The organism is Neptuniibacter sp. UBA6509, from assembly GCA_002435145.1.
Classification (GTDB): domain Bacteria; phylum Pseudomonadota; class Gammaproteobacteria; order Pseudomonadales; family Balneatricaceae; genus Neptuniibacter.
Genome location: DJLT01000031.1, coordinates 1 through 43,228, shown reverse-complemented (window position 1 = coordinate 43,228; position 43,228 = coordinate 1). Strand labels below are relative to the sequence as shown.

The following is a 43,228-nucleotide window of genomic DNA, read 5'->3' as shown; positions in this document are numbered from 1 at the left end:
TTCGTGACCGGGGTTTTTTCGTTTTGGGTTTCGTTTTGGCTTCGGGGGAAAGATCTATCTGAAAAGGGCTGCTTAGAAGGGCTAAGTACTAAATTTTCCTAAGTATTATAATTTTTAATCGCATTATTTGTCTTAGCTGGCCGGAATAAACTCGGTAAGCTTTTATGGCCTCAAAGGTCAATAATGCGGACGAAGAAGGGGGCTGAGGGCAAGCATTAAGCTGCGATGTTAAGAGGCTGTGATGTTTAAGCTTATAGGGATCTAGCGTGAGAGGCGTAGAGTATAGTGCCTAATTTGAAAGCAATATTTACTATACTTAGACTGTTCTATCAGCATCCTTGCTGACACGGCATCATCCTGATGTTAGGTACAGAGGCCCTCATCCTGAGGGCTAAAGAGTCGTCCATGACTCACTCTGTGCAGGCATATTAATTCTATTAAGTAGTTGGGTATATAAGAAAAATTCCTAATTTTATATTTTCTAGATATATTCATTATCATCTTGTATTTTGATAATAAAAATTATTACATATCACTAATCAAATAAGTTTATAGGGATAGTTGTGGCTAGATTTTTTTTGTTTTTATTAATGTTGCTTTCAGTCAATGCACAAGCTGTAGAATATTTGCTGGTGACTGCCGACAGTGTGCGGGTCCGTGCTGAGCCAAGTACTGAGGGGCGGAGTATACTTATGCTAAACAAGGGGCATCTTGTTATAAAGGATGGGGAAAAAGGTGATTGGACTAAAATCTACTTTCTTGGGCATGAGGATGCCAGTGGTCGTACTGAGGGGTGGATGAGTAGTCAGTTTCTCTCTCCTGAGAAGGTTGTGCAGGATAGCTTAGTCAGCAAAGAGCTTCGCTTGCTTGATAAGGGGGTATCCTTAAGTTGCGAAAGAGTGATTGGTGATGAGTATATTCAAGGTTGTGACCTGCATTTGCAGTATGCTGTTGCAATGAGCCAGAATTTGCAGAAGGTCAAAGTGAACTGTAGTGCAGAACTGGTCGCTAAAACTCAGGAGGGTAAGTTAATTCCTGTTCCTGTTAATCAGACCTTAGAGCACGTTGCTTTAACTCCTAATGAGGTGTTGTCTATGCATATTTTAATGAAGGCGGATCTCACCTATCAATTGACTGAGGTGACTGTTGAAGGACACCGTTGTGGGTTGATTACTACCCGGTAGGGCCCTGCTGTTTAGCCCTGTTTTTTTCTATGTGTTGATTTAATAGGGCGGAACATCCTATGGCTGTTATGACTCCTAATGCGTTGGCGTAGGCATCAGCTATGGAAAAGTGTCTTTGGGGGCGGAACTCGCCTTGAAGGTACTCCAGCGCTATAGCTAGGATGAGCCATATTGACCAATAAATCATGCTTTTTAGCTGATGTAGTGCCAGTCTTCCCGTAAAAGGGACAACGAGAAAGGCCAAAAAGTGCCCTACCTTATCTGAATTTTCAAATATCCTTTCAGGTGGTAGTTGCCTGAAGAGTCCGTAGGCAAGTGCTACCAAACTGCATATGAATATTAGCCAGATAACATACTGTATTTTTTTTCCGTAGATGCTTAGCACCATTTATACTCTCTTATATACATGCCTTTCTGTTCTATCGGCCCACGCCATAATATGTGAAGCCTAAACTTTGTAGCATCTCTTTATCAAAAATATTTCTTCCATCTATGATGAGAGGGGTGTGCATACGATTCAGCATTTCCTCGTATTCTGGTGACCAGTATTCAGGCCATTCAGTCAGTAATAGTAATCCATGGCTATTTTCTATTGCGTCATAGCAGCAGTCGTAAACTTCTAGTTTAGGATGTTCACCAAAATATTGTTCGATATTTTGGCCAGCTTCTGGATCGTGTACTTTAACCGAACAGCCTTGGGCTAGAAGAGTTTCTATAATTTTTAAACTTGGTGCGTTATCTATGCTGGCTGTACCAGGCTTGAATGACAGTCCCCAAATACTGATCGTTCGGCTTTTAAGGTCGCACTGGTAGTATCGCCAAAGCTTTCTAAATGGTTGTTCTTTCTGTTTTTCATTCTCAACCAAAACCGTATCAAGCAGTTTTGAATTTCGATTTTCTTCCATGAGCTCCGAAAGGCCTTCGATGTATTGCTGAAAGTGCAGTCCACCGAAACCACAGCCTGGATGCAGGTAGTGATGACCTATGCGGGGATCTGTAATCATGCCTTCTCGTATGACTTCAATATCTACATCTAGCTGATCTGCAAGGTTTGCAAGTTCGTTTATATAGCCTAGGCGTAATGCGAGCATGCCGGTATTTGCGAATTTGGTGAATTCAGCCTCTTTTGATGTCATTACCATCCACTGTTTCAAGGATTGGCTGAATGGGCGCATTAATGCTTTTATATTCAACATCGCCCATTCATTTCTACAGCCAATAATTAGCGTCTGTGGTTGCTTAAAGTCTTTTAATGCAGAGCCTTCGGCTGCCATATCTGGTAAGTAAGCAATGACTTGATTGTTTGCTTCTTTTAAGTAGGTTTGTAGCTTGTCTGTGCTGCCAACCCCAAAGTTAGATTGGTTAATTATCAGAAGGTTATTAGGCAGAGATTTACTAAGTGAGCAGACTATTTTTTCAGCTAGAGGATATTCATCAGGATTGAGGCTGATGATATGCGAAGAGTTAGATAGACCATCCTCTTCAGTGACCGATGATAATCGACCATCTAAAATTGCTTGATCAATACATTGTTGTAACCCAGGTTCGTTGCTTGTTTTGAAGCTAATCTCATTCTTATTACCTGAATGATCAAGACCCGTTACAATCTTAATATGATTACCGCTTTCTGCTAAGGCCGCTGCAGAAGTCCATGCGGGAAGTTCATTGCCCCATACGGTTATTTTCATCTTAAGCGTTCCTCTTTGTAATATGCTGCAACAACCCTTGTGTAGAATTATCGAATTGTTTTTCTTTAGCTTCAGGTCCTAACGCTTGAAGTAGTGAAGTGGCTACTTTTTTTCCAAGCTCTACTCCCCACTGATCGAACGGGTTGATGCCCCATATAACAGATTGTACAAACACCTTGTGTTCATACATGGCAATGAGTTGCCCAAACGTTGTAGGGGTTAATTCATCAAGCAATATAGTGGTGCAGGGTTGATTGCCTTTATATCGTTTGTAGACTGGCGCATCGTCGGCTCCTTCAATGACAGAGTCCCCTAATGCTAAAATTCGTGATTGAGCTAAGCAGTTGGCAAGGTTGAGCTGGTGTTGGTGTTGTAATTCTGCATTGTCAGTGTTGTGGTAGCGTTTTGCGGCCACGATAAAATCACACATTACAGACTCAGTACCTTGATGGAGTAACTGATAAAAAGCGTGTTGGGCGTTAGTTCCTACTTCGCCCCACAATATTGGGCAGGTGCTGTAATCAGTGTTAGAGCCTTCGCGAGTGACTGACTTGCCATTACTTTCCATTTCTAATTGTTCTAGGTAAGCAGGTATGTGGCTTAAACGGCCATCGTAAGGAAGGATTGCGTGGGCGTTAATATTTAGGAAGTTAATATTCCAAATTCCGGTCATTGCAAGTAATACAGGTAGATTCTTTTCAAAGGGGGTTTCTTTGAAGTGGGTATCCATTGCATGTGCGCCGTCTAGAACTTCTTTAAAGCCTTGCATTCCTAGCTTAAGTGCAATTGGTAGGCCTATAGTCGACCACATGGAGTAACGTCCACCTGTCCAATCCCAGAAAGCGAGCTGATTTGATTTGGGAATGCCCCATTCTTGGGCTTTTTCGGGGCTTGCTGATACGCCGATAAAATGTCTAGAGATTAAAACCTCTTCGCTAGCAACATTACTTGATTGCTTTAGCCATTCTTTTGCTGTGTTGGCGTTAGCTAAAGTGTCAATTGTAGTAAATGATTTCGACGAAATAACAAAGAGTGTCCGGGCTGGATTTAAGTGACTTAAGAGGTCAGCCAGCTGGCTACCGTCCATAGAAGAAACGAAATGCACTTTCAGGTTTGCAGCTTCTTGGGGTTGAAAGTCTGATAGGGCTTTGCAAGCCATAAATGGCCCAAGGTCAGAACCGCCGACACCGATATTTACGACGGTATTGATGGAGTGTCCAGTGAATCCGCGCCATTGCCCAGAATGTATTTTTGATACAATGGCTTCCATGCAGTCAAGGTTATCATGTACCTCTTTGATGATCTCCGTACCGTTGACTTCAAGCTTGTGATCTCTAGGGGTTCTTAAAGCTGTATGGAGAGCGGGTCTGTCTTCAGAGTCATTAACATGTTTGCCGCTGTAGAGATCGTTAATCCAATCAGTAAGATTTCGTTCGTTAGCTAATTGAATAAGTAATGCGAGTGTTTCGTCCGTAATGCGTTGTTTGGATAGATCAAGGAAAAGAGCGTCTTGGGCAAAGCCAAATGTACTGAAGCGATCTTGAGAGCCTTCGAAAAGATCGCTGATATGGGATTGTGACATATAGTAAGCATGGGATTGGAGATGCGCCCACGCTTGGCTTGCTTTTAATGACATGCTTATTCCTTTTTGCTGTCTTTGTATTATCTGTCGTTACTGCAATGACTATGATCTTAGATGAGCAATTGATTATCAATGTTATAGCGTGTAACTAAGGGGGAGCATTATTACAGCTTTATCCCCCTTTTTTTATGGTATGAACTTATAAATCTAGATTTTTGATGAAAGTCTTAAAGCTCTCTGCTGTTTCTTGGTTTTGTAAACCATAAATAACATTAGCTTGAAGGTAGCCGACTTTATTGCCGCAGTCGTAGGTTTTTCCTTGCATGTGGAACGCTTGGAGGGAGCCTTCTGTTAAATACTCCGCCATTGCATCGGTCAGTTGGATCTCGCCACCTGCTCCTGGTTGAGTATCTTTTAAGAGCTCCATAATACGCGCGGGTAAAATGTAGCGGCCATTAATTGTTAAATTAGATGGCGCTTTGTCGATAGGTGGCTTTTCTACCATTTGTGCAATATCGGCAGACTGGCCGGGACGTACATCTACCCCGTTACAGTTAACTACACCATAACGATCTACATGTTCCATTGGAACTGGTTCAACCATTATTTGCCCTTGCTGGCTAGTCTTATAGGCTGAAACCATAGCAGATAGGTCTGCTTCTTCTTGCCCGTATGAATTGACGAGCATGTCAGGCAGTAAAACTGCAAAATCACAATTACCTATAATAGGGGCTGCGCATAAGACTGCATGACCTAGGCCTAAAGCTTTGTTTTGCCGCACTGCAGTAATGGTTACATTGGATGGGACTATAGTACGAACTGATTCAAGAATTGCTGTTTTTCCTTTTCGCTCTAATTCTGCTTCGAGTTCATAATGAGAATCGAAATGATCTTCGATGGCGGATTTTCCTGCGCGTGTAACAAGGACGATATCAGTTATTCCTGCAGCAACGGCTTCTTCTATAACGTGCTGAATAACTGGCTTGTCTACGACAGGCATCATCTCTTTAGGTATTGCTTTACTCGCAGGTAATACGCGAGTACCCAAACCTGCGACAGGGATTACTGCTTTAGTTACTGTAGAAGACATCCTTCTTAAACCTCAAATTATTGATCCATGAAATTTCAATAGTAACATGCTTGGTTAGTTAATTTTAGTTATGTTGAGGGGGATGGGTAGTCCAGTTTATTGCAGTCGCAAAATGCTATTAATTTGAGGTGGATGTGCTAAAATCCGTTCAGTATATCAGTATATTTTTTGAACAATCTTCGCTTTGATGGCTTAACCAAGGATGATCGCCCATGACCTTATTACATCGTAAATCAGCAATCGCTACTTTGATGCTTCTACCTGCAGTAACTGTTGTGTCGCCAAACCTTATGGCTATTGAGCCAGCGGGGGTGGATGCTGGCCCTCTGCAAGTTATCCCTCAGATTAATGTTCAAGTCGGTCATGATGACAATATTTATTCCACCGAGACAAATGAAGTTGATTCTGTAATTACAGTTATTAACCCTTCTGTGCAGCTGGTTCTTGAGAAAGGGTTGGACGTATATAGTTTGAATTACGCTATTAAACAAGGTGTGTATGAAGCTGATTCCGCTGATAATTATACAGACCATGACTTAACAGCTCAGGCCCGACTTGATTTTAATGTTCGCAACCGTCTTGAATTATTAGCTCGTTATCTTAAAACACATGAAGATAGAGGTACTGGTTTAAATCAGGGCTCAGCGGCAACTGCCAATCCTGAGCCTGTGGAATACCATGAAAATACTCTTTCAGCGAAATATAGCTTCGGGGGTTTGGAGGCAAAAGGTCGTATTGATGTATCCGGTCAGTTGGTTGATAGGGAGTATGATAATTTCCGTGCTCAAACTGAAGGTAAAGATCGCCAAACGGCAAGTGCCAGTGCAACTTTCTATTATAGAGTAATGCCAAAAACTTCGTTGTTGTTCGAAGTTAACTATGAAGATATTGATTACGATCTTGCAGCTATTACGTTGGATAGTGTTGAAACTGAATATCTATTAGGTGCAACTTGGGAGGCAACTGCTAAGACCACGGGTATTGTTAAAGTCGGTTACGCTGAAAAAGATTTCTCATCCGCAGCAAGGGATGATGACGATGGCCTTAGTTGGGAATTGGCAATGGAGTGGGCACCGAAAACCTACTCAGTTGTGAGCTTTGTGACTAGCAAGGAAGAAGAAGAGACAGACGGTACGGGTAACTATATTGATACGACTAGCTGGAGTTTGAATTGGCAGCACGATTGGACTGATAAGGTTATTTCCCGAGCATCTTATGGACAATCTGATTCTGATTATGTGAGCAGCACGCGTAAAGATGAAAGCACTAATTACGGTGTAGGCGTGACATATAAGATGCGTCGATGGTTGGATCTAGGTCTGGATTATAACTACTCAGACCGTGAGTCGAATGTGGCTGGTACTGACTATGATAAGAATTCTGTTTATTTAACGCTTCAAGGCTCATTGTAAATAGTTGTTAAGAGATTGATTAATATGATTGGTTCTTTCATTAGGTCGTTATTTATTGCAGTTTTTGTATTGCTCAGCTTTTCTGTTTCTGCAGAAAAACAAGTTGGCTTGTCTGATTACCCTCTAGGTGCCGGCGATTTGTTGAGAATCACTGTTTTTGGTGAAGACGATTTAAGCGTTGAAGTCCGCTTGAGTGATGCTGGAACTATTTCATACCCTTTTTTAGGGGAGTTGAGAACTCGGGGGCTAACAACAGGCGTGCTGAGTGAATCCATCCGAAGCCAGTTGGCTGATGGGTACCTTGTTAACCCAAGTGTTAGTGTTGAAGTGGTGGAATACCGTCAGTTTTTTATTTATGGTCAAGTCGAAGAGCCGGGCGGGTATCCTTATCAGCCTGGCTTAACGTTACAGCGTGCGGTGGCTTTGGCGGGTGGCTTTAGTGAACGAGCATCAAGTGATGAGTTTTTTGTGGCCTCTGAAGGTCAGGAAGAGCAGTCGCCTGTAAAGGTTGGCATTAACGCGACTATTAAGCCTGGTGATACTGTCACTATCGAAGAAAGCTTCTTTTAATCTCCTTTTCACCAAACGGATTTGTTCATGGAAAATCAAGACAACGCCTCCCTTAATCGAATGATGTCAGATGATGTGATCGATCTACGAGAATACTGGCAAACAATTAATCGCCATAAATGGGGTATTGTTGGGTTTGCCTTCCTCGTTACACTGCTAACTATTTTGGTGGTTTTCTCTTTGCGTCCTGTTTATAAAGCGACTGCGACGTTACTTATTGAAGCGAATTCGGCCCAAGTCGTCTCGATTGAGGAGGTTTATGGGATCGATTCAGGTAACCAAGAATACTATTTAACACAATTTGAAATTCTAAAATCCAGAAAGCTTGCAGAAGCAGTGATGACCAAGCTGGATTTGGTTAACCATCCTGAATTTAATGAGGAACCAGGTTTTTCATTTGATTGGCGAGCGCTACTACCTGTTGATCTTCCGGGTTCCAACGAAGCTCCTTCTGAAGCTGATATTTTTCAGGGGAAGGTTGATCAATTTTTAGAGAAAGTATCCATTTCTCCAGTACGTAAAACCCAATTGGTCAAAGTTACCTATGAATCATATGACGCTAAGTTGGCTGCAAAAGTGGCTAATGAGATCGGTGTTGCATATATCGAAGGGAATCTGGAAGCAAAGCTAGAAGTGACGATGCAGGCTTCTTCATGGTTGAGTGAGCGCTTAGGACATCTTAAAGATGATCTACGCCTTACCCAGAAAAAGCTACAGGATTACCGAGATAGTGAAGGTATTGTTGGCGAGAAAGGAGGTTTGGATATTGCCTCTAAAGAGCTAGACCTAGTCGCTACTAAATTGGTTGAATCTCGACGTGATCGCTTGGAACTAGAAGGCGTTTATAAGCAGATCCAGAAAATCGGTAAGCGTAATCCTAGGCGTTTAGAGTTGATTCCTGCCGTGTTACAGCATCCGCTTGTACAAACCATGAAAGAATCGGTTGCGCAGATTCAATTGAAAAAATCTGAGCTTGCTAAACGCTATGGGTCTAAACACCCTAAAATGGAGTCGGTTAACTCAGAATTAAATATCGCTTACCGTTCTTTAAATCAGCAAATAGTCTCAGTCGTAAATGGGATAGAAAACCAATATAGGGCCGCTGTAGCAAGTGAGAAGTCTTTAGAGGGTTCTTTGAGTTCAACAAAAGTTGGTATGCAAGATATCAGCCGCAAAGAGTTTAAGTTAAAAGAGCTACAGCAGGATGTTGATACTAAACAGGCGTTGTACGATACATTTTTTACTCGCTTAAGTGAGACAAGTGCTACAGGGGATTTGAAAGCTGCGAATGCGCGTATTGTGGATCCAGCGGTTAAGCCTTTATTACCTGCTAAGCCGAAGAAAAAACTTATCGTTGTTTTAGCCTTTGTCGTTAGTTTAATGTTCGGTGTTGTTTTTGCCTTTTTGCTAAAGGCGCTAGATAACACGATCAAAACTGCTTCTGAAATTGAAACTAAGCTTGGCGAAACGATGCTGGGTTTATTGCCATTGCTAAAAGCCAAGAAGGGTGTAGCACACCCTAGTTATAATGCTTATATTGAAGAAAATCAGTCGCAGTTTGCTGAGGCTGTTAGGACAATTCGTACAGGTGTTGTTCTTTCTGCACTCGATAATCCTCATAAAGTGTTGGCGGTGACCTCTACTGTGCCTGGAGAAGGTAAAACTTCTACAGCAATTAATATGGCTTTTTCTTTAGGTCAAATGGAAAAAGTGCTGCTGATTGACGCTGATATGAGACGTCCTTCATTAGCTAAAGCACTAGGTTTCGGCTTGCGTTCGCCTGGGCTGTCAAACTTGGTTGCAGGAACTGCGAAGCTTGAAGAGTGTATTCATCACCATGAAGGATCTAGCATCGATGTGATTACAGCGGGACTGATTCCGCCTAATCCTCTGGAATTATTGTCTTCTAAGCGTTTTGCCAAGGCCTTGGCGGTACTTGAAGAAAAGTATGACCGAATTGTTATAGATACAGCGCCTGCGCAGGCTGTGAGTGATGCGTTGGTTCTTTCTTCTACGGTTGGTGCAATGATCTATGTGGTTAAAGCTGATTCTACTAGCTATCAGCAGGCTAAAGCGGGTATTAAGCGTCTTAAAGATGTTAATGCGCCTTTGATAGGTGTGGTGTTAAATCAGGTGAACACGAAAAAAGCGTCTAAGTATTATGGTGGCGACTATGGTGGCTATTATGATTCTTATGGCTATACCGAAGAGAGTAAAAACGTTGCATGATTGATCTGCATTCTCATTTATTGCCCGGTATTGATGATGGAGCCTCTTCTGTAGAAGAGGCTCTTTCTCTTGCGCGTATCGCTGTTGCTGATGGCATTACACATATGGCAATGACTCCTCATGTTCATCCCGGACGTTTTGATAATACTCAGCAAACAATCTTACCTGTCTTTAACGAATTTCAAGCGGCTTTAGACGAACATGAAATTAACCTCTGTATTCATGCGGCAGGTGAAGTCAGGCTTTCAGCTGAAATGTTAGGGATGTTTGCGGTAGATCAGCTCCCTTTTTTGGGTGAGTGGGATGGGCAGCGAGTTATGTTGCTAGAGTTGCCACATAGTCATGTCCCTCCAGGTAGTGATAAGTTGGTTCAGTGGTTGATGGCTCGGGGTGTAGTGCCAATGATTGCTCATCCTGAACGCAATAAGGGAATTATGTCTGATGTGTCAAAATTAGCGCCTTTTGTTGAATTAGGTTGTTTATTTCAGTTAACGGCTATGTCTGTTGCCGGTAATTTTGGCGTAGAGGCGAAGCGTTTATCTGATGAGATGTTAGATAAAGGCTGGGTAACAGTAATTGCATCTGATGCTCATAATTCTGACCGTAGGCCTCCGGTTTTGTCCGAAGCTGTTGAGGCGGCTTCTCAGCTAATAGGCCAGGCAGAAGCGCGTCGCTTAGTCTGGGATAATCCAGCCAAAATTATTGGTTTGCTCTAGATTTCCTAAGGGCCAGGTCTAAGAGGGTAGTTTGAAATGCAGCTTTATATTTTTAAGTTATTGGCCTCTTTATTAATTGCCCTATGTGTCATCGCTTCCTATGTCGTCATTTCATGGGGAGTTGGGGATATGTATGGGTATAAGGTTCGTTATGCGCTAGATGACTGGCAAACTCAAGAGGAGTTACCGTTATTAGGTCAGGTTAATAGTGCGCTTGCTAATGTTGATGAGGCGTTGTCTTGGGAGGGCAGTAATCCTGAATATATTGAGCTCAAGGGGCGGCTTTTATACTACAGAGCGTTAGTGAATGGTTTAGATAAAGATAGCTTGTCAGACCTTAGAGAGGCGAAAAAATTGCATCTAAGGGCTATCGAGCTAAGACCCAATTGGCCGTATAGCTGGGCTAACTTGGTGTTAATGAAATCATACTTGAAAGAGTTTGATGATGATTACGATAAGGCTTTATCTCGTGCTGTTCGTTATGGGCCATGGGAGCAGTCTGTTCATCTGACATTATCACATGCGGCAGCTCTATCTTGGGTGTCGCTGTCATTAGAGCAAAAGCATGTTTTTGCGAAGAATGTTGAGCGTGCTCTTGTTCGTAATTCTAATAATATCCGAGCAACACTCGATGCTTATAAAAAACGTGCCGCTATTTGTGCTTACTTGAAACGGGATGCTTTACAGGCGACGCTGTGTTCAGCTGCGTAACTCTTACTGTTTAATGGTGGTAGTGAAAGTGTATAGTTTACTATTATTTCTTTATTAACGCTTTGTGTTTGCTGTAGGTGCTTTGTGGATATCCTTGAGCCTTTCTTAAAAGTTTTTCTACTTGTTTTTCTGGCCGAATTTGGCGATAAAAGTCAGTTGGTCTGCATGACTCTTTCCGCACGATATGCTTTGATGCCAGTATTGATAGGAAGTGCTTTGGCATTCTCGTTATTGAACTTAGTTGCTGTATTGTTTGGGGCTTCTATTGCCGAATACCTTCCTGCGCATATTGTTTTTTTGATTGTGGGAATCCTCTTTTTGTTTTTTGGTGTCCAGTCTCTAAGAGCGCAGGATGAAGAGGATGCTACTGCGCCTAATCTAGGGAGGGGAGTGGTAGTATCAGTATTTTTACTGATTTTCTTTGCGGAGCTAGGTGATAAAACTCAACTTGCGGTCGCAGCTATGGCGGCAGTTGAGAGTGTTTGGGTAGTTTGGATGGCGGGAACGTCAGCGCTGCTTATGACTTCGTTGCTGGGTATCTGGTTTGGGCGGCTGCTGATGCAAAAAATATCGCTTAAGTTGATTCACCGTGGGGCCGGTACTCTTTTTATTGTTTTTTCATTTCTCTCTTTCCAGCAGTTGTATGTTGTGTTGGTTTAGGGATTATTACTTCATTGGGAATTTATGATTATTGGTTTTTTGATACTGCTGAGCTGTCAGTTAGTCGGTGAGGTAGTGGTCACTTTTTTTGAGGTGCCGATTCCTGGTTCTGTCGTAGGTATGTTGCTTTTATTAATCGGGCTGATTGTTGTTGGGAAAGTGCCCGAGGGGTTGCGGCTTTCCAGCGAAGGCCTTCTTTCTGTTTTGCCACTGCTTTTGGTTCCAGCCGGTGTTGGTTTGATGACTCATTTTGGTGTGTTGTCCGAATATTGGGGGCAGCTTTTGATTGCGTTGTTTGTGAGTACGCTGATCACTATGTTTGTCGTTGCTGGCTTATTAAAACTCCTTTCAAAAGAAAAGCTTGAAGAGGGAGAGAGGTGAGAATGTGGCAGCACTTTCAGACATTTCCTGTTCTTTGGTTGGTGGTTACCCTTGTAGTCTTTCTTTTGGCTTCCTGGATTAACGCAAAAGCAGGCAAAACGCCTTTTTTGCATCCTGTTTTAGTTTCTTTGTCGCTTATTATTGTGGTGCTAAAGGTTACAGAGACCGAATATGTTACTTATATGGAAGGAGGGAAATATATCCATCTGCTGCTTGGGCCAGCGGTCGTAGCATTGGCTGTTCCACTTTATGATAATTTAGCGACCGTAAAAAGATTGTTATTGCCGCTTTTGGTTGGATGTGTCTCTGGGGCTGTTATTGCATCAGCATCGGCGATAGCTATTGGGGCTTGGTTTGGACTGAGTGATCAGATACTTTTAACGCTTGCTCCTAAATCGGTGACTTCTCCAATCGCTATTGCGATTGCGGAAAAGGTAGGAGGGTATCCATCTTTAGCCGCAGGTTTAGTCCTTATTACCGGGGCGATGGGTTGTCTAATAGCTCCATTGATTTATAAAGTGCTGAGGATTAAAGACGAATCTGTAAAAGGGTTTGTTTTGGGCGTAGGTGCTCATGCGATGGGAACCGCTTATGCCTTTGAATACGGCATGGTTGCAGGAGCTTTTGGTGGTTTGGCAATGGGGATGACCGGAGCTTTTACTGCATTTATGTTACCTCTGTTGATTCCAATAATTGGTCTCTAGTAGCGCCTTTAAACGAGTCTTGTTCACTTAGCTAGCAAGATATTTCAGTCTTCCATAATTGAATGCTGCATTTGCTAAATGAGGCATTCGGCGGTAAAGTTCGCGCTGGTTGAAACCTAGACAAAATGGCATGTGACATGACCCCGTTAGAAAGATATAAGCTTGACCTTCAGCGTGATGATTTCTCCTATGATCCAGCACAGGAGATGGCAGTCGAAAACCTTCAGCGTCTTTATGATGATTTAGTTGCTGTGAAAGAAACGCCTAAAGTTGGTTTGATGGGGCGTTTAAAAAGTAAGCTGAAGAAGCCTGAGGTTCAAGAACCAGTAAAAGGCTTGTACTTTTGGGGCGGCGTGGGGCGTGGTAAGACGTATTTGATGGATACCTTTTATGACAGCCTGCCTTTTGAACAGAAGATGCGTACTCATTTCCACAGGTTTATGCAGCGTGTTCATAAAGAACTTAAGGAATTGGATGGTACGGCAAACCCTCTAGTCGAAATTGGTAAGAAGTATGCAAGTGAAACTCGAATTATCTGTTTTGACGAGTTTTTTGTTACCGATATTACTGATGCGATGATATTGAGTAGTCTCCTTCAGGAGCTGTTTAATAATGGCGTAGCGCTAGTGGCAACATCAAATATAGTTCCAGACGGTTTGTATAAAGATGGTTTGCAACGAGCGCGTTTCCTGCCTGCCATTGATATGCTTAATCGTTACACGAATGTAGTTAATGTCGATGGTGGAGTTGATTACCGTTTACGTGTTTTGGAGCAGGCTGAGCTCTATCACTATCCACTAGATGATAAGGCTGATCAAAGCTTGAATCGCAGTTTTGAAAATCTTGCTCCTGATCTTGAAGAGGTTGTAGAAGGTGAGGTTCTGGAAGTTAACGGTCGAGATATGAAAACCCGTCGTTGCTGTGAAGATGTTGTATGGTTTGATTTTACTGATATTTGTGAAGGCCCGCGTTCTCAAAATGATTATATTGAACTCGCTAAAATTTTTCATGCGGTGATGGTGGGTAATGTGCCGCAGTTAGGTCGAGCGAATGATGACTCTGCACGCCGCTTTATCAATATGGTTGATGAGTTCTATGATAGTGGGGTTAAGTTGATTATAAGCGCAGATAAGCCTATCCATGAGATCTACTCTGAAGGACGTTTGGAGTTTGAGATAGAAAGAACGCAAAGTCGGCTTTTAGAAATGCAGTCTCACGAATATTTAGCGAGAGAGCATAGAGCGTGATTCAATAGATAGTTATTTTGCTAAAGAAAGGCGCGTTAAGCGTCTTTTTTGTTTTTGAGTGTGTAGCTGGTAAATAATGGTCTTTAGAACCTCCTATTAGTGATTAATTGTTACTGTGTGCTTGCGAGTGTGTTGGTAGGTATATATAATGCGCGCTCCCAAGTTTTAGGGTTGCTAGAATTTGGGCGAAAATCGAGTTGTCAGGATTGTTTTTGACAACAAATAATTATAAGTCAGGTCGGTTATTTGTATTTTGGGTAACGAGATCTGAGTCAAGTTGAAAGGCTATACAGATGAAAACATTCGTCGCTAAGCCAGCCGAAGTAAAACGCGACTGGTACGTTGTTGACGCAGAAGGTAAAACTCTGGGTCGTCTGGCTACTGAAATTGCACGTCGTCTACGTGGCAAGCATAAGCCAGTTTACACTCCGCATGTTGATACTGGTGACTACATTGTAGTTATCAACGCTGAAAAAGTAGGCGTTACAGGTAACAAGCGTCAAGATAAAACTTACTACCACCACACTGGTTTCCCAGGTGGCTTGAAAGAAGCTTCTTTCGAAAAGATGGTAGAAACTTTCCCTACGCGCACTATTGAGCTTGCTGTTAAAGGCATGCTTCCAAAAGGCCCATTGGGTCGCGCTATGTACACGAAGCTGAAAGTATATGCTGGTGCAGAACATCCGCATCAGGCTCAGCAGCCTAAAGAATTGAACGTCTAAGGGGAAGGAAGATTATGTCTACTACACAGTATTACGGTACAGGTCGTCGTAAAACGTCTGCTGCACGTGTTTTCCTACGTCCAGGTACAGGTGTTATCACTATTAATAACCGCACAATCGAAGATTACTTCGGTCGTGAAACTGCTCGCATGATCGTGCGTCAGCCACTTGAACTAACTGGCAACACTGAGTCTTTTGACGTTGTTGTTACAGTTAAAGGCGGCGGTGGCTTCGGTCAGGCAGGCGCTATCCGTCACGGTATTACACGTGCGCTGATGGTTTTTGATGAGACTCTACGTCCAGCACTACGCGAAGCCGGTTACGTTACTCGTGACGCTCGTATGGTTGAACGTAAGAAAGTTGGTCTACGTAAAGCACGTAAGAAGCCACAGTTCTCCAAACGTTAATTCGTTTTCTCTTCGAGAATACGGATTCAGAAAAACGCTTATCTCATTTTTTGGGATGGGCGTTTTTTTTGCACTGCACTAAATCAATACTTTGGCCTAAGATACCTCGAAAAACAGTAATTCACCTTGTAAAAAAGGGGTGTTTTCATTACTATTTGGCCATTTTAAAGATACATGTTTCCAATGTTTTATAATTCTTAGCGGCCAGGGTATTTCTGCACCTGCAAAAATACAAAATAAGGTCGATTGAGGGGAGATAGTCTTAATGAGCAATGATGGCGTGAATAAGGGTCGGCGCCGTCTCCTAATCGGTGCTACATCCGCAGTTGGTGCGGTTGGTGCTGTAGGAGCAGCTGTCCCATTCGTAGCTTCCTGGACACCGAGTGCTAAGGCAAGAACTGCCGGCGCACCTGTCAAGGTGGATATTAGTAAATTAGAACCAGGTCAGCAGACAGTTGTTAGCTGGCGTGGTAAGCCTGTATGGGTTCTTCGCCGTAGCAAAGAAACTTTGGCTGATCTAGCTAAATTAGATAATTTACAAGATCCTAATTCTGAAAACTTGGCTCAGCAGCCTGAATATATTCCACAGACGCCAGCGCGTTCTATCCGTGATGAATTTACTGTCTTGGTTGGAATTTGTACGCATCTAGGTTGTTCACCTACTCATCGTCCAGAATTGGCTCCTGCCGATCTTGGTCCTGATTGGGTTGGTGGATATTACTGCCCATGCCATGGTTCTCGTTTTGACCTGTCTGGTCGTGTAATGAACGGCTCCCCGGCGCCAAGTAACTTGGTGATCCCACCGCATCACTATGCTAGTGATAACGTGATCATCGTTGGTGTAGATCAGGAGACTGCATAATGGCTGGTTCTCGAAATAAAGGAAACCCAGGTATCATGGGTTGGATTGATGATCGTTTCCCGGCTACGGCAATGTGGGAAGATCACCTATCTAAATATTACGCACCAAAGAACTTTAACTTCTGGTACTTCTTTGGTTCATTAGCATTGTTGGTTCTTGTAAACCAGCTGCTAACAGGTATTTGGTTGACTATGTCTTACAATCCTTCTGCTGAAGGCGCGTTTGCATCAATTGAGTACATCATGCGTGACGTCGAATATGGTTGGTTGCTGCGTTATATGCATTCAACGGGCGCGTCTGCATTCTTCGTAGTTGTTTATCTGCACATGCTTCGTGGCATGATGTATGGATCTTACCGCAAGCCACGTGAGTTGGTTTGGTTGTTCGGTATGACAATTTACTTAGCGCTTATGGCTGAGGCTTTCATGGGTTACCTATTACCATGGGGGCAGATGTCATACTGGGGTGCTCAGGTAATTGTATCTCTGTTCCAGGCTGTGCCATTTATTGGTCCTGAGCTTGCAGAGTGGATCCGTGGTGATTACCTAATCTCTGGTATTACGCTTAACCGTTTCTTCTCTTTGCATGTTGTTGCATTGCCAATCGTGCTTCTAGCATTGGTTGTACTGCATATCATTGCTCTGCATGAAGTGGGTTCTAACAACCCAGATGGTATTGAAATTAAAGAAAACAAAGATGAGAACGGCGTACCTGTAGACGGTATTCCATTCCACCCATACTACTCTGTTAAAGATATTGTAGGTGTGGTTGTGTTCTTGTTTGTTTTCTGTGCAGTTATCTTCTTCTTCCCAGAAGGTGGTGGCTACCTAATTGAAGCGCCAAACTTTGAGCCAGCTAACCCGCTGAAGACGCCTAATCATATTGCTCCTGTTTGGTATTTTACGCCATTCTACGCAATGTTGCGTGCGATTCCGCCAATGTTTGGGTCTCAGTTCCCTGGTGTTGTTGTAATGGGTGGTGCGATTGCAATTCTATTCGTTCTACCATGGCTTGACCGTAGCCCGGTTAAATCTATTCGTTACAAAGGTATGATCAGTAAGGTTATGTTAGTGATCTTCTGTGTAAGCTTTGTAATCTTGGGTTACCTTGGTGTTGTAGCTTCTAGCCCTGAACGTACAGTTGCAGCTCAGATTTGTACTGCGCTATATTTCTTGTACTTCTTTGCTATGCCGTTCTATACCAAAATGGAAAGCACTAAACCAGTTCCAGAAAGGGTTACAGGCTGATGAAAAAGTTATTAATCACTTTAGTTATGGCAGTGCTGCCTCTTACGGCCAATGCTGCTGGTGGTTCTGGTCACCTGGACCACATGGACGTTGATTTGAAGAATCAACCTTCCCTACAACGTGGTATGCAAACATTTGTGAACTACTGCTTAGGTTGTCACTCAGCTGAATATCAGCGTTATGAGCGTGCAGCTATTGATTTAGGTATGAATCCGGAGCTAGTTGCTGAAAATCTGATCTTTAGTGATCAGAAAGTCGGCGAACAGATGACGATCGCTATGTCTAAAGCAGATGCGGGTAAATGGTTTGGTAACCCTCCACCAGATTTGACGCTAGAAGCGCGTCTGCGTGGTGGTGATTGGTTATATACTTACCTTCGTAGCTTTTATGCTGATGAGTCCCGCCCTTGGGGTGTGAACAACGCAGTATTTAAAGATGTTGGTATGCCTAACGTTCTTGGTTCACTGCAAGGTGTAGTAACTGCAAGCTGTTCTTGGGATGAGATGCACGCTAACGGTATGCGTGGCAAAGGTATCGACCCACTTACAAATACACCTTTAAACAACTGTGCTAACGTTGCTAAAGGTTCAGGTGAGTTATCACCTGCTGAATTCGATAAGGTTGTTTATGATCTTGTAAACTTTATGGTTTACATGGGTGAACCATCTAAGTTGGATTCTCAACGTATTGGTACATATGTATTGATCTTCCTTTTCTTGTTCTTCTTCCTGGCTTACGCTTTGAAGAAAGAGTTCTGGAGAGATATACACTAATAGCAGTGTGATATAATTACACTGTTTCATGCGCGGCCTCACTATGGGGCCGCGTGTCTGTTTCTGAAAAGGGGAATAGTTAATGGGTGTCGTGGCAAAACGTTCTTCCATGTCGTTCTACTCAAATGGTGAAGATCAGTATAGCCATCGCGTACGTATCGTATTGGCTGAGAAAGGTGTCGCTGTAGAGATTCATGATTGCGATGAGAATGATCTACCTGAAGATCTAACCTCTGTGAATCCATATAACAGCTTGCCAACTTTGTTGGACCGCGATTTGGTTTTGTATGAGCCAAACGTGATGATGGAATATCTTGATGAGCGTTTCCCTCATCCACCGCTGTTGCCTGTTTATCCGGTAGCGCGCGCTGAAAGTCGTCTTTATATGTATCGTATTCAGCGTGACTGGTGTGATCTTGCGGATCAGATCTTTGAAGCTTCAATGGCTGATGATGAAGATAAGGCTGAAGAAATTCGTAAAAATTTGCGCGATAGCTTAGTCACTATTTCGCCTATTTTTGATGATAAGCCGTTCTTTATGAGCGAAGAATTTACTTTGGTTGATTGCTGTTTGGCACCGCTACTATGGCGTCTGCAGCTATTGGGTATTGAGCTGCCTGAAGATCAATGTAAGCCGCTAGTGAAGTATATGGAGCGTTTGTTCGAACGCGAATCCTTCCAAGTAAGCTTGTCAGAAGCTGAGCGCGAAATGCGCGATTAAGCTTTGCGGAACTGTTGTAAAAAAGGGATGATGTTTCATCCCTTTTTTTATGTCTAATTGAAAGAGAAGTGAGTACTTAAAATGAAGCCTAGTCGTCCTTATATTGTTAAAGCTTTGTATGACTGGTTGTTGGACAGTGATTTGACGCCGCATCTGCTAGTTGATGCTAACGCGGCAGATGTGACTGTCCCGCTACAGTTTGTAGAGGAGGGTCAGATTGTTATGAATATAAACCCATCTGCGGTACGAAATTTTTTTATGGATGATCAGGCCATCTCGTTTAATGCGCGATTTTCGGGCCAGCCTATGGATGTGTATATTCCGATGAAAGCATTGTTGGCTATTTACGCACGTGAGAACGGTCAGGGAATGGGGTTCGGTGGCGAGCCCGGTATAGAGGCTTATTTAGAAGAGCAGATGAGTGAGGTTGAGGTTTCAGTTGATACTGAGGCGGACGTTAAGGATGATAAGCCGAAAAGACCAAGTTTAAAGGTTGTTAAGTAGGTACGCTGAATAAGAGAGTCAGTGAAAATCGTACTTATTTGATTGGCTTGCTGTTCCTGTCAAATAAGTACGTAGTTGAAATCTATCAGCGGTTAACGTATTCAAATACTTTAACAATTTTCTCTACGCCGGGTATCCCGCGTACGATGTTTATCGCAATATCTGATTCTTGAGGGCTGACGAGTCCCATTAGGTATACTGTACTACTGTCGGTAACAACTTTGATGCGTGAGCCTTCTACCGCTTCATTGGTTAGCAATTCAGCCTTAACTTTTGTTGTTAGCCAGGTGTCATTTGTTCTCGCAAGAGTAGATGAAATTCCAGAAATTTTAATTTCGTTGTGGATTTTCTTTACCTTTCTTACTTGTGAAACGATCTGTTCCGCTTCTTGGCGTGCCATCTCGTTTGGAGCTTGTCCTGTGAGTAATACGATGCCATTGAAACTGGTTACGCTTATGTTTGAGGCTTCCATGTTTTCGGAACCTTTATTCAGGTTTACCATGGAGAGCGTTTCTACCACTTCGTCATCAATGTAAGAGCCGTAAGTGCGATTGCCTGGGTCTTCTTGAATCGGTTGTTCATGTCCTGCGCTTATTAAGTCTGAGCAACCTGAAATAGCAAGTGATAAACCTAAGCTTGTTATGAGTAGTAGTGTTTTGCTGTTAATCATTACTCGTCGCTTCCAAATAGTTGATAATCGATTAAATCACATAGTGCGTGTAATACTAATAACTGTGCGTGGTGAACAAGTGCGCTATCTTCGCTAGGCACGCAAATCTCAACCTCTTCAGGGCTTAGCAGGGCGGTGATATCTCCACCGTCTCCGCCGTTTAATACAATAACGGTCATCTCTCTATCATGTGCTGCTTGAATCGCTTGGACTAAATTGCTCGAGCGGCCATGAGGTGTCAGTAGTAACAGGATGTCACCGGGCTGTCCTAACGCATGGATCTGTTTGGCGTGTGCATCCATAAAGCTGGTATCTTCACAGATCGCACTAAGTGTTGATCCGTCAGAGTTAAGGTTTATGGCGGGTAGGCCAGGTCGTTCATGCCTAAAACGATTCATCAGCAGTGATGTAAAGTGTTGTCCTAGGGGTGATGAAGCTCCATTAGCGCAGCAGAGAATCTTGCTTTCATTGACAAGGCAATGGAGTAGAAGTTCACCAGCATGGGCGATTAATGGGGTGTATTGTTCAATGGTAATCGCGTTGATTTCCATTGAGTTGTGAAACAGGCTGACAATGCGGTCTTCGAGTTCCATGCTGTCCTTAAACTATGCCTTAAATTCTAAATGCATCTTTATACCACAGAGGGCTTGAAGGTGCTGCATCATATTCGAATGCGATGACATCAAAACGGCAATTTTTATTTGCATGGCGAGGATTTTGGCTTAAATAAAATTGAGCGGTCTTGATTATCTTGGATTGTTTGCTTGCTGTGACTGAGGCTGCTGCTCCACCGAACATCTTGCTGTTGCGATAGCGTACCTCAATAAAGGTTAAGGTATCCCGATCTTGCATGATTAGATCAATTTCGCCGAAGCGACTGCTAAAATTTCGTTCTAGAAGCTTTAGTCGGTGTTTGATTAGGTATTTTTCAGCCAATTTTTCGGCGTCCTTGCCGATTTTGTTACTGTCCATGTGTGCGCTACTCGACGATTGAGGGGGAGCCTTCTTTAAATTCTGCCCAAATTAATTCTCGTTTGATAATACCATTGTTATCAATGCTTATTTTTCCTGTTTCTCCTGCAATCTCCGCACCCGGTAGGGAGCTTAATTGCTGCAAATAAGGGTAAATACGGTAAGCATCTAAGCCGAGTGCATAGAGTCGGCCAAAGCGGGTATTTGTATCTGTGCGTTGTTGAGAGATTAGAACCTTGCTTTGTGACGCTGGTTTAAGGCTCCAAGGGGTGCCAATGAATTTGATTTTGTTCAAATCTTGATCTTGAATGGCGTCGCTGGTACCGCTGTAGATGTGTGATGTTGCATAGATCGGAAGGTCGCCTGCAAAGTTAAACGCAAGTATAGGTGTTAGCTGTCTTGCATCATTAGGTAGTGCAGTAAGAATGATGGCATCAATATCTTGGCGGCGATGTTCTTCAAATTCAATTCTACGCGTATTTACTACTTGGCGAAGGGCTTTGTATCTATCGGTGCTTTCTTTGGTGCCAAGAAATGAAGCGATATCGTCTGAGTATTCGCTTACTTCACCAAAGGCGTGTCTGCTGACTACTTGGCCTCCTAGTTGCGTGAAATATTCGCTGAAGGCGCTTTCTACTTTGTTGCCCCATTTGCTGTTAGGTGTCAGTACGGCTGCCTTCCTCACTCCATCATTCCACGCTCTAATGGCTATCTGTCGTGCTTCATCGTTGGTGGATAACCCGAATTGGTATAAGCCTTCCTTAGCTGATTCTTCTGAGTAATTTAGGGTTAGGATAGGTGTCTTAATATGTGTGTCTGACGTGAGTGTCGTGACATATTCTTTTGATAAAGGGCCTATCACTAATCCAACTTGCTGCTCTTCTAATATGGAGGCAAGCTGAATAGGTGTGTTGATTTTTTCGGAGTTAAGGAAAAGTAATTCTGGGGAGGGTTTGCTAAGCTGTTGTTCGCGAAAATGCGCCATTAAAATGCCCTCTTTGATTGCGGCGGCTGCTTTAGCTAGCTTTCCTTCAAGAGGTAGTAAAATAGCAATTTTATCTGCATTAAACGTAACGGTACTCAAATTGCTAAGAGCGGTTGGGGGAAGTGTTCGTGCGGGGTGTGCTTCCCAGAGTGCTGACCAGTTGTTGATCGCTTGGTATTGAGTATCTAATTGTGTGCTGCTCGAGAGTTCGCTAATAAGTTCGAGCCAGCCTTGTTCGTAGTAACTATTGTTTCCATTTCTTAATAAGGTTGAGAGTGTCGTGGAATCGAGTTGTATCAGTCGATCCCATATTCCGTCGTGAACCTGTTGTTTGGCTTCGTTGGTATCTAGCAAGAGGCTTAGTTTGATCAGTGCTTTGATTTCACTGTGTATCTCATTCTGCTGATTAAATGCCTGAGCTTGAAGTTGTAAAATTTCTATCTCTTGGGACGCCAGTAAATCTGTTTTATTTACCGTCTCAAAGGTGGATAGGTGTTGCAGCGCTTGATCAGGGTTTTGCTGTTCAATTGCAGCTTCAGCTTTTAGTTTTGCTATATCAAATCGAATGGAGGGAGAAAGCAGGCTGATATCTATATCATTCAGTACTTTGTATGCTCTATCCTTCTCACCTAAAGATAGGAGGATCTGTGCTGCTTCTGCTCGAAGTGTTGCAGATTTTATCGGTTTTGATTTTTCCGCTTTAGTTAAAAGGGTTGTTACCTTGATTTGGTTCTGCTCAGCGGAGCTAATAACAGGTTTTGACGGTGATTGAACGCCGCAACCGGAAATAATAGTGCTTAGTAGGATGGCAGAAAGAGACAGGCGCCACTGAAATTTCATATACTTCACAACCCAAGTTTGAGGATGGTATCTGTAATGTTAGAACCGGCACTTTATGTTGTTGCTACACCGATTGGAAATTTGCAGGATATGACACCACGCGCAGTTGATGTATTGCAGCGTGTTGAACTGATTGCTGCAGAGGACACTCGTCATAGTGCCCGTTTGATGGCGCATTGTGGTATTGATACCCGCCTTGTTTCCGTACATGAGCATAACGAACGCCAGCGAATTGAGACAATTGTACACCAGTTGCAATCTGGTGCCAGTGTTGCGCTGATTTCTGATGCAGGAACGCCACTGATTTCGGATCCTGGTTATGTTGTTGTGAAGGGCGTTAGAGAAGCCGGCTATAAAGTCGTTCCTGTGCCCGGGTGTGTGGCGTTTGTGGCAGCATTATCTGCGGCGGGTTTGCCTACGGATCGTTTTGCATTTGAAGGGTTTCTTCCGCATAAGTCTAGCGGACGTAAACAGCAGCTAAAAGGCTTGGTGGATGAGTCGCGGACATTGATTTTTTATGAGTCTCCGCATCGTATTTTGGCATCCCTAAAGGATATGCAGTCTATTTTTGGTGGGGATCGAGTTGTTGCGGTTGCACGTGAATTAACAAAGACTTATGAAACAATCCATGTGGACAAGTTGGATGCGCTTCTTGAATGGATGGCGGCCGACAATAACCAGCAGCGCGGCGAGTTTGTTGTTCTGGTTCATGGGGTTGAAAGTAAAGGTGACGTTGCTTTAGATGCTAAGGCCCTGGAGGTACTAGATATACTATTGGCTGAATTGCCGGCTAGCCAAGCGGCTTCTTTAGCGGCGAAAATTACAGGCTTAAAGAAAAAGGTACTTTATCAGGCAGCTTTAGAGCGGTAATGCTCGCTCATGCGGATTCTCTCTGTTAGAATCCGCCGCGAGGAGTTTGCCAGGCAGTCGCTGTCCTTGTAAAAGGATGGAGGAAAGTCCGGGCTCCAAAGGGTAGAGTGCCAGATAACGTCTGGGCGGCGCGAGTCGACGGAAAGTGCAGCAGAAAATACACCGCCTAAGTATGCTTCGGCATAACGGTAAGGTTGAAATGGTGCGGTAAGAGCGCACCGCGTGGGTGGCAACATTCCACGGCATGGTAAACCCCACTCGGAGCAAGACCAAATAGGGTTCCTACAGGCGTGACCCGCGCTGGAACCGGGTAGGTTGCTTGAGGTGCGTAGCAATGCGTATCCCAGATGAATGATTGTCCACGACAGAACCCGGCTTATCGGCAAACTCCTCAAGTTTTTTCTCTATTTTTTCAAATAGTTACGCGCTTCTTTGCGAGCATTGAGAACATGGTACATAGACTGGTACAGAGTCGCCATCCTTTTGTTGTCCTTCGCAGGGTTCCTACTATTTTCGTTAGTAATAATAGATGGCTGTGCTGATTGCGCTCCGGTCTGAGTGTTACTTGAATTTGTATTGTGCTCTAGGTTTTTGCCGCGATACGCATCTTAGATGAGCGATGGTTCAGGATTAGCTAAAAAGCCTGCAAAGTTATTCTTTTCATCTTGAGTGTCGCTTATTTGCGACCCTTTTGCCTTTAGTTCTGTTTCAAAATCTCTAATTACTTGTTTTTTAAGTGTCTTTTTCTTTTGGCTTTCTAGGCCGAATTTTTTATATCAATTTCTCTAATAAACTCGCCTATCAAACATCTGTTTCATCGTGATTCAACCTTGCTTTAGTTAGGGTTCCTTTCTATAGTGTGCTCTAGTGGGATAAAGTGGGTAAAAGTGGGTATTTCTGTCATTTTGGTGGATTGAAAGAGCAAAAAATGTATAGAGGCGTTAATCAAATCAATCTAGATGCTAAGGGGCGCATGGCGATCCCAGCTCGTTATCGTGAGAAAATCACGACGAGTTGTGATGGGCAGCTCGTAGCAACGATTGATACTGAAGAGCGTTGTTTATTGCTTTACCCCCTGCACGAATGGGAAGAGATTCAGGAAAAAATAGAGGCTTTGCCTAGTTTTAACCCTGCTGCTCGCCGAATTCAGCGTCTTTTGATTGGCCATGCGACTGATATTGATGTGGATGGTAGTGGTCGATTGTTATTGCCAGCCCCTCTTCGTGAATATGCGGAGTTAGATAAAAAGATTGTGCTACTCGGTCAAGGGCAAAAGTTTGAGGTCTGGAGTGAATCTAGGTGGTTAGCCACTCGTGAAGAATATCTTCAAGATGTGGAAGGTGGCATGGCAATGCCCGAAGAGTTACAAAACCTTTCGCTATAGCTATATAAGCGTCTTCATTTAAGTAATAGAGATAAGTAAATGAGCCAGGAATTTAAACATATTACGGTTTTGCTGCAAGAAGCTGTCGAGGCGTTAGTGCAGGATAAATCTGGCTTTTACGTCGATGGAACGTTTGGGCGTGGGGGGCATTCGTCCCTAGTTTTGGAGCAGTTGGCGGGTGATGGTGTTTTGTTGGGTATCGATAAAGATCCTCAGGCGATTGCTCATGCAAAAGAGCGTTTTGATGGAGAATCTCGATTTTCAATCGCTCACGGCAGTTTTGCTGAGTTGCAGTCATTTGTGACTGAGCGTGGAATGAGTGGTCAGGTTGATGGGGTTTTACTGGATTTAGGCGTTTCATCCCCTCAGTTGGATGACGCGTCCCGTGGTTTTAGTTTTATGAATGATGGTCCTTTGGATATGCGTATGGATACGTCATCAGGGGAAAGCGCGGCGGAATGGATTGCGCGTGCTGAAGAATCTGAAATTGCTGATGTGATTTATACCTATGGCGAAGAGAAGTTTTCACGCCGTATGGCTAAAGCGATTGTTGCTAAGCGTGAAGAGGAGGCGATTACTACAACTTCCCAGCTCTCTAAAATCGTTGCGGAAGCTAACCCGGCTTGGGAAAAAGGGAAGAACCCTGCTACCCGTGCATTTCAAGGTATACGTATTCACATCAATCGTGAATTAGAAGATTTAGAAAGTTGCCTAGATCAAGCGCTTGAAATGTTAAAGGTGGGCGGTCGTCTTGTGGTTATTAGTTTTCACTCACTAGAAGATCGTATCGTTAAACGTTTTATTCGTAAGCATGTTAAGGGTGACGAACATCTGCCTCGCGGTATCCCTTTTACCAACGATATGTTGGAAATTCGTTTTAAGAATGTAGGTAAAGCCGTTAAAGCGAGCAGTTCTGAAACTGAAGATAATGTAAGAGCTCGTAGTGCTGTGATGCGAGTGGCTGAGAAAGTGGCATAAATGCAGTTTGCTTTCTTACAGCGTTTCCTGAAAAAGGAAGAGCAAGAAAACGATGCGGAGAACAAGGAGCAAAGTACTAAGTTCTATAGCCCAGAAGAGTTGCTTGGTCCGTTTTTGATCGTGTTTGTTTTGGTTGTTTTGCTGTTGGTCTCTTGTTTGGCTGTTGTGATGAGTGCTTTTGAATACCGTACGCTTTTTCATCAGCATCAGCAGTTGGTACAGCAAAGGGACGAGTTGCAGGTTGAGTGGGGGCAATTGCTGTTGGAGCAAAGTGCTTGGGCTGCAAATAATCGAGTGGAGCAGCAAGCGGAGAAAAGATTAAAGATGATTGTTCCCGAAGTAAATCAAATAGAGGTTATACGCAATGAGCGATAATACCGAAGCAACAGTTGGAAGAGGATGGCGCCTATGGTTGGTGCTTGTTCTTTTGCTTCTGATTGCAGTGGGTATTACCGCGCGAATGTTGACTCTTTATGTTGATGATCAGGAGTTTCTACAGACACAGGGTGACAAGCGAACCTTGCGAACAGTTCAGGTGCCAGCGCATCGTGGGATTATCACTGATCGAAATGGCGAGCCTTTAGCGGTTAGTGCTCCGGTGGCGACAATCTGGGCTGATCCTAAAATGACGGATTTGCAGCACGACGGTTTAGCTAAATTAGCGGTTCTGCTGAAGACGAATAAGAAAAAACTGAAAGCAAAGCTATCGGCTAGCAGAACAAAACGTTTTATCTATTTACAACGACAGGGTACCCCAGAGCTGGCGGAAAAGATTAGATCTTTGCGAATTCCAGGTATTCATGTCGATAGAGAATATAAACGCTACTATCCTGCGGCGGAAGTGACTACTCACTTAGTGGGTTTTACAAACTTAGATGGTAAAGGGCAGGAAGGGTTAGAGCTGGCGTATGAGGATTGGCTGAAGGCTGATTCCGGTAAACAGCTGGTTATGAAAGATCGCCTTGGGCGAACGATTAAACATATAAGGGAAGTAAAGTCTGCTCAGCACGGTAATGATATTGAATTAAGTATTGATCTGCGCCTGCAATATTTGGCTTATCGTGAATTGAAGGCGGCCGTAAAAGCGCATAAAGCAGATGGCGGTTCATTGGTGATGTTAGATGTAAAAACTGGAGAGGTTTTAGCAATGGCTAATCAGCCCTCTTATAACCCTAACGATCCACGCCAAAGAGTTTCAACAGCGCTTCGAAATAGGGCATTAACAGATACGTTTGAGCCCGGGTCGACGGTAAAGCCGATGACTGTTGCAGCGGCCTTGATGAGTGGGAAATATACGCCGGAAACCATGGTGAATACGTCACCTGGTTATATGAGGGTAAAAAGAAAAACCATACGAGATCATCGTAACTATGGAGAGATTGATGTCTCAACCATTATTACTAAATCAAGTAACGTAGGTGTTACAAAGCTTTCGTTCAGCTTACCTGAAGGCTCGGTACGTAATCTGTATCACAATGTAGGGTTAGGGCAAGCAACTGGGATTGGTTTCCCGGGAGAAAGTACGGGTTATCTTCCCTATTTAAATGAAAGACAGAAGGTCGAAAGAGCGACATTGTCTTATGGGTACGGCCTTTCTGTGACGCCGCTGCAGCTAGCTCAATCCTATTTGGCGTTAGCAAATGATGGCGTGATGAGTCCTGTTAATTTGATTCGTCAGGAGGAGCCAAGTAAGCCTGTACGTGTTATGCCAGCGCAAGTTGCAAAAGATGTGCGTGTCATGATGGAAACGGTCATCAGTAGTAAAGGTACGGGTAGAAGAGCAGCAGTGCCCGGCTATCGTGTAGCAGGTAAAACCGGGACTGTGCATAAAGTGGGTCGTGGTGGATATATCGATGACCAATATGTATCAACCTTTGCGGGTATCGCTCCGGTGAGTAATCCAAGGTTAGTAACCGTGGTCATGATCGATAACCCTAAAGGTCAAGAATACTATGGAGGGGAGGTCGCAGCGCCGGTCTTCTCTCGTGCTGTTGGTGGTGCGTTGCGATTATTAAATGTACCGCCAGATAATTTGCCTGAAGTAGAAAAACAAGTGGCTAAGAGATAAAGATGCTGAAATTTAAAAAGACACTAGCAGAGATCGTTCCGGAGTGGGTAGATACTACCTACGCCGATCTTACTGTGTCTGGTATTTCTCAGGATAGCCGCGAAGTTAAACCCGGTATGTTGTTCATTGCACGTTCTGGGTTGCAGTATAAAGGTATCGATTTTGTTGCAGCTGCAGCGACTGCTGGTGCTGTTGCTATTCTCTTAGATAGTCATGAAATGGTTGATTGTCCTGATGTGGATGTGCTGGTGATTGCTGTGCCAGGTTTGGTTGAGCACATAGGGGTAATCGCTTCTCGTTTTTATGATAATCCAAGTCAGGATTTAACAGTCATTGGTATTACCGGAACAAACGGCAAAACATCATGCGCACATTTTACTGCGCAAGCAATGAATATGTTAGATCTGAAAACCGCCATTATTGGAACGGTAGGTAACGGGTTTCCAGGAGAACTCAAAGAATCTTCACACACTACACCCGATGCAATCGGTTTGCAGAAATTGTTTGCTGAATTAAAGGCTGAGGGTGCCGCTGCAGTTGTGATGGAAGTCTCTAGTCACGCTTTGGAGCAGGGGCGTGTTTCAGCGGTTGATTTTGATTATGCCTTGTTAACGAACCTTAGCCGAGATCATCTTGATTATCATGATTCTATGGATGCTTACGGTGCAGCCAAGGCAAAACTGTTTTGTGGCTTTTCATTGAAAAAAGCAATTTTAAATACAGATGATGCCTTTGGTCGTCAGTTGATGGCTGATAATGCGGTTCAAGGTCAAAAGGTCTCTGTAGGTCGTACGCAAGGTGATTATCGTTTAGCTGCTTATCGATTAGCGTTGCATGGTATTGAGGCTGAACTGAAGATGGCAGAGGGTGGTTTTTCGTTTTGCAGTAAGCTGATCGGGGAATTCAATCTGGATAATTTGCTTCTTGTGATTGCTGTTCTTATAGAGCAAGGCTTCAGTCGTAGTGATGTGGTTAATGCATTGTCAAAATTAGAATCAGTTCCTGGTCGTATGCAAACGGTTGTAGTAGCGGATAAACCTCTTGTGATTATAGATTACGCACATACACCTGATGCCTTAGAAAAAGCACTACAGGCGGTACGTGCTCATACAGCGGGTACTCTTTGGTGTGTATTTGGCTGTGGCGGTGATCGAGATGTTGGTAAAAGAGAGCTAATGGGTGGGATAGCAGACAAATTTGCAGATCACCTTGTGGTGACCAGTGATAACCCTCGTAGTGAACAGCCTGAGCAAATTATTCATATGATTAAAGGTGGCATCAGTCAGCATACACCGGAAATAGAGTCTGATCGTGCTGAAGCTATCCGTTTGGCAATTCTTCAGGCGTCTCCTGAGGATGTTGTGTTAATTGCTGGTAAAGGGCATGAGGATTATCAGGAAATTAATGGGGTACGTCATCCATTCAGTGATTTAGTTGTTACCCGCAAAATTTTGGGGGTGGCGGCATGATTGGGCACTGGACTTTGCAGCAGCTTCAGGAGCTATTTGGCGGAGAAGTAACGTGCAATACCTCTTTTATTAATGTCAGCACAGATACACGAACTATTCGAGAGGGCGATCTATTTGTAGCGTTAATCGGTCCTAATTTTGATGGGCACAAGTTTATTGAGCAAGCGGTAGAAAAAGGTGCGGTGGCTGTCGTTGTTTCGCGAACTTTGGATATGGATGTTGCTCAATGGGTTGTCGAAGATACCCACAGAGCACTTGGACAGATAGCGCAGGCTAACCGTCAGAGATTTACCGGTCCCGTTTATGCGGTGACAGGGAGTAGTGGTAAAACCACTGTTAAAGAGATGCTGAATAGTATTTTGTCTCAAGGGGCTAAGGTATTAGCGACTAAAGGCAACTTCAATAATGATATAGGCGTACCTTTAACTCTCTTTTCTTTGAATGATGAGCATCAAGTGGCTGTAATTGAGCAAGGGGCGAGCGCGGGTGGTGAAATTGCTTACACCACCGCTATCTCAAATCCTGATGTTGCTATTTTGAATAACGCGATGGGTGCGCACTTAGAGGGCTTTGGTTCTTTGCAGGGCGTAGCGGAAGCTAAAGCTGAAATATTCTCACAGCTTCATCGTAGTAATGGCTATGCGATTATTAATGCTGATGATCAGTTTGCCGACTTTTGGCTGGAAAAAACAAAAGATAATAAACGTATCACTTTTTCAACTCAGTCATCATCGGCTGATCTATATGCTTCAGATATTAAAGCGGCAGAAAATGGCTGCTATTCGTTTTCAATGAATTATGGAAATGAATCTATTTGTGTACAGCTAGGAGTGATGGGGCAGCACAATGTAGCAAATGCGCTTGCCGCTGCTGCTGCAGTTAGTTCTCAAGGATTATCTTTAGAGGAGATAGCATCTGGACTTAAGGGCTTTGCCGCTGTACCAGGGCGTATGTTTCCGTCTAAGAGTAAGAACGGCGCTCTGGTTATCGATGATAGCTATAACGCAAACCCCGGATCAGTTAATGCTGCGATAGATCTGTTAGTGAGTTTGTCAGGTGAATCAATTTTGGTTTTAGGCGATATGGCTGAGTTGGGAGCAGATGCTGCCGAACAGCATAAAAGGGTAGGTTGTCGGGCGGCGCAGAAGGGGGTTGGAAGCCTTTGGGCAACTGGCGCGCTGTCCCGGCACTCTGTTTCGGCATTTAATGCCGATGCACAAGGTCGTGGTAGATATTTCAATACACAAGAAGACTTAACTGCCGCATTGAATGAGGCCGCTGTTCAGGGTGTTAACATCCTGATTAAAGGCTCTCGCAGTGCAGCTATGGAACAGGTTGTTAAAAGCCTGTCTGAAGGGGATTAAAGAGCAATGCTACCACTGATAGCTGAATTTTTATCTGAGTATTACAGCGGTTTCGCTGTGTTTCAGTATCTGACTTTAAGAGGGATTTTCGGGGTGTTAACTGCCTTGTTGATTTCTTTATTTGTTGGGCCTTATTTCATTAATAAGTTGCGCAGTAATCAAATTGGTCAGGCGGTACGTGATGATGGCCCACAAAGCCATCTGAGTAAAGCGGGGACGCCAACAATGGGCGGTGCGCTTATTCTTGTGGCGATTGCTATCAGTACCTTGTTGTGGAGCGATCTAACAAACATCTACGTATGGATTACGTTAATCGTTACGTTGATTTTTGGTGCGGTTGGCTGGGTTGATGATTATCGGAAAGTGGTCGAGAAAAACCCACGTGGTCTGCCTGCTAAATGGAAGTATTTATGGCAATCGGTTGGTGGTATTGGTGCAGCTATTGTTTTGTATGCGGTAGCGACAACCCCTGCTGAAACATCACTGCTCATTCCTTTCTTGAAGGATGTCTCTATTGAGCTGGGCATCTTTTTTGTTGTTTTTACCTATTTTGTGATTGTAGGTAGTTCCAATGCGGTGAACTTAACGGATGGTCTAGATGGTTTGGCAATATTGCCGACTGTTTTAGTTGCAGGGGCTCTCGGTGTTTTTGCTTATCTATCAGGTAACGTGAAATTTGCAGACTATTTGTTAATTCCATATATCCCGGGTTCAGGTGAATTGATCATCTTCTGCGGTGCGATCGTGGGAGCAGGATTAGGTTTCTTATGGTTTAACACATACCCAGCGCAGGTATTCATGGGGGATGTTGGTGCATTGTCTTTAGGGGCTGCTCTTGGTGTTATTGCGGTTATCGTAAGGCAAGAATTTGTGCTGTTTATTATGGGCGGTGTGTTTGTTGCGGAAACAGTATCTGTAATATTGCAGGTTGCTTCATTTAAGTTGACCGGACGGCGGATTTTCAGAATGGCACCGTTGCATCATCATTTTGAGCTTAAAGGCTGGCCAGAACCGCGAGTAATTGTACGTTTTTGGATTATTACCGTTGTGTTGGTGTTAATCGGCTTAGCTTCTCTGAAAATTCGATAATTGTAAGATAAATAGTAGTCAGGTTAAAAAATGGGTTTGATCGCCAGTGATAGTTTTAAAGTCGTAATCGGTTTAGGGCAAACCGGACTGGCGTGTGCGCGGTATTTGGCAAGCCATGGTTTTTCGTTTGCGGTTGTGGATAGTCGGCAAAACCCACCGGGTTATGAGCAGTTATTGGGAGAGTTTCCTGAGGTTGATCTGCATTGTGGTCCCTTTGATAGCGAATTTCTTTGTCGAGCGACAGAGATCTATCTTAGCCCAGGCGTGGCGCAAAGTGATCCCGCAATACAAGCCGCTGTTGCTGCGGGTGTGAAGTTGAGTGGAGATATTGATCTTTTTTGCCGTGAGATCAGCGCTCCTATTATTGCGATTACAGGATCTAATGCTAAAAGCACTGTCACGACGCTTGTGGGCGCAATGGCTAAGGCTGCTGGTTTAGATGTAGGGGTTTGTGGAAATATAGGTACGCCCGTACTGGAGATGTTAACTCAGCCTGAGAAAGATCTTTATGTAATGGAGCTTTCTAGTTTTCAGCTGGAAACGACCAATGATCTACGTGCCGAAGTTGCAACGGTACTTAATGTGAGCCCCGATCATTTGGATCGTTATGATAACGAGATGAAGAGGTATTATCAGGCTAAGCACCGAATTTTCCGAGGTGCGAAACATGTTGTAATTAATCGTGATGATGCTCTAACTGCACCTTTAATGCCGAAAAGTGTCGAGACATTGTCTTATCATTTAGGTAAACCGGATTTTAAACTCTTTGGCTTGATTGAAGAGAAAGGCGAGCCTTGGTTAGGGTTTGAATTTGACAAGTTAATTCCTGTTTCTGCTTTAAAAATCCGTGGTAGTCATAATGTGGCGAATGCGTTGTCAGCTTTAGCATTAGGGAAATCGGCAGGTTTACCTATGCACGCGATGCTTGATGCCCTGCAAGCTTTTGGGGGGCTTAAGCATCGCTGCCAATGGGTTTGTGAAAAGGACAAAGTTAGTTATTTCAATGACTCTAAAGGAACCAATGTAGGCGCGACTGTAGCTGCGCTAAATGGGTTAGGGGAAACGCTGTCTGAAAATCAGCGTATTGTTTTAATTGCCGGCGGTGTAGGCAAAGGTGCAGAGTTTGCAGAACTGGCTCAGCCGTTACAGCGCTATGGTCGTTGTGTTGTTTATATAGGCGAAGATGGTGAGAAACTAGCCAGCTCATGTGGTGATATAGATAAAGCGTCTGCCGAAACGATGCAGGAAGCTGTAGAAAAGGCAGCTCAATCCGCTCACGAGGGAGATATCGTTTTGTTATCGCCTGCTTGTGCTAGTTTCGATATGTTTAGTGGCTTTCCTGCTCGGGGTGATGCGTTTATTGATGTGGTGGAGGCCCTGTAATGGCCATGACTCAATCCCTTTCATTTATCAATATGCAACCGCGAAGCTCCGGTAGTGTATTGCCTTTTGATCCATGGGTATTGTGTTGTGCATTTACTTTAATCCTTATCGGATTTGTGATGATTAGCTCGGCCTCGCTTGATGTTGCAATGGAAAATAATGGAACCCCTTATTTTTATGTGATTCGTCAGGCTGTTTTTATTGTGATTGCTGTAATTGCTGCAGTGGTTGTTTGGAATATACCGATTAGGTTTTGGGAAAAAACGGGCCATTGGTGGATGATGGCTGCTGGTTTTTTATTGATCTTGGTCTTAATACCAGGTGTAGGTAAAGGCGTGAATGGTAGTCATCGTTGGTTGCCATTAGGGCCATTAAATTTACAAGCATCTGAAGTCGCTAAGTTTTGTATGGTCATGTACATGGGCGGCTATCTTGTTCGACGTTTACATGAGGTCAGAAGCAGCTGGAAAGGAATTGCTAAGCCGGCGCTGCCATTAGGCATTTTTTGTATATTGCTTTATTTTGAGCCAGATTTTGGAGCTCTTGTTGTTCTTATGGGAACTGTCATGGGCATGATTTTTTTAGGCGGCATGCGCTTTTCTCAGTTTTTGATGGTCATTACTAGCGTAATTGGACTGTTGGTGGCGGTTGTTGGTTTACAGCCATACCGAGTTGCTCGTTTACAGAGTTTTCTAGATCCGTGGTCTGACCCTTTTGGTACAGGCTATCAGTTATCGCAGGCTCAAATAGCGTTTGGACGTGGTGATTGGTTTGGTACAGGGCTAGGAAATAGTGTGCAAAAACTTTTTTATCTTCCTGAAGCGCATACCGATTTTGTATTTTCGGTTTTAGCTGAAGAGCTAGGCTTCGTAGGTGCTGCGGTGTTAATCGTTTTGTACGCAATATTGATTGTGAATATTTTCCGAATAGGTCGTCGTGCTGAAAAGGTTAAGTCCTTTTTTAGCGCATATATTTGCTATGGTTTCGGAATCATTTTTGCCGCTCAGGCTTTAATAAATATTGGTGTGAATGTCGGTGCACTTCCCACAAAAGGGTTAACCCTTCCGCTTGTGAGTTATGGCGGTAGTAGTTTGTTGGTTAGTTGTGCGATGTTGGCTGTCATTCTAAGAGTAGATTACGAATTGAAACGAAGTGCATTTAGTGTGGATAAAGCAAAAGGTTCAAAAAGCTCAAAAAATAAAGTGACTTCCAAGCAATCGTCCAATTCGCATCAGGAGGTACAGATATGAGTACCCCCAAAAAGGTTGCTTTAGTGATGGCTGGTGGAACAGGCGGGCATGTTTTCCCTGCACTGGCGACCGCTGAAAAGATGCAAGAGCAAGGTGTTCATATCGAATGGCTGGGCTCTCGACATGGTATTGAAGCTGATTTAGTACCTGCGGCGGGTATTAAGTTACATGCGATAGACGTTAGAGGGTTACGAGGCAAGGGGAAACTTAGTCTTTTATTAGCTCCGTTTAAACTTTTATTGGCATTGTGGCAGGCTTTGAAAGTGCTTAGAGCGGTAAATCCGGATGTTGTTTTAGGGATGGGAGGCTTTGCTTCGGGCCCTGGAGGATTGGCTGCTTGGTTATTACGTAAACCGTTGATTATACATGAGCAAAATGCCGTAGCTGGGATGACCAATAAGGCGTTATCTAAGTTAGCAAATAGCGTGCTGGAAGCTTTTAATAACGCTTTCCCCGTAGGGTTGAAAACCGAGTCGGTTGGTAATCCCGTGCGAGGTTCCATTCTTACAATGGATAAGCCTAACGATAGGTTGCAGGGACGTAGTGGGAAAATACGTTTGCTAGTTGTTGGTGGTAGCTTAGGCGCTAAAGCGATCAATGATTTGTTACCTGAAGTGTTGTCAGAAATGCCGGTAGATGAACGCCCTGAAGTATGGCATCAGGCTGGTAAACGGAATATAGATGAGACCTTAGCTCGTTATAAAGAGCTGGGTGTCGAAGGGTGCAAAGTTGTTCCTTTTATTGATGGAATGGACAGTGCGTATGCGTGGGCTGATGTAGTGTTATGTCGCGCGGGAGCGTTGACGGTAAGTGAATTGAGCATTGCTGGCGTTGCATCCGTCCTTATTCCGTACCCTTACGCAGTCGATGATCATCAAACTAAAAATGCAGCGTTTTTAGCTGATCATGGTGCTGCGATTGTTGTACAGCAGCGGGATCTAACTAAGACCGTACTTAAGCAGTTACTTACTGATCAATTAAATCAACGCGAAAAGTTGATGGATATGGCAAATAAAGCCTGTTTACTTGGGCAACCTGAAGCAAGTGAAAGAGTGGCTACTATTTGCATTGAGGCAATGAAATAATGAAACAGCAAAAAGCTTTTACTCGTTTTGAAATACCTGAAATGCGCCGAATTAGCCGTATACACTTTATCGGCATTGGCGGTGTAGGTATGTGTGGAATCGCTGAGGTTTTGCTGAACCAAGGTTACAAAATATCAGGATCTGATCTGAAAAGCTCTGCGACGACTCAGCGCTTAGAAGGATTAGGCATGAGCATCTTTATTGGGCACGAAGAGAGCAATGTGTCTGGGGTTGATGTTGTCGTTGTATCTACTGCCGTCAATGAAGAAAATCCAGAAGTAAAAGCGGCTAGAGAGCAACGAATACCTATTGTTCGTCGTGCAGAAATGTTGGCTGAGTTAATGCGCTATCGTCATGGTATTGCCGTGGCGGGGACACATGGTAAAACAACCACTACAAGCCTGTTAGCCTCGATTTTTGCTGAAGGAGAGTTAGACCCAACGTTTGTAATTGGCGGTCGCTTAAACAGTGCGGGTACTAATGCAAAAATGGGGACAAGCCGTTATCTAGTTGCTGAAGCAGACGAAAGTGATGCCTCTTTCCTTCATCTGCAGCCCATGGTCTCAATTGTGACCAATATTGATGCAGACCATATGGAAACATACGGTAATGATTTCTCCGTACTAAAGAAAACGTTTATTGAGTTTTTACATAACCTTCCGTTTTACGGATTAGCGGTTATGTGTGTGGATGACCCCGTAGTACGTGAAATACTTCCAGATGTTAGCCGTCCTATTTTAACTTACGGTGTTTCCGACGATGCAGATTATCGGGCAGAGAATATCCGTCAAGAAGGTATGTGTACTCGATTTACAGTTAAGCGCCCTGATGGATTTGCCGACCTAGACGTTTCTTTGAACATGCCAGGTCATCACAATATGTTGAATGCACTGGCGACTATTGCGGTTGCTTCAGATGAAGGTATTTCTGATGAAGCTATTTGTCGTGCCTTGGAACAGTTTGAGGGAGTTGGGCGTCGCTTCCAAGTGTTGGGTGATATCCCCGTCGAAGGAGGTCATGCGATGCTAGTAGATGACTACGGTCATCATCCCCGTGAAGTTAATGCTGTTGTCACTGCAATACGTGAAGGCTGGCCAGATAAGCGCTTGGTCATGATTAATCAGCCACACCGATATAGCCGTACACGAGATCTGTATGAAGATTTTGTAGAAGTTCTATCAGATGTCGATGTGCTGCTTTTATTGGAAGTCTATGCCGCAGGTGAAGAGCCTATAGCGGGTGCTGATAGTCGAAGTTTATGTAGAAGTATTCGCCAACGTGGTCGAGTTGATCCTGTGTTTGTCAGTGATAAGGATTTAGTAGCGGATGTTTTAAAAGATATTTTACAGCCCGGTGATCTGCTTCTTACGCAGGGGGCTGGTGATATCACCGCTTTAGCACATCTTTTGAAACAATTGTCTTTGGTGTCCGAGGGTTGATGTCGATGAGTTTTAAGGTTGATTCGCAGCTTAAAGACAGATTTGGTCGAGTGGCTGTTATTTATGGCGGAAACTCCTCTGAAAGAGAGGTGTCTCTAAAAAGTGGAACGGCAGTGCTTTCTGGCCTACATAGAGCTGGGGTTGATGCATTTGGGATCGATTTATACGGCGAATCAGCAGCATTAGAGCCATTGCGGCAGTTACAAGAGGAGAGCTTTGATCGCGCTTTTCTTATTCTTCATGGTCCGGGTGGTGAAGATGGAACTCTGCAAGGCGCATTAGAGATGTTGGGGAAACCTTATACGGGAAGTCGTGTCGCTGCATCCGCCATCGGAATGGATAAGCTAAGAACTAAGCAGTTATGGCTGGGTGCAGGTTTGCCTACTCCTCCTTTTGCTGTATGTGATCAAACTAGCGATCTAGAAGAGGCCGTATCACGTCTAGGCTCTCCGATGATTGTTAAGCCCGCTCATGAAGGTTCCAGCATTGGTATGAGCAAGGTAGAGACTCAAGAGGAGTTAAGCAGGGCGCTTAAAACGGCTGAACAGTTTGATAGAACTGTGATTGTAGAGCGTTGGATGAGCGGTAATGAATTTACGGTAGCTGTTTTAGATGGCGAAGCGCTGCCACCAATTCTATTAGTCACTAATCATGAGTTTTATGACTTTGATGCTAAATATGTAGCTAATGATACAGAGTATCGCTTTGATCACGGTTTGAGTGAGGAAAAGGATCAGGAGTTACGCTCATTAGCTGAGAAAGCCTTTTCTGCCGTTGGCTGTGAAGGTTGGGGGCGTGTTGATGTCATGCAAGATGAGCATGGAGAGTTCCAGCTTCTTGAAGTGAATACGGCGCCAGGTATGACGGATCATAGCTTAGTTCCAATGGCTGCAAAGCAAAAAGGGATCTCTTTTGAACAGCTTGTAGTTGAAATATTGAAGACGGCAAGTTGATGATGAGTGTGTTTCGCTTTTTTCGGTCAAGAAATGAAACTGTCGAAAGCGAAGAGTTAGAGGCTGAGGTTACGCCGCGCGGAGCAAGTCGTGACCCTATTGTTGACGCGCCTCAACAGAGTGAAGTGAGAGAAAAAGGTGAGCCTGATTGGTGGTGGAAGCCTTTTTGGACGCTCTCCTCACTGATGATGTTTGTCGGCATTATGAGTATGGCCGGAAGCAGTTTATGGCAGTGGCTAGACCGCCCTGTAGAGAATGTGGTTGTGCATGGAACTGTCCAGCATTTAGACCGACTAAGTTTAGCTGAGGATATCGGTGCGGGTTTAACTGCAGGTACATTAGGTACAGATCTAAAGACGATTAGAGAGCTGGTGAGTGAGCACCCTTGGGTTAGGGTTGCCGCGATAGAACGTGACTGGCCAAACACTCTAATTGTTATGGTTGAAGAAGAAGTGCCGGTTGCACGTTGGGGGGAGCGAGGTTTGCTCAATCATGAGGGCGATATTTTTTGGCCCGAATTAAAAGAGGTGTATCGTTCGCTTCCTCGATTAAGTGGGCCTGCTCCTGAAACTGAAAGAGTGATGTCGCAGTTTCATGATTTGAACCAGATTTTAAGAAGTATCGACTTGAATGTTGTCAGTCTTAATTTAGAAGCAAGAGGGGCTTGGACCCTAGAGCTTGATAATCATATTAAGGTGGTTGTAGGGCGTGAAGCAGTAAATGAGCGTCTAGGGCGGTTTTTGGATCTTTATCGGCTGAGGTTATCTGAACAAGCTGATGAGATAGAAGAAATAGATATTCGTTATACCCATGGTGTAGCGGTTAAGTGGCGAGAAAAGCCAAGCGATGAAAAAGATGCAGCAGCAGGGTAAAACAGAATGAGTGGTTCGATGGATAACAATATGATTGTTGCTTTGGATATCGGTACATCGAAGGTGTTATGCCTTGTTGGTGAGATTGGTATTGATGGAACCATCGAAATAATTGGTATAGGTTCACACCCTTCAAGAGGCCTTAAAAAAGGCGTTGTTGTTAATATTGAATCTACCGTGAGTTCTATACAGCGTGCAGTCGAAGAAGCGGAATTGATGGCGGGCTGTAAAATTCATTCAGTTACTGTCGGTATTGCTGGTAGCCATATTAACAGCCTGAATTCACACGGGATTGTCGCAGTTCGTGATCGGGAAGTGACTGATTATGATTTGGATCGTGTTATTGATGCAGCTAGGGCGGTAGCCATACCTGCAGATCAGAAAATTCTACATATATTGCCTCAAGAGTATGAGATCGATAGTTCGGAAGGCATTAAAGAGCCTTTGGGAATGTCCGGGGTTCGTTTAGAAGCCAAAGTTCATCTAGTGACAGGCTCCGTTAATGCCGCACAGAATATTGAAAAATGTGTTAGGCGTTGTGGCTTAGAAGTTGATGGTTTAGTGCTTGAACAGTTGGCCTCTAGTTATTCGGTGTTAACCGAAGATGAGAAAGAGCTAGGGGTATGTATGGTGGATATTGGTGGTGGAACCTCTGATATCTCAATATTTACTGGAGGCTCTATCAGACATACTGCTGTGATTCCGATTGCGGGTGATCAGGTAACTAATGATATAGCGATGGCGTTGCGTACTCCGACACAGCATGCTGAAGAGATTAAGATCAAGTACGCCTGTGCACTTGCTCAGTTAGCGGCGGGAAATGAAACCGTTAAAGTGCCGGGTGTTGGTGATCGTCCTGCCAGAGATCTATCACGACAAGCGTTGGCTGAAGTTGTTGAACCTCGTTACGAGGAGTTATTTAGCTTGATCCAAGCTGAACTTAGACGAAGTGGCTTTGAAGATCTTGTGGCTGCGGGAGTCGTGCTGACGGGTGGTACATCCAAAATGGAAGGTGCTATTGAACTTGCAGAAGAGATATTTCATATGCCTGTTCGTTTGGCGACGCCGCATGGTGCTAGAGGGATGGAAGATATTTTAGGTAGCCCTGTTTACGCGACAGGGATGGGGTTGCTGCAATACGCGCAACATGACCATGTAGGTGGTAGCGCTGAATCATCAGGCCAAGAGTTGGTGCCTGTTGTAGCGCAGATGAGCGTATTAGAAAAGATGAAGGCTTGGTTTAAAAGTAATTATTAAGCTTTTTCTGTATTGAATTTTAATGTTTTAAGCTGCTGACATTATTAGCAGCTCATTAGGGGATAGTGCTGAGTTACGCACTAAAGGAGCTAACAATGTTTGAACTGTTAGATAGCGTTCCACAGAATGCAGTAATCAAAGTGATTGGTGTAGGCGGCGGAGGCGGAAACGCTGTTAAACACATGGAAAGTGGTGATCTTGAAGGGGTTGAGTTTGTTTGTGCAAATACAGATGCTCAGGCGCTTTCTTCAATGTCTTCTCAAACAGTCATTCAACTCGGTAATGCGTTAACAAAAGGCCTAGGGGCCGGCGCGAATCCGGAGGTAGGTCGTCAAGCGGCAATGGAAGATCGGGATCGTATCGGTGAAATGCTGAAAGGTGCTGATATGGTCTTTATTACAGCGGGCATGGGAGGCGGAACGGGTACCGGTGCTGCACCTATCGTTGCCGAAGTGGCTAAAGAAATGGGGATATTAACGGTTGCTGTTGTGACAAAACCATTTCCTTTTGAAGGCCGCAAGCGTATGACGATTGCTGCTGATGGCATTAAAGAGCTACGTGAAAGCGTTGACTCCTTAATTATCATTCCTAATGAAAAATTAATGCAGGTTTTAGGGCGTAATTGTAGCTTACTTAATGCTTTTGAATCAGCAAATGATGTACTTAGAGGGGCTGTTCAAGGTATTTCCGATCTGATTACCCGTCCAGGTATGATCAACGTGGATTTTGCCGATGTTCGCACCGTTATGTCTGAAATGGGTATGGCTATGATGGGGACGGGTGGCGCGCAAGGTGAAAACCGTGCTGCTGAAGCGGCTGAAAAAGCGATTAAAAGTCCTCTCCTGGATAATGTCGATCTACGTGGCGCGAGCGGTATCCTTGTTAATATCACCGCAGGTATGGATTTAAGCTTGGGCGAATTCACAGAAGTGGGTAATCAGATTGAAGAGTATGCCTCTGAAAACGCGACGATCGTAATTGGTACCGTTATCGAGCCTGAAATGTCTGATGAACTTAAAGTTACTGTCGTGGCTACTGGCTTAGATAAACCAGAAGAATTAGTGCGCCCGGTACAGGACGGTATGAAAAAGGTTGATGGAAGTTTGAATCTTGAAGAGATTGATCTTCCAACGGTTTTACGTCGAAAAAAGAACGAAGCGCTTGATGGACCCGCTGAAATTGCTGATGAAGTGATGCAGCAGACAGGTACTGAAGGGGAGGCCGGTTATTTAGATATTCCTACTTTTCTGAGGAAACAGGCGGATTAAGCTTTATCCTTTTGTTGGCGCTCTACGGTTATTTGCCTTTCTAAAAGGCAATTTCTTTGATAATATCTCGCGGTAGTATGGCCCATTTTATTTTTGGCAGATGGCATGATTAAGCAGAGAACATTAAAGAACAGCATTAAAGCAACAGGTATTGGTCTGCATACAGGCCAAAAAGTATACCTGACACTAAAGCCGGCACCTGTTAACACGGGGATCGTTTTTCGTCGTGTAGATTTAGATCCTGTTGTAGAAATTTTGGCGCATGCGCACAACGTTTCTGACACTACAATGTCTACGAACTTGGCGAAAGATGGTGCACGTATAGCTACTGTTGAGCATTTGCTTTCGGCAATGGCTGGATTAGGTATTGATAACGCCTATGTAGAGCTGAGTGCAGAAGAAGTGCCGATTATGGATGGCAGTGCTGCGCCATTTGTTTTTCTGATCCAGTCCGCTGGCCTTGAAGAACAGAGTGCAGCTAAAGAGTTTATTCGCATTACAAAAGAAGTAACGGTTGAAGCTGATGGTAAATCTGCTACGTTTAAGCCGTTCGATGGTTTTAAAGTCGGTTTTAAAATCGATTTTGATCATCCCGCTTTTGAAGGGCGTAAGATGGAATCTTCGTTGGATTTCTCAAGTACCTCTTTTGTAAAAGAAGTTAGCCGAGCGCGTACTTTTGGTTTTATGAGTGATTATGAGTACTTACGTTCTCAAAACTTAGCGTTAGGTGGTAGTTTTGATAATGCCATTGTCGTTGATGATTATCGTATTCTTAATGAAGACGGTTTGCGTTACGATGATGAATTCGTAAAACATAAGGTACTGGATGCTGTGGGTGATCTTTATCTGTTAGGCAAAAGCCTGATAGGTGAGTTTTACGGAGATAAATCTGGTCACTATCTGAATAACCGTCTTCTTCGTGAATTACTTGCTAATGAAGAAGCATGGGAAGTTGTCACTTTTGAAGATAATGAAGAAAGTGCGCCGATTTCATACCAGAAGCCTGTGCTTGCTGTTTGATTTTTAAACAGTTATAGAAAGCCGAACTCAAATGTTCGGCTTTTTTTTGCTTTTTTTATAAGGTTTTTTTTATTTACCCTTTTAGATTCAATTTCTGCCCCCAATAAAGGTAGAATGCTGAGTTAATATTTTGTCCTCCCCAGATGGGTCGAGGAGTTGTTTTAGACTTCATAGGTATACGTTGAGACATGCTAACAGGACTGTTAAAGAAAGTTTTCGGTAGTAAAAATGATCGCGAACTAAAACGTATGGGTAAAATCGTTAAAGCGATTAATGCGTTAGAAGTCGATTTGGAAAAGCTAACAGATGAAGAGTTAGCTGCTAAAACGGTTGAATTTCGTCAGCGCCTTGATGAAGGTGCCAGTTTAGATCAAATCCTGCCGGAAGCATTTGCTGCGGTACGTGAAGCATCTAAGCGCGTGATGGGAATGCGCCACTTCGATGTTCAGATGATCGGTGGTATGAGCCTGCATGATGGTAAAGTGGCCGAGATGCGTACAGGTGAAGGTAAAACGCTAGTAGCGACTTTAGCTGTTTACTTAAATGCACTCAGCGGTTTAGGTGTGCATGTTGTAACGGTGAATGATTATCTAGCCGAGCGT

General features: G+C 43.8%; 41 protein-coding genes, 1 other RNA gene and 1 pseudogene. 36 read left to right on the top strand and 7 right to left on the bottom strand.

Annotated elements, in window-relative coordinates; genetic code table 11:
* Window positions 1–563 precede the first annotated feature (563 nt).
* Window positions 564–1,184, top strand: a complete 621-nt coding sequence (locus B4K11_RS04010) for an SH3 domain-containing protein (protein ID WP_292950646.1) — start codon at window positions 564–566, stop codon at window positions 1,182–1,184.
* A 419-nt stretch (window positions 1,185–1,603) separates the two neighbouring features.
* Here B4K11_RS04010 and B4K11_RS04005 read toward each other — a convergent pair whose 3' ends face one another.
* The 3 genes from B4K11_RS04005 to galU all read right to left on the bottom strand — a co-directional run bounded on the left by B4K11_RS04005 (window position 1,604) and on the right by galU (window position 5,544).
* A complete protein-coding gene (locus B4K11_RS04005) occupies window positions 1,604–2,872 on the bottom strand; it encodes a nucleotide sugar dehydrogenase (protein ID WP_292950644.1) in 1,269 nt (422 codons plus the stop codon).
* Window position 2,873: 1 nt separating this feature from the next.
* Window positions 2,874–4,508, bottom strand: coding sequence for a glucose-6-phosphate isomerase (pgi, locus tag B4K11_RS04000; RefSeq protein ID WP_292950642.1), 1,635 nt, complete (start codon window positions 4,506–4,508; stop codon window positions 2,874–2,876).
* 145 nt (window positions 4,509–4,653) lie between these two features.
* Complete coding sequence (galU, locus tag B4K11_RS03995) at window positions 4,654–5,544, bottom strand: UTP--glucose-1-phosphate uridylyltransferase GalU (protein WP_292950640.1); 891 nt, start codon at window positions 5,542–5,544, stop codon at window positions 4,654–4,656.
* Between the two features lie 212 nt (window positions 5,545–5,756).
* Here galU and B4K11_RS03990 point away from each other — a divergent pair, with 212 nt between their 5' ends.
* The 16 genes from B4K11_RS03990 to B4K11_RS03915 all read left to right on the top strand — a co-directional run bounded on the left by B4K11_RS03990 (window position 5,757) and on the right by B4K11_RS03915 (window position 19,410).
* A complete protein-coding gene (locus B4K11_RS03990) occupies window positions 5,757–6,956 on the top strand; it encodes an outer membrane beta-barrel protein (RefSeq protein ID WP_292950638.1) in 1,200 nt (399 codons plus the stop codon).
* Window positions 6,957–6,980: 24 nt separating this feature from the next.
* Window positions 6,981–7,526 carry a polysaccharide biosynthesis/export family protein gene (locus B4K11_RS03985; protein ID WP_292950636.1) on the top strand — a complete coding sequence of 182 codons (546 nt, stop codon included), beginning with the start codon at window positions 6,981–6,983 and terminating at the stop codon, window positions 7,524–7,526.
* 27 nt (window positions 7,527–7,553) lie between these two features.
* Complete coding sequence (locus B4K11_RS03980; protein WP_292950634.1) at window positions 7,554–9,755, top strand: GumC family protein; 2,202 nt, start codon at window positions 7,554–7,556, stop codon at window positions 9,753–9,755.
* Window positions 9,752–10,471: a tyrosine-protein phosphatase gene (locus tag B4K11_RS03975; protein ID WP_292950632.1), complete on the top strand. Its 720-nt coding sequence runs from the start codon at window positions 9,752–9,754 to the stop codon at window positions 10,469–10,471. Before B4K11_RS03980 ends, B4K11_RS03975 begins: the two co-directional genes overlap by 4 nt.
* A 36-nt stretch (window positions 10,472–10,507) precedes the next feature.
* A complete protein-coding gene (locus B4K11_RS03970) occupies window positions 10,508–11,182 on the top strand; it encodes a hypothetical protein (RefSeq protein ID WP_292950630.1) in 675 nt (224 codons plus the stop codon).
* An 84-nt stretch (window positions 11,183–11,266) separates the two neighbouring features.
* Complete coding sequence (locus B4K11_RS03965; protein ID WP_292950628.1) at window positions 11,267–11,842, top strand: TMEM165/GDT1 family protein; 576 nt, start codon at window positions 11,267–11,269, stop codon at window positions 11,840–11,842.
* A 24-nt stretch (window positions 11,843–11,866) separates the two neighbouring features.
* On the top strand, window positions 11,867–12,223 hold the full coding sequence (locus B4K11_RS03960; RefSeq protein WP_292950626.1) for a CidA/LrgA family protein: 357 nt from the start codon (window positions 11,867–11,869) through the stop codon (window positions 12,221–12,223).
* A 2-nt stretch (window positions 12,224–12,225) separates the two neighbouring features.
* Window positions 12,226–12,927 carry an LrgB family protein gene (locus tag B4K11_RS03955; RefSeq protein ID WP_292950624.1) on the top strand — a complete coding sequence of 234 codons (702 nt, stop codon included), beginning with the start codon at window positions 12,226–12,228 and terminating at the stop codon, window positions 12,925–12,927.
* Window positions 12,928–13,064: 137 nt separating this feature from the next.
* Complete coding sequence (gene zapE, locus B4K11_RS03950; protein WP_292950622.1) at window positions 13,065–14,174, top strand: cell division protein ZapE; 1,110 nt, start codon at window positions 13,065–13,067, stop codon at window positions 14,172–14,174.
* A gap of 293 nt (window positions 14,175–14,467) precedes the next feature.
* Window positions 14,468–14,896 (top strand): 50S ribosomal protein L13, encoded by a 429-nt coding sequence (rplM, locus tag B4K11_RS03945; protein WP_292950620.1) that lies wholly within the window; start codon window positions 14,468–14,470, stop codon window positions 14,894–14,896.
* A 14-nt stretch (window positions 14,897–14,910) separates the two neighbouring features.
* The gene (rpsI, locus tag B4K11_RS03940; protein WP_292950618.1) at window positions 14,911–15,303 is read left to right on the top strand and encodes a 30S ribosomal protein S9; all 393 of its coding nucleotides are present in this window, start codon (window positions 14,911–14,913) and stop codon (window positions 15,301–15,303) included.
* Window positions 15,304–15,568: 265 nt separating this feature from the next.
* A complete protein-coding gene (gene petA / locus B4K11_RS03935) occupies window positions 15,569–16,165 on the top strand; it encodes a ubiquinol-cytochrome c reductase iron-sulfur subunit (RefSeq protein ID WP_292950616.1) in 597 nt (198 codons plus the stop codon).
* Complete coding sequence (locus B4K11_RS03930) at window positions 16,165–17,412, top strand: cytochrome b (protein WP_292950614.1); 1,248 nt, start codon at window positions 16,165–16,167, stop codon at window positions 17,410–17,412. Before petA ends, B4K11_RS03930 begins: the two co-directional genes overlap by 1 nt.
* A complete protein-coding gene (locus tag B4K11_RS03925) occupies window positions 17,412–18,185 on the top strand; it encodes a cytochrome c1 (protein WP_292950612.1) in 774 nt (257 codons plus the stop codon). Before B4K11_RS03930 ends, B4K11_RS03925 begins: the two co-directional genes overlap by 1 nt.
* An 82-nt stretch (window positions 18,186–18,267) precedes the next feature.
* On the top strand, window positions 18,268–18,906 hold the full coding sequence (locus B4K11_RS03920; RefSeq protein ID WP_292950610.1) for a glutathione S-transferase N-terminal domain-containing protein: 639 nt from the start codon (window positions 18,268–18,270) through the stop codon (window positions 18,904–18,906).
* An 81-nt stretch (window positions 18,907–18,987) separates the two neighbouring features.
* Entirely contained in the window at window positions 18,988–19,410 is a 423-nt protein-coding gene (locus tag B4K11_RS03915) for a ClpXP protease specificity-enhancing factor (protein ID WP_292950608.1), read from the top strand.
* Window positions 19,411–19,495: 85 nt separating this feature from the next.
* Here B4K11_RS03915 and B4K11_RS03910 read toward each other — a convergent pair whose 3' ends face one another.
* Genes B4K11_RS03910 through B4K11_RS03895 form a run of 4 tightly spaced genes read right to left on the bottom strand, consistent with a single transcriptional unit; the run spans window position 19,496 to window position 22,877 of the window.
* The gene (locus tag B4K11_RS03910) at window positions 19,496–20,080 is read right to left on the bottom strand and encodes a BON domain-containing protein (RefSeq protein WP_292950606.1); all 585 of its coding nucleotides are present in this window, start codon (window positions 20,078–20,080) and stop codon (window positions 19,496–19,498) included.
* Window positions 20,080–20,673 (bottom strand): SIS domain-containing protein, encoded by a 594-nt coding sequence (locus B4K11_RS03905; RefSeq protein ID WP_292950604.1) that lies wholly within the window; start codon window positions 20,671–20,673, stop codon window positions 20,080–20,082. Before B4K11_RS03905 ends, B4K11_RS03910 begins: the two co-directional genes overlap by 1 nt.
* 19 nt (window positions 20,674–20,692) lie before the next feature.
* On the bottom strand, window positions 20,693–21,052 hold the full coding sequence (locus B4K11_RS03900) for a YraN family protein (protein WP_292950602.1): 360 nt from the start codon (window positions 21,050–21,052) through the stop codon (window positions 20,693–20,695).
* A 7-nt stretch (window positions 21,053–21,059) separates the two neighbouring features.
* Window positions 21,060–22,877 (bottom strand): penicillin-binding protein activator, encoded by a 1,818-nt coding sequence (locus B4K11_RS03895; protein WP_292950600.1) that lies wholly within the window; start codon window positions 22,875–22,877, stop codon window positions 21,060–21,062.
* Window positions 22,878–22,913: 36 nt separating this feature from the next.
* Between B4K11_RS03895 and rsmI the strand changes: the two genes are divergently transcribed.
* The 19 genes and pseudogenes from rsmI to secA all read left to right on the top strand — a co-directional run.
* On the top strand, window positions 22,914–23,747 hold the full coding sequence (gene rsmI / locus B4K11_RS03890; protein WP_292959245.1) for a 16S rRNA (cytidine(1402)-2'-O)-methyltransferase: 834 nt from the start codon (window positions 22,914–22,916) through the stop codon (window positions 23,745–23,747).
* A gap of 41 nt (window positions 23,748–23,788) precedes the next feature.
* Window positions 23,789–24,142, top strand: an RNA gene (gene rnpB / locus B4K11_RS03885) — RNase P RNA component class A.
* Window positions 24,143–24,675: 533 nt separating this feature from the next.
* Window positions 24,676–25,131 (top strand): division/cell wall cluster transcriptional repressor MraZ, encoded by a 456-nt coding sequence (gene mraZ / locus B4K11_RS03880; protein WP_292952796.1) that lies wholly within the window; start codon window positions 24,676–24,678, stop codon window positions 25,129–25,131.
* Between the two features lie 39 nt (window positions 25,132–25,170).
* On the top strand, window positions 25,171–26,109 hold the full coding sequence (gene rsmH / locus B4K11_RS03875; RefSeq protein ID WP_292952793.1) for a 16S rRNA (cytosine(1402)-N(4))-methyltransferase RsmH: 939 nt from the start codon (window positions 25,171–25,173) through the stop codon (window positions 26,107–26,109).
* On the top strand, window positions 26,110–26,484 hold the full coding sequence (ftsL, locus tag B4K11_RS03870) for a cell division protein FtsL (RefSeq protein ID WP_292952790.1): 375 nt from the start codon (window positions 26,110–26,112) through the stop codon (window positions 26,482–26,484).
* Window positions 26,474–28,177 (top strand): peptidoglycan D,D-transpeptidase FtsI family protein, encoded by a 1,704-nt coding sequence (locus B4K11_RS03865; protein WP_292952787.1) that lies wholly within the window; start codon window positions 26,474–26,476, stop codon window positions 28,175–28,177. Before ftsL ends, B4K11_RS03865 begins: the two co-directional genes overlap by 11 nt.
* Window positions 28,178–28,179: 2 nt before the next feature.
* The gene (locus B4K11_RS03860; RefSeq protein WP_292952784.1) at window positions 28,180–29,646 is read left to right on the top strand and encodes a UDP-N-acetylmuramoyl-L-alanyl-D-glutamate--2,6-diaminopimelate ligase; all 1,467 of its coding nucleotides are present in this window, start codon (window positions 28,180–28,182) and stop codon (window positions 29,644–29,646) included.
* Entirely contained in the window at window positions 29,643–31,010 is a 1,368-nt protein-coding gene (locus B4K11_RS03855) for a UDP-N-acetylmuramoyl-tripeptide--D-alanyl-D-alanine ligase (protein ID WP_292952781.1), read from the top strand. Before B4K11_RS03860 ends, B4K11_RS03855 begins: the two co-directional genes overlap by 4 nt.
* A 6-nt stretch (window positions 31,011–31,016) precedes the next feature.
* Window positions 31,017–32,099 (top strand): phospho-N-acetylmuramoyl-pentapeptide-transferase, encoded by a 1,083-nt coding sequence (gene mraY, locus B4K11_RS03850; RefSeq protein WP_292952778.1) that lies wholly within the window; start codon window positions 31,017–31,019, stop codon window positions 32,097–32,099.
* A 30-nt stretch (window positions 32,100–32,129) separates the two neighbouring features.
* On the top strand, window positions 32,130–33,482 hold the full coding sequence (gene murD, locus B4K11_RS03845; protein ID WP_292959244.1) for a UDP-N-acetylmuramoyl-L-alanine--D-glutamate ligase: 1,353 nt from the start codon (window positions 32,130–32,132) through the stop codon (window positions 33,480–33,482).
* Between the two features lie 5 nt (window positions 33,483–33,487).
* Complete coding sequence (gene ftsW, locus B4K11_RS03840; protein ID WP_292952799.1) at window positions 33,488–34,732, top strand: putative lipid II flippase FtsW; 1,245 nt, start codon at window positions 33,488–33,490, stop codon at window positions 34,730–34,732.
* Window positions 34,729–35,817, top strand: coding sequence for an undecaprenyldiphospho-muramoylpentapeptide beta-N-acetylglucosaminyltransferase (gene murG / locus B4K11_RS03835; protein WP_292952773.1), 1,089 nt, complete (start codon window positions 34,729–34,731; stop codon window positions 35,815–35,817). The genes ftsW and murG overlap by 4 nt, the downstream gene beginning before the upstream one ends.
* Window positions 35,817–37,256 carry a UDP-N-acetylmuramate--L-alanine ligase gene (gene murC, locus B4K11_RS03830; RefSeq protein WP_292952770.1) on the top strand — a complete coding sequence of 480 codons (1,440 nt, stop codon included), beginning with the start codon at window positions 35,817–35,819 and terminating at the stop codon, window positions 37,254–37,256. Before murG ends, murC begins: the two co-directional genes overlap by 1 nt.
* A gap of 5 nt (window positions 37,257–37,261) precedes the next feature.
* Window positions 37,262–38,209: a D-alanine--D-alanine ligase gene (locus B4K11_RS03825; protein ID WP_292952767.1), complete on the top strand. Its 948-nt coding sequence runs from the start codon at window positions 37,262–37,264 to the stop codon at window positions 38,207–38,209.
* Window positions 38,209–39,081, top strand: coding sequence for a cell division protein FtsQ/DivIB (locus B4K11_RS03820; RefSeq protein ID WP_292952764.1), 873 nt, complete (start codon window positions 38,209–38,211; stop codon window positions 39,079–39,081). The genes B4K11_RS03825 and B4K11_RS03820 overlap by 1 nt, the downstream gene beginning before the upstream one ends.
* A gap of 6 nt (window positions 39,082–39,087) precedes the next feature.
* On the top strand, window positions 39,088–40,338 hold the full coding sequence (gene ftsA / locus B4K11_RS03815) for a cell division protein FtsA (RefSeq protein ID WP_292952761.1): 1,251 nt from the start codon (window positions 39,088–39,090) through the stop codon (window positions 40,336–40,338).
* Window positions 40,339–40,433: 95 nt separating this feature from the next.
* Window positions 40,434–41,606, top strand: a complete 1,173-nt coding sequence (gene ftsZ, locus B4K11_RS03810) for a cell division protein FtsZ (RefSeq protein ID WP_292952758.1) — start codon at window positions 40,434–40,436, stop codon at window positions 41,604–41,606.
* Window positions 41,607–41,711: 105 nt separating this feature from the next.
* Window positions 41,712–42,626 (top strand): UDP-3-O-acyl-N-acetylglucosamine deacetylase, encoded by a 915-nt coding sequence (gene lpxC, locus B4K11_RS03805; RefSeq protein WP_292952755.1) that lies wholly within the window; start codon window positions 41,712–41,714, stop codon window positions 42,624–42,626.
* A gap of 188 nt (window positions 42,627–42,814) precedes the next feature.
* Window positions 42,815–43,228, top strand: a pseudogene (gene secA, locus B4K11_RS03800) (preprotein translocase subunit SecA); the annotation flags it as partial.

Coding starts and splice junctions, on each gene's coding strand:
- B4K11_RS04005 (WP_292950644.1), bottom strand. CDS start 2,872: ATGAAAATAACCGTATGGGGCAATGAACTTCCCGCATGGACTTCTGCA.
- pgi (WP_292950642.1), bottom strand. CDS start 4,508: ATGTCATTAAAAGCAAGCCAAGCGTGGGCGCATCTCCAATCCCATGCT.
- galU (WP_292950640.1), bottom strand. CDS start 5,544: ATGTCTTCTACAGTAACTAAAGCAGTAATCCCTGTCGCAGGTTTGGGT.
- B4K11_RS03990 (WP_292950638.1), top strand. CDS start 5,757: ATGACCTTATTACATCGTAAATCAGCAATCGCTACTTTGATGCTTCTA.
- B4K11_RS03985 (WP_292950636.1), top strand. CDS start 6,981: ATGATTGGTTCTTTCATTAGGTCGTTATTTATTGCAGTTTTTGTATTG.
- B4K11_RS03980 (WP_292950634.1), top strand. CDS start 7,554: ATGGAAAATCAAGACAACGCCTCCCTTAATCGAATGATGTCAGATGAT.
- B4K11_RS03975 (WP_292950632.1), top strand. CDS start 9,752: ATGATTGATCTGCATTCTCATTTATTGCCCGGTATTGATGATGGAGCC.
- B4K11_RS03970 (WP_292950630.1), top strand. CDS start 10,508: ATGCAGCTTTATATTTTTAAGTTATTGGCCTCTTTATTAATTGCCCTA.
- B4K11_RS03960 (WP_292950626.1), top strand. CDS start 11,867: ATGATTATTGGTTTTTTGATACTGCTGAGCTGTCAGTTAGTCGGTGAG.
- B4K11_RS03955 (WP_292950624.1), top strand. CDS start 12,226: ATGTGGCAGCACTTTCAGACATTTCCTGTTCTTTGGTTGGTGGTTACC.
- zapE (WP_292950622.1), top strand. CDS start 13,065: ATGACCCCGTTAGAAAGATATAAGCTTGACCTTCAGCGTGATGATTTC.
- rplM (WP_292950620.1), top strand. CDS start 14,468: ATGAAAACATTCGTCGCTAAGCCAGCCGAAGTAAAACGCGACTGGTAC.
- rpsI (WP_292950618.1), top strand. CDS start 14,911: ATGTCTACTACACAGTATTACGGTACAGGTCGTCGTAAAACGTCTGCT.
- petA (WP_292950616.1), top strand. CDS start 15,569: ATGAGCAATGATGGCGTGAATAAGGGTCGGCGCCGTCTCCTAATCGGT.
- B4K11_RS03930 (WP_292950614.1), top strand. CDS start 16,165: ATGGCTGGTTCTCGAAATAAAGGAAACCCAGGTATCATGGGTTGGATT.
- B4K11_RS03925 (WP_292950612.1), top strand. CDS start 17,412: ATGAAAAAGTTATTAATCACTTTAGTTATGGCAGTGCTGCCTCTTACG.
- B4K11_RS03920 (WP_292950610.1), top strand. CDS start 18,268: ATGGGTGTCGTGGCAAAACGTTCTTCCATGTCGTTCTACTCAAATGGT.
- B4K11_RS03915 (WP_292950608.1), top strand. CDS start 18,988: ATGAAGCCTAGTCGTCCTTATATTGTTAAAGCTTTGTATGACTGGTTG.
- B4K11_RS03910 (WP_292950606.1), bottom strand. CDS start 20,080: ATGATTAACAGCAAAACACTACTACTCATAACAAGCTTAGGTTTATCA.
- B4K11_RS03905 (WP_292950604.1), bottom strand. CDS start 20,673: ATGGAACTCGAAGACCGCATTGTCAGCCTGTTTCACAACTCAATGGAA.
- B4K11_RS03900 (WP_292950602.1), bottom strand. CDS start 21,052: ATGGACAGTAACAAAATCGGCAAGGACGCCGAAAAATTGGCTGAAAAA.
- B4K11_RS03895 (WP_292950600.1), bottom strand. CDS start 22,877: ATGAAATTTCAGTGGCGCCTGTCTCTTTCTGCCATCCTACTAAGCACT.
- rsmI (WP_292959245.1), top strand. CDS start 22,914: ATGTTAGAACCGGCACTTTATGTTGTTGCTACACCGATTGGAAATTTG.
- mraZ (WP_292952796.1), top strand. CDS start 24,676: ATGTATAGAGGCGTTAATCAAATCAATCTAGATGCTAAGGGGCGCATG.
- rsmH (WP_292952793.1), top strand. CDS start 25,171: ATGAGCCAGGAATTTAAACATATTACGGTTTTGCTGCAAGAAGCTGTC.
- ftsL (WP_292952790.1), top strand. CDS start 26,110: ATGCAGTTTGCTTTCTTACAGCGTTTCCTGAAAAAGGAAGAGCAAGAA.
- B4K11_RS03865 (WP_292952787.1), top strand. CDS start 26,474: ATGAGCGATAATACCGAAGCAACAGTTGGAAGAGGATGGCGCCTATGG.
- B4K11_RS03860 (WP_292952784.1), top strand. CDS start 28,180: ATGCTGAAATTTAAAAAGACACTAGCAGAGATCGTTCCGGAGTGGGTA.
- B4K11_RS03855 (WP_292952781.1), top strand. CDS start 29,643: ATGATTGGGCACTGGACTTTGCAGCAGCTTCAGGAGCTATTTGGCGGA.
- mraY (WP_292952778.1), top strand. CDS start 31,017: ATGCTACCACTGATAGCTGAATTTTTATCTGAGTATTACAGCGGTTTC.
- murD (WP_292959244.1), top strand. CDS start 32,130: ATGGGTTTGATCGCCAGTGATAGTTTTAAAGTCGTAATCGGTTTAGGG.
- ftsW (WP_292952799.1), top strand. CDS start 33,488: ATGACTCAATCCCTTTCATTTATCAATATGCAACCGCGAAGCTCCGGT.
- murG (WP_292952773.1), top strand. CDS start 34,729: ATGAGTACCCCCAAAAAGGTTGCTTTAGTGATGGCTGGTGGAACAGGC.
- murC (WP_292952770.1), top strand. CDS start 35,817: ATGAAACAGCAAAAAGCTTTTACTCGTTTTGAAATACCTGAAATGCGC.
- B4K11_RS03825 (WP_292952767.1), top strand. CDS start 37,262: ATGAGTTTTAAGGTTGATTCGCAGCTTAAAGACAGATTTGGTCGAGTG.
- B4K11_RS03820 (WP_292952764.1), top strand. CDS start 38,209: ATGATGAGTGTGTTTCGCTTTTTTCGGTCAAGAAATGAAACTGTCGAA.
- ftsA (WP_292952761.1), top strand. CDS start 39,088: ATGAGTGGTTCGATGGATAACAATATGATTGTTGCTTTGGATATCGGT.
- ftsZ (WP_292952758.1), top strand. CDS start 40,434: ATGTTTGAACTGTTAGATAGCGTTCCACAGAATGCAGTAATCAAAGTG.
- lpxC (WP_292952755.1), top strand. CDS start 41,712: ATGATTAAGCAGAGAACATTAAAGAACAGCATTAAAGCAACAGGTATT.